This is a genomic window from Pelobacter seleniigenes DSM 18267 (genome assembly GCF_000711225.1).
GTDB classification, from domain to species: domain Bacteria; phylum Desulfobacterota; class Desulfuromonadia; order Desulfuromonadales; family Geopsychrobacteraceae; genus Seleniibacterium; species Seleniibacterium seleniigenes.
Genome location: NZ_JOMG01000002.1, coordinates 2,892,740 through 2,950,410, shown reverse-complemented (window position 1 = coordinate 2,950,410; position 57,671 = coordinate 2,892,740). Strand labels below are relative to the sequence as shown.

At 48.3% G+C, this 57,671-nt stretch carries 47 protein-coding genes and 5 pseudogenes (2 of these 52 running past the window's edge); 22 read left to right on the top strand and 30 right to left on the bottom strand.

The features are described from left to right. The 6 genes from N909_RS0116320 to N909_RS0116295 form a co-directional block, all read left to right on the top strand. Positions 1–3,076: the 3' portion of a nitrate reductase subunit alpha gene (locus N909_RS0116320; RefSeq protein WP_029917027.1), read on the top strand. It extends 548 nt beyond the left edge of the window; only the last 3,076 of its 3,624 coding nucleotides appear in the window; the start codon falls outside the window, past its left edge; the stop codon is at positions 3,074–3,076. A 31-nt stretch (positions 3,077–3,107) separates the two neighbouring features. After that, positions 3,108–4,595 carry a nitrate reductase subunit beta gene (narH, locus tag N909_RS0116315; RefSeq protein ID WP_029917026.1) on the top strand — a complete coding sequence of 496 codons (1,488 nt, stop codon included), beginning with the start codon at positions 3,108–3,110 and terminating at the stop codon, positions 4,593–4,595. A gap of 2 nt (positions 4,596–4,597) precedes the next feature. After that, positions 4,598–5,143 carry a nitrate reductase molybdenum cofactor assembly chaperone gene (narJ, locus tag N909_RS23965; protein WP_051689835.1) on the top strand — a complete coding sequence of 182 codons (546 nt, stop codon included), beginning with the start codon at positions 4,598–4,600 and terminating at the stop codon, positions 5,141–5,143. Continuing rightward, positions 5,140–5,820: a respiratory nitrate reductase subunit gamma gene (gene narI, locus N909_RS0116305; RefSeq protein ID WP_029917024.1), complete on the top strand. Its 681-nt coding sequence runs from the start codon at positions 5,140–5,142 to the stop codon at positions 5,818–5,820. The genes narJ and narI overlap by 4 nt, the downstream gene beginning before the upstream one ends. A 72-nt stretch (positions 5,821–5,892) precedes the next feature. Continuing rightward, complete coding sequence (locus N909_RS0116300) at positions 5,893–7,386, top strand: MFS transporter (protein ID WP_029917023.1); 1,494 nt, start codon at positions 5,893–5,895, stop codon at positions 7,384–7,386. 29 nt (positions 7,387–7,415) lie between these two features. Beyond that, positions 7,416–9,020, top strand: a complete 1,605-nt coding sequence (locus N909_RS0116295; protein ID WP_029917022.1) for an MFS transporter — start codon at positions 7,416–7,418, stop codon at positions 9,018–9,020. A gap of 287 nt (positions 9,021–9,307) precedes the next feature. On the opposite strand, the pseudogene N909_RS0116290 reads toward N909_RS0116295, so the two are convergent. Continuing rightward, positions 9,308–9,487: pseudogene (locus tag N909_RS0116290) on the bottom strand (IS5/IS1182 family transposase); the annotation flags it as partial. Between the two features lie 246 nt (positions 9,488–9,733). Between N909_RS0116290 and N909_RS26205 the strand changes: the two are divergent. Continuing rightward, the gene (locus tag N909_RS26205; protein ID WP_245613611.1) at positions 9,734–9,967 is read left to right on the top strand and encodes a hypothetical protein; all 234 of its coding nucleotides are present in this window, start codon (positions 9,734–9,736) and stop codon (positions 9,965–9,967) included. Between the two features lie 295 nt (positions 9,968–10,262). Here the strand turns inward: N909_RS26205 and N909_RS25350 are convergent, their stop codons facing one another. The 9 genes and pseudogenes from N909_RS25350 to N909_RS23955 all read right to left on the bottom strand — a co-directional run bounded on the left by N909_RS25350 (position 10,263) and on the right by N909_RS23955 (position 17,268). After that, entirely contained in the window at positions 10,263–10,445 is a 183-nt protein-coding gene (locus N909_RS25350; protein ID WP_084167740.1) for a DUF362 domain-containing protein, read from the bottom strand. A gap of 207 nt (positions 10,446–10,652) precedes the next feature. Further along, a complete protein-coding gene (locus N909_RS0116265) occupies positions 10,653–12,032 on the bottom strand; it encodes a multiheme c-type cytochrome (protein ID WP_029917017.1) in 1,380 nt (459 codons plus the stop codon). A 45-nt stretch (positions 12,033–12,077) separates the two neighbouring features. Then, entirely contained in the window at positions 12,078–12,605 is a 528-nt protein-coding gene (locus N909_RS0116260; protein ID WP_029917015.1) for a cytochrome c3 family protein, read from the bottom strand. Positions 12,606–13,101: 496 nt separating this feature from the next. Then, positions 13,102–13,254: a PAS domain S-box protein gene (locus N909_RS26200; RefSeq protein ID WP_084167739.1), complete on the bottom strand. Its 153-nt coding sequence runs from the start codon at positions 13,252–13,254 to the stop codon at positions 13,102–13,104. A 54-nt stretch (positions 13,255–13,308) separates the two neighbouring features. Then, positions 13,309–14,925: a hydroxylamine reductase gene (gene hcp, locus N909_RS0116250; protein WP_029917013.1), complete on the bottom strand. Its 1,617-nt coding sequence runs from the start codon at positions 14,923–14,925 to the stop codon at positions 13,309–13,311. Between the two features lie 130 nt (positions 14,926–15,055). After that, positions 15,056–15,604, bottom strand: coding sequence for a hemerythrin domain-containing protein (locus tag N909_RS0116245; RefSeq protein WP_029917011.1), 549 nt, complete (start codon positions 15,602–15,604; stop codon positions 15,056–15,058). Between the two features lie 2 nt (positions 15,605–15,606). Then, positions 15,607–16,062, bottom strand: coding sequence for a hypothetical protein (locus tag N909_RS0116240; RefSeq protein ID WP_051689834.1), 456 nt, complete (start codon positions 16,060–16,062; stop codon positions 15,607–15,609). Positions 16,063–16,065: 3 nt separating this feature from the next. Further along, positions 16,066–16,287: a hypothetical protein gene (locus tag N909_RS0116235; RefSeq protein WP_029917007.1), complete on the bottom strand. Its 222-nt coding sequence runs from the start codon at positions 16,285–16,287 to the stop codon at positions 16,066–16,068. Between the two features lie 305 nt (positions 16,288–16,592). Further along, positions 16,593–17,268 (bottom strand): annotated as a pseudogene (locus tag N909_RS23955) (IS6 family transposase). Positions 17,269–17,414: 146 nt separating this feature from the next. Here N909_RS23955 and N909_RS0116225 point away from each other — a divergent pair. The 5 genes from N909_RS0116225 to N909_RS0116205 all read left to right on the top strand — a co-directional run bounded on the left by N909_RS0116225 (position 17,415) and on the right by N909_RS0116205 (position 20,779). After that, on the top strand, positions 17,415–18,095 hold the full coding sequence (locus N909_RS0116225) for a Wadjet anti-phage system protein JetD domain-containing protein (protein WP_051689833.1): 681 nt from the start codon (positions 17,415–17,417) through the stop codon (positions 18,093–18,095). 286 nt (positions 18,096–18,381) lie between these two features. Then, complete coding sequence (locus tag N909_RS0116220) at positions 18,382–19,512, top strand: IS4 family transposase (RefSeq protein WP_029909970.1); 1,131 nt, start codon at positions 18,382–18,384, stop codon at positions 19,510–19,512. A gap of 78 nt (positions 19,513–19,590) precedes the next feature. Continuing rightward, positions 19,591–20,031: a helix-turn-helix domain-containing protein gene (locus tag N909_RS0116215; protein WP_029917003.1), complete on the top strand. Its 441-nt coding sequence runs from the start codon at positions 19,591–19,593 to the stop codon at positions 20,029–20,031. Between the two features lie 212 nt (positions 20,032–20,243). Continuing rightward, positions 20,244–20,477, top strand: a complete 234-nt coding sequence (locus N909_RS0116210) for a type II toxin-antitoxin system CcdA family antitoxin (protein ID WP_029917000.1) — start codon at positions 20,244–20,246, stop codon at positions 20,475–20,477. After that, positions 20,477–20,779: a CcdB family protein gene (locus tag N909_RS0116205; RefSeq protein ID WP_029916998.1), complete on the top strand. Its 303-nt coding sequence runs from the start codon at positions 20,477–20,479 to the stop codon at positions 20,777–20,779. Before N909_RS0116210 ends, N909_RS0116205 begins: the two co-directional genes overlap by 1 nt. Before the next feature lie 158 nt (positions 20,780–20,937). On the opposite strand, the pseudogene N909_RS0116200 reads toward N909_RS0116205, so the two are convergent. Next, a pseudogene (locus N909_RS0116200) lies at positions 20,938–21,360 on the bottom strand (transposase); the annotation flags it as partial. Positions 21,361–21,595: 235 nt separating this feature from the next. Here N909_RS0116200 and N909_RS0116195 point away from each other — a divergent pair. Then, positions 21,596–21,883: a hypothetical protein gene (locus tag N909_RS0116195; protein ID WP_029916993.1), complete on the top strand. Its 288-nt coding sequence runs from the start codon at positions 21,596–21,598 to the stop codon at positions 21,881–21,883. Between the two features lie 326 nt (positions 21,884–22,209). Beyond that, entirely contained in the window at positions 22,210–23,277 is a 1,068-nt protein-coding gene (locus N909_RS0116190) for a hypothetical protein (protein ID WP_155005961.1), read from the top strand. Here N909_RS0116190 and N909_RS0116185 read toward each other — a convergent pair. Then, positions 23,267–28,699 (bottom strand): site-specific integrase, encoded by a 5,433-nt coding sequence (locus N909_RS0116185; protein WP_029916989.1) that lies wholly within the window; start codon positions 28,697–28,699, stop codon positions 23,267–23,269. The genes N909_RS0116190 and N909_RS0116185 overlap by 11 nt on opposite strands. 374 nt (positions 28,700–29,073) lie before the next feature. Next, on the bottom strand, positions 29,074–29,514 hold the full coding sequence (locus tag N909_RS24795) for a tetratricopeptide repeat protein (protein WP_051689831.1): 441 nt from the start codon (positions 29,512–29,514) through the stop codon (positions 29,074–29,076). A 505-nt stretch (positions 29,515–30,019) separates the two neighbouring features. On the opposite strand from N909_RS24795, the gene N909_RS0116175 reads away from it, so the two are divergent. Together N909_RS0116175 and N909_RS0116165 are read left to right on the top strand one after the other, a co-directional pair. Beyond that, positions 30,020–31,660: an ABC1 kinase family protein gene (locus N909_RS0116175; RefSeq protein WP_084167737.1), complete on the top strand. Its 1,641-nt coding sequence runs from the start codon at positions 30,020–30,022 to the stop codon at positions 31,658–31,660. 430 nt (positions 31,661–32,090) lie between these two features. Then, entirely contained in the window at positions 32,091–33,638 is a 1,548-nt protein-coding gene (locus tag N909_RS0116165) for a hypothetical protein (protein ID WP_029916984.1), read from the top strand. Between the two features lie 471 nt (positions 33,639–34,109). On the opposite strand, the pseudogene N909_RS25765 reads toward N909_RS0116165, so the two are convergent. Next, positions 34,110–34,195: pseudogene (locus tag N909_RS25765) on the bottom strand (transposase); the annotation flags it as partial. Between the two features lie 249 nt (positions 34,196–34,444). On the opposite strand from N909_RS25765, the gene N909_RS23950 reads away from it, so the two are divergent. From N909_RS23950 to N909_RS26385, 4 genes and pseudogenes are all read left to right on the top strand, one after another. Then, positions 34,445–34,711 carry a helix-turn-helix transcriptional regulator gene (locus tag N909_RS23950; RefSeq protein ID WP_029916982.1) on the top strand — a complete coding sequence of 89 codons (267 nt, stop codon included), beginning with the start codon at positions 34,445–34,447 and terminating at the stop codon, positions 34,709–34,711. A 6-nt stretch (positions 34,712–34,717) separates the two neighbouring features. Further along, complete coding sequence (locus N909_RS0116150; RefSeq protein ID WP_029916980.1) at positions 34,718–35,959, top strand: type II toxin-antitoxin system HipA family toxin; 1,242 nt, start codon at positions 34,718–34,720, stop codon at positions 35,957–35,959. Positions 35,960–36,625: 666 nt separating this feature from the next. Beyond that, positions 36,626–36,973 carry a hypothetical protein gene (locus N909_RS0116145; RefSeq protein ID WP_029916978.1) on the top strand — a complete coding sequence of 116 codons (348 nt, stop codon included), beginning with the start codon at positions 36,626–36,628 and terminating at the stop codon, positions 36,971–36,973. Between the two features lie 60 nt (positions 36,974–37,033). Beyond that, positions 37,034–37,162, top strand: a pseudogene (locus N909_RS26385) (GNAT family N-acetyltransferase); the annotation flags it as partial. 57 nt (positions 37,163–37,219) lie between these two features. Here N909_RS26385 and N909_RS0116135 read toward each other — a convergent pair. From N909_RS0116135 to dctP, 8 genes are all read right to left on the bottom strand, one after another. Continuing rightward, positions 37,220–38,437: an MFS transporter gene (locus tag N909_RS0116135; protein ID WP_051689830.1), complete on the bottom strand. Its 1,218-nt coding sequence runs from the start codon at positions 38,435–38,437 to the stop codon at positions 37,220–37,222. 197 nt (positions 38,438–38,634) lie between these two features. Then, complete coding sequence (locus N909_RS0116130) at positions 38,635–39,636, bottom strand: hydroxyacid dehydrogenase (RefSeq protein ID WP_029916975.1); 1,002 nt, start codon at positions 39,634–39,636, stop codon at positions 38,635–38,637. Continuing rightward, positions 39,633–40,346, bottom strand: coding sequence for an RraA family protein (locus tag N909_RS0116125; RefSeq protein WP_051689829.1), 714 nt, complete (start codon positions 40,344–40,346; stop codon positions 39,633–39,635). Before N909_RS0116125 ends, N909_RS0116130 begins: the two co-directional genes overlap by 4 nt. 229 nt (positions 40,347–40,575) lie before the next feature. Beyond that, complete coding sequence (locus N909_RS0116120) at positions 40,576–41,688, bottom strand: Ldh family oxidoreductase (RefSeq protein WP_211253966.1); 1,113 nt, start codon at positions 41,686–41,688, stop codon at positions 40,576–40,578. 6 nt (positions 41,689–41,694) lie between these two features. Continuing rightward, the gene (locus tag N909_RS0116115) at positions 41,695–42,621 is read right to left on the bottom strand and encodes an SMP-30/gluconolactonase/LRE family protein (RefSeq protein WP_029916970.1); all 927 of its coding nucleotides are present in this window, start codon (positions 42,619–42,621) and stop codon (positions 41,695–41,697) included. Between the two features lie 10 nt (positions 42,622–42,631). Continuing rightward, on the bottom strand, positions 42,632–43,927 hold the full coding sequence (locus N909_RS0116110) for a TRAP transporter large permease (protein WP_029916967.1): 1,296 nt from the start codon (positions 43,925–43,927) through the stop codon (positions 42,632–42,634). A gap of 6 nt (positions 43,928–43,933) precedes the next feature. Beyond that, complete coding sequence (locus N909_RS0116105; RefSeq protein ID WP_029916965.1) at positions 43,934–44,470, bottom strand: TRAP transporter small permease; 537 nt, start codon at positions 44,468–44,470, stop codon at positions 43,934–43,936. A gap of 94 nt (positions 44,471–44,564) precedes the next feature. Further along, a complete protein-coding gene (gene dctP, locus N909_RS0116100) occupies positions 44,565–45,557 on the bottom strand; it encodes a TRAP transporter substrate-binding protein DctP (protein WP_211253965.1) in 993 nt (330 codons plus the stop codon). Between the two features lie 156 nt (positions 45,558–45,713). Between dctP and N909_RS0116095 the strand changes: the two genes are divergently transcribed. Next, complete coding sequence (locus N909_RS0116095; protein WP_029916962.1) at positions 45,714–46,616, top strand: LysR substrate-binding domain-containing protein; 903 nt, start codon at positions 45,714–45,716, stop codon at positions 46,614–46,616. 325 nt (positions 46,617–46,941) lie between these two features. Here the strand turns inward: N909_RS0116095 and ydiJ are convergent, their stop codons facing one another. The 8 genes from ydiJ to N909_RS0116055 all read right to left on the bottom strand — a co-directional run bounded on the left by ydiJ (position 46,942) and on the right by N909_RS0116055 (position 57,134). Continuing rightward, entirely contained in the window at positions 46,942–50,001 is a 3,060-nt protein-coding gene (ydiJ, locus tag N909_RS0116090) for a D-2-hydroxyglutarate dehydrogenase YdiJ (protein WP_029916960.1), read from the bottom strand. A 253-nt stretch (positions 50,002–50,254) separates the two neighbouring features. Then, positions 50,255–51,721: a tripartite tricarboxylate transporter permease gene (locus N909_RS0116085; RefSeq protein ID WP_155005959.1), complete on the bottom strand. Its 1,467-nt coding sequence runs from the start codon at positions 51,719–51,721 to the stop codon at positions 50,255–50,257. A 10-nt stretch (positions 51,722–51,731) separates the two neighbouring features. Beyond that, positions 51,732–52,190, bottom strand: a complete 459-nt coding sequence (locus N909_RS0116080; protein WP_029916957.1) for a tripartite tricarboxylate transporter TctB family protein — start codon at positions 52,188–52,190, stop codon at positions 51,732–51,734. Positions 52,191–52,214: 24 nt separating this feature from the next. Continuing rightward, entirely contained in the window at positions 52,215–52,775 is a 561-nt protein-coding gene (locus tag N909_RS24790) for an HD domain-containing protein (protein ID WP_051689828.1), read from the bottom strand. Between the two features lie 57 nt (positions 52,776–52,832). After that, a complete protein-coding gene (locus N909_RS0116070; protein WP_029916953.1) occupies positions 52,833–53,801 on the bottom strand; it encodes a tripartite tricarboxylate transporter substrate binding protein in 969 nt (322 codons plus the stop codon). 179 nt (positions 53,802–53,980) lie between these two features. Then, entirely contained in the window at positions 53,981–55,474 is a 1,494-nt protein-coding gene (locus N909_RS0116065; protein WP_245613626.1) for a tripartite tricarboxylate transporter permease, read from the bottom strand. A 66-nt stretch (positions 55,475–55,540) separates the two neighbouring features. Beyond that, positions 55,541–56,008 carry a tripartite tricarboxylate transporter TctB family protein gene (locus N909_RS0116060; RefSeq protein WP_029916948.1) on the bottom strand — a complete coding sequence of 156 codons (468 nt, stop codon included), beginning with the start codon at positions 56,006–56,008 and terminating at the stop codon, positions 55,541–55,543. Between the two features lie 115 nt (positions 56,009–56,123). Then, the gene (locus N909_RS0116055) at positions 56,124–57,134 is read right to left on the bottom strand and encodes a Bug family tripartite tricarboxylate transporter substrate binding protein (RefSeq protein WP_029916946.1); all 1,011 of its coding nucleotides are present in this window, start codon (positions 57,132–57,134) and stop codon (positions 56,124–56,126) included. Positions 57,135–57,664: 530 nt separating this feature from the next. Here N909_RS0116055 and N909_RS0116050 point away from each other — a divergent pair. Then, a protein-coding gene (locus N909_RS0116050) for a (2Fe-2S)-binding protein (RefSeq protein ID WP_029916944.1) crosses the window boundary here: on the top strand, positions 57,665–57,671 show its 5' end (the start). It continues 317 nt past the right edge of the window; the window shows 7 of its 324 coding nt (coding positions 1–7); its start codon is at positions 57,665–57,667; the stop codon falls past the right edge of the window.

The window sequence follows — 57,671 nt, the reverse complement described above, 5'->3', positions numbered from 1 at the left end:
TGCCGCCGGCACCCGATTTCTGCAACTGATGGGTGGTGTCAACCTGAGTTTTTACGACTGGTATTGCGACCTGCCGAACGCCTCGCCCGAAGTCTGGGGCGAACAGACTGATGTCTCGGAAAGTGCCGACTGGTACAACAGCAAATATATTGCGGTGATGGGTTCGAACGTCAACATGACCCGAACACCGGATGCTCACTTTCTGGTCGAAGCTCGGCACAATGGTTCTAAAGTAACGGTTCTTTCGCCAGATTTCAGCATGACATCGAAGCACGCCGACTGGTGGATCCCGGCCCACGCTGGACAGGACGGAGCATTCTGGATGGCGGTCAACCATGTCATCCTCAGCGAATTCCATCACCAAGCAAAAACAGCCTATTTCATCGATTATTTGAAACGTTACACCGACACGCCCTTTTTGATCCGTTTAACGGAGAAAGACGGCGTTTATCAGGCGGGACGAATGGCAACCGCTGCCAACATCGAACAGTACGCTGATGATGAGAATGCCGATTTCAAATATCTGGTTTGGGATGAGAGTCAGGACCGGCCCAAAATGCCGCTGGGAACTCTCGGGTTTCGCTGGCAGAAGAAAAAAGGTGAATGGAACCTGCAGATGAAGGATGGTCAGGACGGCAGCGATATTACCCCCGCACTTTCCCTACTGGACAACTGCACTGAAGTTTTGCCGGTCAGCTTTGATGATTTTTCCAACGAAACCAAGGCCGTTCGCGGGGTCCCGGTTCGTTATCTCGAAACGTCCGAGGGCCCGGTTCCAGTCACCACCGTCTTCGATTTGCTGATGGCCCAGTTCGGTGTCGCCCGCGGATTACAGGGAGATGATCCGAAAAACTATGATGATGACCAACGGGCCTACACCCCGGCCTGGCAGGAAAAATTTACCGGCATCGACCGCACCAATGTCATCCAGTTTGCCCGCGAGTGGGCGTCTACGGCTGAAAAGACCGAGGGCAAATGTTCGATCATCATCGGCGCCGGAGTCAACCACTGGTATCATGCCAACCTGCTTTATCGAGCCGGTATCGCTGCTTTGATGCTGTGCGGCTGTGTCGGCAAGAACGGCGGCGGCCTCAATCACTATGTCGGTCAGGAAAAGCTAGCTCCGATCGCGCCCTGGGCGACCATCATGGGAGCTCTTGACTGGTCGAAACCGCCACGCTTTCAGAATGCCCCCTCCTACCATTATGTACACAGCGATCAGTGGCGCTACGAGCGTACGGCCGACGAGATGCGCGTCAATGCCATTCCGGAGAATAACAGGATCAATGGGGGACACACCATTGATCAGCAGATCCGTGCGGTGCGCAACGGCTGGCTCCCCTTCTATCCCCAATTCGACCGGAACCCTTGCGAAGTCATCAAACAAGCGGAGGCAAACGGGGCCAAAAGCGATCAGGAGATCATCGACTGGACCGTCAGACAGTTAACCGATAAAAAAATGAAATTTGCCGTTGAAGATCCCGACGCTCCGGAAAACTGGCCGCGGGTCTGGTTCATCTGGCGTGGAAACGCGCTGATGTCGAGCGCCAAAGGACATGAATATTTCCTCAAACATTACCTTGGAACACACACAAACACGGTAGCGCCAGAAACCGCTGAGGGCTCTGTGAAGGATGTTATCTGGCACACGAACGCTCCGGAGGGTAAGCTGGATCTCGTGGTTGACATCAACTTCCGGATGGATACCTCGGCCGTCTATTCGGATATCGTCCTGCCAACTGCGACCTGGTATGAAAAGGATGATCTTAACACGACCGACATGCACTCGTTTATCCACCCGCTCCAGGAAGCCGTACCGCCTTGCTGGGAATCGAAAAGCGACTGGGATATTTTCAAGGGACTGGCGAAAAAAATCAGCCAAATGTCCGAGACTCATCTTCCCGATCCGGTCCGTGACATCGTTTCAACTCCCCTTGCTCACGACACTCCTGCAGAAATGGCCCAGCCGGAAATCAAGGAGTGGATCAAAGGCGAATGCGCTGCGATTCCCGGCAAAACCATGCCAGGCCTGGCAGTCGTCGAACGCGACTATGTCAATCTTTATAAACGTTTTATCTCCCTCGGCCCGGGTGCCCGTAAAAACGGCATTGGTGTCCACGGCCTATCCTGGCAGATCGAAGATTTCTATGATGAATTGATCAAAACCAACCCGACCGTCACCTGGGATGGCGAAACTTATCCGTCGCTGGACAACGCCAGGGATGCGGCCAACGTTATTCTCCAACTCGCTCCTGAGACCAACGGCGAACTCGCCTTCCGGGCCTTTCAGGCGAAGGAGGAAAAGGTCGGTATGCCGCTAGTCGACCTAGCGGCGGATACCCGTGCGGTTCGCACCACTTTCAGCGATATCGACCGCCAGCCCAAACGTCTCCTGACCAGTCCCTGCTGGAGCGGTCTGACCAATAACGGTCGCGCTTATGCCGCTTACAGTCTCAATGTCGAGCGCCTGGTTCCCTGGCGGACGTTGACCGGAAGGCAACATTTTTATCTTGATCATGAAGGCTATATCGCCTACGGCGAACATCTGCCGACCTACAAACCGAAGCCCAGCCCGAGTTCGCTGCAGGATCTGGTGGTCAGCAAATCGGATGAACAGAGTATCATGCTCAACTACCTGACTCCGCACGGGAAATGGGGGATCCATTCAACCTATGGTGACAACCACCGGATGCTGACTCTGTCACGCGGCTGTCATCCTTTCTGGATCAACGACAAGGACGCGGAAAAAATCGGTGTAATCGACAATGACTGGGTCGAAGTTTACAACGATCACGGTGTTGTGGTCACCAGGGCGGTCGTTAGCGCCCGCTTGCCGCAAGGGATCTCCTTCCTCTATCACGCCCCGGAACGCACTATCGGCGTACCCAAATCACCGTTGCGTGGCAATAAACGGGCGGGTGGTCATAACAGCCTCAACCGGATCCGGCTCAAACCGAATCTGATGCTCGGCGGCTACGGTCAGTTTACTTATGGCTGGAACTACTGGGGCCCTCCCGGCGCCAATCGCGACACCTTTATTTTGGTGCGTAAACTCAAAGGGGAACCGAGCTGGTAATCCCGGCACGGCTATTTAAGGAGCTATAACTATGAATATACGTGCACAGGTGTCATCGGTTTTCCATCTCGATAAATGTATCGGTTGCCATACCTGCAGCATCGCCTGCAAGAACCTCTGGACCGACCGTAAGGGGACCGAGTACATGTGGTGGAATAATGTTGAAACCAAACCAGGGACCGGTTACCCGACCAAATGGGAAGACCAGCAGCAGTACAAGGGCGGCTGGGAAAAAACCGGTTCGCAATTGCATCTAAAAATGGGCGGCAAAGCGGCATCGCTGAGCAGAATATTTCACAACCCAGACCTGCCGACGATGGACGAATATTACGAACCATTCACCTTTAAATATCAGGACCTGACCAATGCGCCGGCCGGGACAGATCAACCGACCGCTCGCCCGGTGTCCATGGTCAGCGGCAAACCGATAAAGGTTGAGGCCGGTCCCAACTGGGACGATGATCTGTCCGGGTCGAATATCTATGCCGCCAATGATCCTGGCGTCGTACAACTGAGTGATGAAGAACAGCAGCAGATGTTTGCGATCGAAAAGATGGTGATGTTTTACCTGCCGCGCATTTGTAACCACTGTCTAAATGCCGGCTGCGTGGCCGCATGTCCATCCGGCGCCATCTACAAACGCGGTGAAGACGGCATCGTGCTGATCAACCAGGACAAATGCCGTGGCTGGAGGATGTGCGTATCGGCCTGTCCTTACAAAAAAACCTATTACGGCTGGGCCAGCGGTAAATCCGAAAAGTGTATTCTCTGTTATCCACGCCAGGAAGCAGGAGAAGCTCCGGCCTGTTTCCATTCCTGCGTCGGTCGCATTCGCTACCTTGGAGTTCTGCTCTACGATGCCGATCGCATTGAAAAAGTTGCCGGACTTGCCAACACGGAACTAGCAGCTGCACAACGCGACATGATCCTCGATCCTTTCGATCAGAAAGTGCAGGAAGAAGCCATAAAATGCGGTATCCCACCCGAAGTTCTGGAGGCGGCACAGAAATCCCCGACCTACAAATTTGTCAAGGAATGGGGTATTGCATTGCCGCTTCATCCGGAATTCCGGACCCTGCCGATGCTGTTTTATGTCCCGCCGTTGCTTCCAGTCATTTCGAGAGAGACCTTAGGCGTTCAGAAACTGGCTGACGACTTTTTCAGCAGCTTGGAAAAAGCCCGATTACCGCTTAAATATCTTGCCGGCCTCTTCACCGGTGGAAATGAAGAAGAAATCAAGACTGTTTATCGCAAACTGATTGCAGTACGGATCCAGCGACGTAATACCACCACCGGGGATATCTCTGCAGAAGAAGCAGAAAAAGCACGAACGATTGCTGGTATCGACAGTGCAATGATCGAGGCCATTTTCCGCATGACCGCACTGACCAGCATCAAGCAACGGATGGTGATTCCGCCAATGCTGCGCGAACAGGCTATTGAAGCCGGAATGGACCCCGAAAAATATAAACAGGGCATGGGTTTCGGCAAACGACAGCCACCCAAGAGACGCTGGTAATTATGATGAATTGTCAAATCAGTAAAAACATATGTCGTCAATTCTCCGCGTTGCTGAGCTATCCAGACTCAGGTGTAAAGCAAACAGCTGTTGCCTGTAAGGATGCGTTATTCAAAACATGTCCGGAAGCCGCCGGAAAGTTAAATGAATTCATTGCTCTCGTGGAGTTGGCCGATCCGGCCCGGATTGAAGAGATGTACACATCAACCTTTGATCTACAGCCGGTTTGCCATCCCTATATCGGCTATCAACTCTGCGGAGAAAGCCAAAAGCGCGCCCTATTCCTGATGAAGATGCAGCAGATCTATCGTGCACAGGGTTTTATTCCTGGAAATGAGTTGCCGGATCATTTAAGCGAGGTTCTTCGTTTCATCGGCACCGTAAACGACCCGGAGTGTTGTCGGGAATTGATAGACGATGGAGTTTTGCCAGCACTTGAAAAGATCATTCAAGCCATTGAAAACGATGATCATCCCTATAAAGAGCTTCTCAAAGCCCTGCAAAGCTTTCTCAATAAAAGCAACGCAGAAAATGGAGCATTATCATGATGGATTTGATTTTATTCGGCGTGTTTCCCTACGTGGCAATCGCACTCGCTGTTGCCGTTGGTACCTATCGCTATTGTTTCGATCGCTATTCCTATTCGTCACAATCATCACAGTTTCTTGAGAGTCGCGCCCTGTTCTGGGGCTCGGTTCCCTGGCACTATGCCATACTCCTGATCTTGTCGGCCCACCTGCTGGCGTTTCTTTTTCCGCCCTTCTGGGGAACTTTGCTCGGGGCGCCGGGACGTTTGTACCTACTGGAAGTCACGGGAATAATTCTCGGGATGATCACAATAATTGCCATGCTGATTTTAATTATCCGGCGTACCGGAAACGCCCGGGTCACCGCAGTGACGACAATCATCGACTGGGTTCTTTTGGTTTCCCTGTTGTTCCAGGTTGTGACCGGCGTTTTTATCGCCGTCACCATGCGCTGGGGCGGGTTCTGGTACATACATACCGTCTCTCCCTGGCTCTGGTCACTGGTTTCCTTCAGCCCGAAAATTGAATATCTGGCAAACATGCCTGTCGTCGTCAAGCTGCATGCGGTCAATGCCTTTTTCATGGTTTCGCTGTTTCCTTTTTCCCGGTTGGTTCACGTTGCTAGTATCCCTCTAGGCTATATCAGCCGTCCCTATCAGGTGGTGGTCTGGTATCGGCAGCGCAACAACCAAAGTTGAAGGGGTGATTGATCTGAATTTATCTGCCGTTGTTCCCATGTTGAACTGAACCCATCCCTGAAGGGTGTGATCATGCAAGAAGTTGCCACCGTAAAATCACACAAGATGCTCTTCCTTAACACCCTGGCATTCACGATCTGTTTCGCCGCCTGGATGTTCAATGGCGTGCTGGTGACTTTTCTGGTGGATAATCAGGTTTTCAACTGGGGGCCGGTGCAGATTGGCTGGCTGATGGGGATTCCGGTCCTGACCGGATCGATATTCAGGTTGCCGGCCGGGATGCTGACCGACAAATTCGGCGGCAAACCAATTTACGGTACCTTGCTGCTCATCTGTGCAATTCCGATGTATTTACTCTCCAAGGCAGACAGCCTCACCACATTTGCTCTCTGCAGTTTCGGTTTCGGGCTGGCCGGGGTCAGTTTTTCCATCGGCATTGCCTTCACCTCTGTCTGGTATCCTCGTGAGCGGCAAGGGACCGCACTGGGAGTTTTCGGTGCCGGAAATGCCGGAGCAGCGCTGACCACACTGTTTGCACCTACCCTGTTGAATCACTTGACAGATTACGGCACCGATATCGAAGGTTGGCGTCAGCTGCCGGTGTATTATGCGATTATGCTGGCATCAATGGGTGTTCTGTTCTTCATCTTTGCCGAGAACAAGAAACCAGCATCTTCAACCAAAAGCTTCCGCCAGATGCTCAGGCCACTTTCGGATATCCGGGTCTGGCGATTCGGTCTCTACTATTTCCTGGTCTTTGGCTGTTTCGTTGCCTTCTCCCAATGGCTGGTCCCCTATTTCGTCAATGTTTATTACCTGCCCCTGGTGACTGCTGGAATTTTCGCCGCAGCATTCAGCCTGCCTTCCGGCGTCATCCGTGCGCTGGGCGGCTGGCTATCCGACCTGTTCGGCGGCCGAACGGTCATGTACTGGGTATTGAGCGCTTCGGTGCTGCTCAGTTTTATGGTCATCATCCCGAAGATGGAGATCTATTCGCCGGGACGCGGAGTTATGGCCAAACGTTCTGGGACCGTTACCGAGGTTACGGCAACCTCGATCAATATCGGTGAAAATAGTTACGGTCTCAAACAGAAACCGGAATCGCTTTACAATTTTGACAGCCAAATTCTAGTTCTTCCGACCAAACAGACCTGGCAAGAACCGACTGTCGAGGTCGGCCAGCAAGTTAAGAAAAAGGAACTGCTGGCCAAGGGGGTTACGCGGATATTTTTTCAGGCCAATGTCTGGATTTTCGCCGTGATTGTCGTGATGCTCGGCAGCATCTGGGGAATCGGCAAAGCGGCCGTCTACAAACTGATTCCCGATTACTTTCCTGAGGAAGTCGGGGTGGTCGGGGGCATGGTCGGTGTCCTTGGAGGTCTGGGAGGCTTCTTCTGCCCAATTATATTCGGATATCTACTCGAAGGGACCGGGCTCTGGACCAGTTGCTGGATGTTTATGTTCGCCTTGTCGCTGATCTGTCTAATCTGGATGCATCTTGTCGCGACAAAAATGATGAAAAACAAGCACCCTGCAGATATGCAAAAATTCGAAGCCGGCAGCTAGCCCGCTTAACTTGACCGAGGAGATACAGTATGTCCATCAACCTGGATAAATGGGATGTGGAAGATGAGCAGTTTTGGAATTCCACCGGAAAGAAAATCGCCACTCGCAACCTGTGGATCTCGATTCCCAAACTGCTTTGCGGCTTTGCCGTCTGGCTCTACTGGAGCATCATTACCGTCCAGATGATCAACCTCGGCTACCCTTTCAGCCAGTCACAGCTATTCACCCTGTCGGCGATCGCCGGACTGGCCGGTGCAACCCTGCGCATTCCCAGTTCGTTCTTGATTCGCATCGCCGGTGGCCGTAACACCATCTTCTTTACCACCGCGCTGCTGATCATTCCGGCATTCGGCACCGGTATCGCCCTGCAGAATAAAACCACGCCGATTGAAATCTACTACCTGCTGGCGCTGCTCTCGGGAATCGGCGGTGGCAACTTTGCTTCGTCGATGTCCAATATCAGTTTCTTCTTTCCAAAAAGGATGCAAGGCACGTCCCTCGGTCTGAACGCCGGGCTGGGCAATTTCGGCGTCACGACCATGCAGATTCTGATTCCGCTGGTGATGACCTTCGGCTTGTTCGGCGGCAAGCCTCAGACCCTGATCAACACAAGCGGCACACTGATCGGCAAGATTCCGGCCGGCACCGAAACATACATCCAAAATGCCGGTTACATCTGGCTGATCCTGCTAATCCCGCTTGCCGTCGTTGGGTACTTCGGCATGCACAACATCAGAACCGAGGCCGTCTCACCTGATGTCAATTCGACAGTCCATGCGTTTGCTAAAATCACCGGTCTGCTGATGATCGCCTTTGTCACCGCCAGCATCGGCCTTTACCTCCTATTGCCAGCGCCAATCGGACTGGGGCTATTGAGTAAGTGGCTTGTCCTGCCACTAATTATTGCCGCTACGGTGTTCGGCATGAAGTACCTGACTCGAGGCGAACTACGGGCTAACCTGGAGAGGCAGTACCGGATTTTCAATAATAAACATACCTGGGCAATGACCATCATCTATACCATGACCTTTGGTTCTTTTATCGGCTATTCAGCCGCTTTTGCCCTGTCGATCAAGGTCATATTCGGTTTCTCGCACCTCATGGTCGACGGCGTACTAACCCACAATACAGCCAATGTCAATGGTCCCAGTGCCTTGATGTTTGCCTGGATGGGACCTTTTATCGGCGCGCTGATCCGGCCGGTCGGGGGTAAAATTGCAGACAAATTGGGAGGCGCCATCGTCACGCAGTGGGTCTCTATCGTTATGATTATTTCTGCCCTGGGGTGTGCATATTTCATGAAAGCGGCCTATGCTTCTGCTACCCCGGAGGACTACTTCTACCCGTTCCTGCTGCTGTTCATCGTCCTGTTTGCGGCGACCGGCGTAGGCAACGGATCAACCTTCAGATCGATCGCGATAATTTTTAACAAGGAGCAGGCCGGGCCGGTTCTCGGCTGGACCTCGGCCGTGGCGGCTTACGGCGCTTTCATCATTCCCCAGGTATTCGGTGAGCAGATCAAAGCAACGACGCCGGAATATGCACTCTATGGATTCGCCATTTTCTACTTTATTTGCCTGGCCTTAAACTGGTGGTTCTATACCCGGAAGAATGCCTACATTCAAAACCCGTAATAAGAGTATGAGGTGACATAACATTTAGCACAGAATCGACAACGATACTGACAGCCGCCAGTAAAGCATTACTGACTCCAACCGTCACTGGACAAGGCCGTTGTGGTACCTAAAGCTGCATAGTCGGTCCCGAAAAAATCGAAATCAGCCTGTCAGTGAACACAAATCAGGTAGGCTGCTCGGTGTTAGTTTTTTTAATGGCTGAAGGAGAAGCCCTGCACGGGCTTTCTGCTCCTGCTGCAAAAGCTTGCAGCGTATGAGATCTTTGAAAATTAGCCGAAAGATAGTCTCAAGAGCTTTCTTAAATTGAATCCGCAAACCGCCGGGATGGCATTGATCTTGTCGCCATCGGCTCCACTGAGATAGTTGCGATCCATCCGGTTATCGGTCTTCATGTGGCCAATCACTGGCTCAATAGCGTTTCGTCGCTTAAACCAGCGCCACCCACTCGGCTTCATGCTCTTTTCACTCCGGTTGGTCAGATAATTACCTTGTCGATATGAGTTCCATTGTTTTCCCGAGTCCGGAATCGATGCAGACCGAAATTCTTATGGGTCCAACCATCATGCCGTTTCCGGAGTTGGACGCCTTACCCGAAACCCTGGACGCTAAAATTGTGCTGATTGTCGAAGACAACATCTCAACGGATACGATCATGCCCCCAGGAAGCAAGGTTTTGCCATTACGCTCCAACATTAAGGCCATCAGCGAGTATGTCTACTACCAGATTGATCCAGATTTCCACAAGCTGTCGGGAATACCGGAATGCAATTATCATTGGCGGAGAGAACTACGGACAGGGGTCCAGTCGAGAACATGCTGCGCTGGCCCCGCGCTATCTTGGAGTACGGGCCAAGATTGTCAAAAGTTTCGCCCGTATTCATAAAGCCAACCTATGTAATTTCGGGATCCTCCCCCTGACCTTCAAAAAAACCTGGGGATTTTGAACGAGCATCACAAGGAGCCCGGGTCGAATTGCCGGATTTGCGGAAAATCATCGAACGCGGTGGAGTTGAAATCCCAGTTTTGATCGATCAGCAGGAAATTATCACACGACTTGAGGTTTCGGATCGACAGCGTCAGCATCTATTGGCCGGTGGAGTCTTGAATTTCGTTAGAAACCAGATAAAAGAAGCCTGAATGGAGGGCCACATCATCCCGGGGAAAATACATTTGTTCCAATTGAACAGCACTGTTTCGGATCTGAGGCCGAAACAGTGCTTATTTGACTTCTGCGGACGGTCAGACTGTCGTCTCCCAGTTGATGACATCGACGGGACAGACGCTGTCGCAGCTTCCGCAATCGGTGCATGTTTCTTTATCGATAACATGCACATCCCCCTGTTCACTGATCGCATCAACCGGACAAACTTCAGCGCAAGCACCACAGTTGATACAGCCTTCGTCGATCCAATGAGTTCCCATTTTTCTCCCCTTTCCGTAGATGTGTTTAAGTTATCGGTTCTGGTCGAGATCTAGAGCAATTCACCGATAGAGTCATCCCGGGAAACCTCTGTGTCTAATTTCCAGAGAGTAACGAAAATAGTTTCCTTATTGCTCAACATTTCCAACATCTCCCGGGCATTGGGAGGATATTGGGGAACTAACTGAATATTAAAGATTTTGCCTATTTCATTTCCCAAAGAGGACAGGAGGTCGAGTAGTATCTCCTGTCGCATTAGGGAAATCTTTATATATATAGGCTTTTTCACCCGTATCTAGCAGATGTCTCGCCTCTTCCATAAATCCGTTGTAGCGATGTTTGCACTCATAGAATCCATGCCACCATGCATAATCTGGAGCCATCATGGCTGTCCCCATACGAGCCCGTCGACCTTCATGGTGCCAGAGTTCGTAGAATTCCACCTCAAGGTGTTCGTCAAAAAATTTGGAATTATCGAGTAGTCCTTTACTGTACAGGTCATCCAGCATCGCTTTTGCCGGTTTAAAATAGACGTCATTATACTCCTGCACCACTTTATCAAGCTTGGTGTAGTGATCTTCAATCCAGTTGCTGGCATGACACTGTTTACAGATGTTTTTCATCTTATCCCGCTCAACTTTCCAATTGCTCTGAGCAGGCAGCGGTTTAAACTCTTCGGGGCGAACGGTGAGAGGTGCTTGTAACTCCCAACTAAGCCGCTCAGTGACATCATGTGTGGTTACCTGATCACCAGCACCACTCATGTGACACGATGCGCAGGTCGGAGCACGATAATCTACTCCAGCGGTCCAGGTTCCGGGTGCAGCATCCCAATTGTAGGTATCTCCGAACCCATCGTAGATATCACCGTGTTTCGACTCGGTATAAATCTCAATTTGCGGGTGATCGGGTCCCAAATGACACTGACCACAGGCTTCGGGTTTGCGGGCTTCTGCAACAGAAAATCTATGGCGGGTATGGCAACTTGTGCAACTCCCTTTGCTGCCATCCAAGTTAATGCGACCAACACCGACGTTGGGCCAAGTTTCGGAGGAGAGGCGACCCGTTTCATCCTTTTCGAGCACTGTGCCATGACAGTAATAACAGCCTGCTTGACGCTCGGTATCGGAATTCATCCCCTTGTTCAGCCAGGGGTCTATTTTCCACATAATTTCAACTGTATGAGCATGCTTACTGCGACTGTACTCGGTCACTTCATCCGGGTGGCAGCGCGAACAGTCTTTTGGGGTGACCACCTCAGCGATGGGTACACGATATTCCGCTCGTCCCCAAGGAGTATCATCACGTTGATATTGTTTATAATGGGTTTCACTGATATCCGGATCGGTCTCATCTGCGAGGTGACAGTCGATACAGGTAATATTGGCATTGGCATGACGACTTTCAGCCCAATCGGTAAAAATCCCCGGATGTTCTTGCTTATGACATTCTAAGCATGCCCGTGCGGCTTCCGACATGCTTCTTTCCAGGCGAAAGTCTCTGAGTTTGATTTGGTTGGCGCCGAAAACCGACGCAGCAAAAATGCCACTCAATATCATAAGGCCTGCTAAACAAAGATATCTTTTCATAAGCCACTCCTTCCTCAATCGAAAAATAACAGTTTTTAAAAAGGATCAATGTTCTTTGGCATAAGCATACTGGGATTTTGGGAAATGAACGAGATGACGGTGGCAGTCCGTACATCTTTTCACGAAGCCTTCGCGAGGATAAATGACAGTGCGGTGAGCCAGCATTGCCCCGCGTTTGTCGGGTAGATAAAGTAGGTTGCGATGACATTTCATGCACTGATCATTCTCGATATCGTGATAGGCACGCTCACGGTTTTCCGCACGGTCATACTTCTCCAGAAAGATGTGAGCGACGACATCCTTGATACCGTGGTAGGCTTTTTTATAAAAAAAATTGAAGGTATTATGGGGGGCGGGCAAGTGGCAGTCCATACAGTCAGCCACAACTCCCTGCTCGTTAAACCCGTGACTTGATGTTTTCCAATCGTGATAAGCAGGTTGAATTTCGTGGCAAAGAGCACAGAACTGGGGGGTAGAGGTTCGTACCATCGTGTAATATCCCATACTCATCAAAGGGACACCCAGTATGACACCGGCAATCACGAGCAGACTGGCTTTAATCCATCCTTTCATTGGGTCACCTCCTTTCTCTCTGCAATGTATTAAGCTTGCCTGTCCTCACTTTCGACCGAGTCGGTGTTTTGAAGTATTTCTAATGTAGAGAATATTACGAGAGTTTACGTGAGTTTAATCTTATCACTGTAAAGTGCAGAATCAATTTGACGAGACAAAACAAGCAAAGTTATGCCTGTTGGGGGGACGACTTTGCTTTCATGCTACAGAAGAGAAGGGTTACCTGAGAGGATGGTTTTTTAGAAGTATCTTCAGCCTTTTAACGGAGCGATTTCCTTCTTCAGTGCTTGCTTTGTTTCCCATCGGGATGTGACATCACGCATAATAGCCGCAAAGCCGATGATCTGGCTGTTTCATCGTGAATCGTGACAATAGAAAACTCGCAGGAGAGCCGCTTTCCCTCTTTATGGAGAGCAGGAGCAGCTAGAAGGTCAGTGCTGTGGCGACTGATACCGGTTTGTAAAACCTGGAGGTATCCTTGCCAATGACGACCGCGTTACTTCTCCGGCATAATAAGGTCAGGAGAGTTGCCCAGCACTTCTTCCTCAGAAAAACTCAAAATCCGTTCGGCTCCTTTATTCCAGAAACGAATCATTCCTTCTTGATCCGCAAACAAAACAACATCCGGAGTGTCTGTAGGAATAACCATGGTTTTATCCCACGCTACCCGGCTGAACCGGGTAGCGCTTTTTTTAATATATGATCATCCAAGAATCTGTTTGAGGTCCTCTTCTGCCGTGGTAATCGGTCCGATATTGTAATTTTCGACCAGGAAGTTAAGGACGTTCGGAGTCACAAAAGCAGGCAATGTCGGTCCCAACTTAATGTTCTTGATCCCCAGGTGGAGCAGAGTCAGCAGGATAGCAACCGCTTTTTGCTCGTACCAGGACAGGACCAGCGACAATGGCAGTTCATTGACGCCGCATTCAAAGGCTTCGGATAATGCCAAAGCGACCTGAATAGCACTGTAGGCGTCGTTGCACTGGCCGACGTCGAGTAGACGCGGGATTCCACCGATATCACCCAGGTCCATTTTGTTAAAGCGGAATTTGCCACAGGCCAGGGTCAGGATCACGGTATCCTTTGGAGCTTTTTCAGCAAACTCAGTGTAGTAGTTCCGGCCGCTCTTGGCGCCATCGCAGCCGCCGACCAGGAAAAAGTGCTTGATGGCACCGGCCTTGACTCCTTCGATAACTTTATCGGCCACACCGAGGATAGCGTTATGGCCAAAGCCAGTGAGGATTTCCTGCCCCGGATTCTCTTCAAAACCATCGCACTCCTGGGCTTTCTTGATGACTTCCGAGAAATCAAAGCCGTCGATATGTTTGACGTCAGGCCACTGCACCAGGCCCCAGGTGAACAGCCGACCCTTGTAATTGTCGGCAGGCTTCTGGATGCAGTTGGTGTTGAAGATAATCGCGCCCGGAAAATCCTGGAATTCCTTGTACTGATCCTGCCAGGCCCCGCCGAAGTTGCCGGCCAGGTGTGCATATTTCTTCAGTCCCGGATAGCCATGGGCAGGCAACATCTCACCATGAGTGTAGATATTGATACCGGTCCCCTCGGTCTGTTTGAGCAGTTCTTCGAGGAACTTGAGGTCGTGACCGGATACCAGAATGGCTTTGCCAGCCTTGGTGCCGAGTTGGACCGGTGTAGGAACCGGATGACCATAGGCAGCAACGTGAGCCTGGTTGAGCAGTTCCATGGTCAGATAGTTGATTTTTCCTGCTTCCAGGGCCAGGTTGACATTGGCCATCAGATCAAGGCTGTCGTCAAGTTGCGCGGCCAGAGCCTTATGGGTGAAGGCGTAGATTTCATCCGCTTCCTTCCCCAGAATACGGGCGTGATCCGCATAGGCTGCGTAGCCTTTGATGCCGTAGGTGATCAGTTCGCGAACTGAATGAATATCGTCATCAACGGTATAATCCTTGACCCCGTGCAGTTCACCAAGCTTGACTTGTTCGGCAATACTCTCCGGAAGATTCCAGCCCTGAGCCGCTGCGGGGATTGTTCCTGTGACAGGGCCGGCCATTGTTTTGGCCTTATCGCGCAAACGAACTCCTTCAACAATAAAGCTGGAAACCGCCTCGGCAGAAAAATCAACATTGGTGACAGTCGTAAACAGACCGTCGATCATAAAACGATCAATTTCGTTATCCTTAGTGCCGTTTTCCCGGGCCTTATTGGCCCAGAACGCAATGCCTTTCAACGTGTAAACCAGTAAATCCTGCAGGGCGGCAACATCAGGCTGTTTGCCACAAACACCGATCGCGGTGCATCCGGTACCTTTTGAGGCTTGCTCACATTGGTAACAGAACATCGACATGCTGTTATCCTCCTTTGGTTTAGGTGTTTTTTCCGGCTCTTTTTTGCCAAATAAGAAATCTAACCATCCCATTTCGTCTCACTCCCTTGTGATATGAAAAATTATTCTTGCTTGTGGCTCGTTACTAGTTGCCGGCCTCGTACGTTTCAACCATGTCCCGATACCTGTTCTCCAGATCTGGTGTTTTTAGCTCAGCGTCATTGTAGGCTTGCAACATGCCTGATCGAACCTCCTCGGGCAGAACCCTTTCGGCAAGGGGGTAAAGAACAGTATCCTCTTTTTCAATATGGCCTCGGAGCAGTGCTGCGTAGCCCCTGGCATTAGAAATGATGGCTGAGATCTGCTCCGTTTCACCTGCGATAACCTTTTGAGCTGCGGTTTCAAGATTGCGGACAAAAGCACGGCCCTGATCGTGTTCGATGTGCATGGCTTCTATGGGGGATTGTTTCTCTGGCATGCCATTTTTAACTAATTCGATGAACAAAACATCTTCTTCCTTGGCATGATGAAAGCGGTCTGCAAAGTTACGAATAAAGTCTACAGCATCAAGGAAAAAGGTCCAGTTACTGAACGTTCCTTTTTCCACCAGGGCAGTATTGTGTTCAACCAGGGCAATCATTCGCAGAATCAGTTGGTGCTCTTTAACCATTACCTGGGTGACATCAGTCTTCATCGTTAGTTTCTCCTTTGACCATCCACGCCAATGATGACGATATCCAAAGGAACATCCTTGCCGGACTGGGCAATTGCCTGCTGGGCGAACATGGCCAATCCGCGGCAACAAGGAACTTCCATAATGGTGACGGTCACCGACTGAATATCGTTCTGGGCAATCATCGCTGCTAACTTCTCAACATAAGGACTGCTGTCATCCAGTTTCGGGCAGGCGTTGACCAGAACCCGGCCTTTGATGAAATCACGGTGAAAGTCTGCGTAGGCAAATGGGGTGCAGTCTGCAGCGATCAACAGGTGAGCATTCTGCAAATAGGGTGCGGTTGGCGGGACCAGATGTAACTGGGTCGGCCACTGGCGCAGTTCAGAAGAAAGGCGCCCTGTTGATTCGTTATTGTTTTCAGCCTTATTTATTGTCCGGACCTGTGAGCCGGGACATCCGCATGCCAGGTTTGCCATGGTTTATTCTCCTTTATCGTTCAGGTAATCGTTTATTTCCTGCTCGATCTTTGCTTCGGCCTCTGCCCCCAAGGCGTGAATCGTCACCACGTCCTTGACGAGACAAATGCCGACTCCGCAGGTGACACAGCCGATGTCGTATTTCTGCAGAATCTCGCCGATGACAGGATGGGCTTCTATGGTTTTATTGATTGGTTGCTCACCGATATTGTTTTGCAGGTTCATTGGATTGCTCCTTGTTGTCCGTGTGATGTGCAGACAATACCTGAAGGAGGGAATGAAGAAATTGATTCAGATCAAAAAAAGACAAAAAAGGTAACAGATAGAAGAACTATTTCATCTCTCCCTGCTCAAGTTTTCACATGAAACCCAAGAAATAATTGTTATTATTAAGTTTCCAGGATGATTTTTCGCAGCAGCAAGGTGTAAACAGAAAGGTGTGATGACGATGTCTATCAGCAAAGTTTGGATATTTGGATGACATTGTCAAGTTAATCGCCCGAGGCAATTTCTCTCCAATGCCGCCTCGATCAAATCACCCCATTCCCCTCTGTCTGCTGGATACACGTATGCTGTTGCCAAATGTTGAATGCCCGGTCCCGAAGGACACGATAACTCTTAGCGCTGAGCAGGTGACGCTGCTGACGGAAGATGTTGTTGACCAATCCATGGAATGAAAGAAACTGCTGAGCTTGCCTCTGCGATTTGAATCGCCGCATCTTGCGCTCTTGCTGCCGAGTTGGTTGGTGAGAAACCTCGGCACGATTGTTCTGATACTGACTCGTTTCGTGAGGTGTATTGGGGGCTAATTCTCTTAACGCAGCATGGTAACTAGGAAGTTTGTCGGTTACGATCTTAAGGGGGTTGAACCCCGGATTTCCTCAGCAGATTGCGGAAGAATCGCAGAGCAGCTTTCCTGTCCCGCTTCTTTTGAACCAGAATGTCGATCTCATCCCCATCCTGATCAACGGCTCTCCACAGATAGTGTCTCTTCCCGCAAATTTTGATAAATATCTCGTCGAGATGCCAGATATCGCCGGGTCCTCCGGTCGACTTGTGAAGTCTCCTCGCATAAGAGGAGGGGAATTTCAGACACCACATCCTGATAGCTTCGTAGCTGACCTCAACTCCTCGGGCAGCGAGCAGCTCTTCGACTTCCCGGTAGCTGAGGGAGAATCGATGGTAGAGCCATACGGCGTGACTGATGACTGATCAAGGGTAACAATGTCCCTTGTAAGCGTTCTTTAATGTGTCCATCAGTGTATTCTCGGGGAGACTGGTTAACTTGACAATGCCCGGTCAACACCCTGTTCTTGGCTCTTGCTTCCGTTCTGGCCGGAAAGCATAGAGATATGGATTTGAGAACATTCAGTGCAAAAATGCTAGGTGATTCCAAAATTATGGAGAACTTGAGGGATCGATTTGCTGCTGTCTGGAACCGATTCAATAGCAGTCCCCATAAAAATTCTAGAGATCTCTATGAATCTTTAGGCTTAACAAAGCATCCGTCTGCGATGCTTTTTAAGGGACCCTTGGGAATTCATTTCAGCGATTCTCTCCTGGATATCAGTCGGATACCCGCGTTCGTTGGTGTTCCCCCCGATTTGATTGAGGCTCTTTCATTTACTAGGTCTCCAGAAGATTTGAATTACGTCCTGACTGTAGAAAACCTTGCTTCATTCAATCGTCATTGCCGTGAAACAGACGATCATGGTGCAGGCATTACGATTTTCTCATCCGGCTTTCTTAACCCTAATGCAGCTACTGTGCTCAGGATGCTAGATGCGAAGCTGCCTGAAACGGTCAAGTTTTTTCATTGGGGGGATATTGATGCCGGCGGTTTGAGTATTTATCAGCATATTTTCGATTCTGTTGATCGAGAAGTTTATCCTCACTTGATGGACAAACAAAAATTAAGAAGATTTGGTAGGTCTGATGAAACTGCTTCCTTTCGAACTCTTTCTCAATCAGTTTTTGAAAATGCCCTTATTTCTGATCTTGCTGAGGCTTCTAGGGGAGAAAAATGGTTTTAGAGCAAGAAAACATTGATCCTCAATTACCTACTCTTAAGAGTTGATAGCTTATGGAAGTCCTAGAGGCCTAGACGGGTTTTGCAAATAAAGTTTAAGTCACTGAATAAAATTCTCTCTTTTTTCAAACTGAGAATAGTATTTTTGCCAATCATTCAGACGGCCAATTACTTTATCTTAAGCAGGTCACTGCTGTCTCATAGATTGATCAATAAAAACAATGGCCTGGAGCCCACTTGTGTTACAATGAATTCGCCAAAATCACATTGAAAACAAGGAGTTCCAAGCCATGGCGCATTGTAGCACTGTTCTTTCTCAAATTGTACGTATTTTCCCGAGACATGAATTTCAGGCTCTGGCAAACAAACATCACGCCGGTCAGAAATTCCGCTCGTTTTCCCGTTGGACTCAATTTATAGCCCTGTTGACAGCCCAACTGACCGGCCGCAACAGTCTAAGGGATATTACCGATAATATCGCGGCTCAAGGTAGCAAGCTCTACCACCTTGGTGTCAGGCCATTCAGCCGGGCAACCTTGGCCAGAGCGAATGAAACACAGCCTCATCAGATGTACGAGGCCTTGTTTCAGCAGTTATTGGCTCGCTGCCAGAGTTGCGCACCGCGAAAGCGGTTTAAGTTCAAGGAGAAGCTCTTTCTCCTGGATGCATCAATGATTGACCTGACGCTGTCCCTGTTTCCCTGGGCAAAGTACCGCAAAGAGAAAGGGGCCGCTAAACTTCATATCGGTCTGGATGCAGACGGCTATTTGCCAGCCTTTGTCGATCTGACTGAAGGCAAGGAGCATGAAATCAAGGTCGCTCGGCAACTGGGCTTTCCCAAGGGCTCCTACGTTGTTTTCGACCGGGGCTACACTGACTACACATGGTATCAGGAGCTCACGAAAGCAGAAGTCCGCTTTGTCGCCCGGCTGAAAAGCAATGCGGTCACCATTCCCGGCAAGAAGCGTCGGGGCCGGAAAAGTCCAGGGGTCCTCTTGGATCAACAGATTCAGCTGCAAGGCATCGTGGGAACTTTCCGCAAGGTCGTGTATCTGGATGCGGAGACCGACATCACTTACGAATTTGTGACCAATGCGCTGGATATTCCAGCGGCAACGGTCGCTGAATTGTACAAAGAACGCTGGCAGATTGAGCTGTTCTTCAAATGGATCAAGCAAAACCTGCGCATCAAGAGCTTTCTGGGAACCTCGCGCAATGCCGTGATGACTCAGCTCTGGATTGCCCTGTGTGCGTATCTGGTGCTGGCGTTCTTGAAATTTCAAGCGAAGATCGGACGCTCCATGCAGCAGATGTTGCGAATATTACAGCTAAACTTGTTCGAACGACGCGATTTCAAAGAACTGTTCTTGCCGCCAAAACCAAAAATACCTTTATGCAACAAGCAGTTATCTCTTATTTGAAACTATGAGACAGCAATGTAAGCAGGTCAAAAATAGGATAATCAAATTTGATCAAAATAATCGAACAAGGATCTAAGAATGAACTCTGAAGCTGTAACGCAAATCGAGGACTCGTTTCTGTCGTTTTTGGGGAGAATACAACGGGCCATCGAAATAAAAACTGATGATGATTATCAATTTGCCCTCGAGTTGCTGGAACAGCTTATGACAAAAGCCGAGGATCGAGAGGGGGAGCCGCTGCTGTATTTGATGGATATCGTATCTGATTCCATTGAGGACTATGAAAACAGCCTTGAAAGCATTCAGCGTTTTGATCAAGAGGGAAACTCAATTGATCCAGGCATATCGACTTTGAGGGTTTTGATTGACCAGTACGGTTTGACTTATTCCGATCTCAAAGATGAGATCGGCACCAAATCGCTTGTCTCACAGATTTTAAGCGGGTCGAAAAGCTTAACCAAGACCCATATTGCAAAGCTGTCGAAGCGGTTCAATATCAGCCCACAATTGTTTTTTTAACCCGAATCTGCACTGCCTTGTTCAGAAAGAAGTAAATTTTTCTTGAAATTTCTGACTTATCAGCCCCCCCCCCCCGGATCGCCAGGTGGGTTTTTGATGTGCTATTGGTCGTGACATGTAAGAAGATAGGGTTTCCAGATTTTATGATTGAATTATTTGACAGGCTTTGAGTGAAAAGTTATTATGCGCATACAAATGCGCAGGAGGTATTTATGGGGAACACAGCCCGCAAACAATCGGCAAATCTCAGTATCAGAAGCGATCTTCTACAACGGGCCAAACAAAACAAAATTAATCTGTCAAAAACCCTGGAACAAAGTTTGGAACAGATACTAGAAAACCGTGATCGGGAAGAGTGGCTGAAAACCAATCAAGAAGCGATTGAGGCGGCCAATAAATATGTGGATCGCAAGGGCATTTGGAGCGAGGGACTGAGGCAATTCTGATGGCGAAATTTGACATTTACGGCTCACCATCTAGCAGCGTTCCATACCTGATGGATCTTCAGGATGAAATTATAGACATACTTTCTACGAGAGTCGTTGCGCCGTTGGTTGCCGTTGAAGAAGTTTCGAAAAGAATGAAAATTCTCAATCCTGTAATTCGTATTGAAGGAGTTGACTATATCCTCATGACGCACTTGCTGGCGGCTATTCCGGCCTCGACTTTGAAAAATAAAATCAACTCAGCAGTTTTGCAACGCGACGAAATAATAGCTTCACTCGATTTTCTGTTTACCGGAGTTTGACAAGCTGCACACGGGAAATCATCGTAAGCGTTCCGCCAAGCCTCACTTGTTAGACAAATCGTAAATGTCGTAGGCTTAGCTCTATGACACTTACAAAAGAGGTGGCCCCAGTTGACTGAACAGGTCGGCGGCAGAAATAAGGTGGAAAGCCTTCATGGTCATGCCGCCAGTCGGATGGTCGGTCCGGCGTAGCCGGGCCGGGGTTTTTGCCAATATGCCTCATCCGGTGTTCTGTCGTCCAGACTGGAATGGGGGCGCTGGCTGTTGTAACGATCAATCCAGCGGCCGATTCCGGCCCTTGCCTCGCTTCCTGTTTCGAATGCGTTGAGATAGATGCATTCGTATTTGAGAGACCGCCAGAGTCTCTCGATCATGACGCTGTCCATCCAGCGTCCTTTGCCGTCCATCGAGATTTTGATGTCGGCATCCTTCAGTACGCTGGTGAACGCATAGCTGGTAAACTGGCTGCCCTGATCGGTGTTGAAGATCTCGGGCTTGCCATAACGCTGCAATGCCTCTTCAAGGGCGGCAACGCAAAAATCGGCATCCTGGGTATTGGACAGCCGCCAGGAGAGGGGCCTGTAAAGGATTTTGTGTATCTGGCTCACTAAATGTCAAACCGTTCAGATATCAGAACATCAGATTTGGAATGAGACCCCCCCCAATGGGGAATTTGCAAATATAGGTACATTTGAAATATTGATCAGACTTATGCTTTCAGATATAGAATAGTATACTAAAGTAGTGATAGAGTTTTGGAATCATTGACTTGCTTGTTGCAATAAAAACTAAAAAGATCTAACCAAGAGTATCTCTATGAAAATTTTTGGGAAACAAGTTCTTGAAACGGTTGTCGATTGCGTCTGTGACGTTTGTGGAAAAAGCCTCTTTATAGATATTGATGGTGAAAAATTTGAGGAATCTGGAGAACTCAAAGCACAATGGGGTTATGGTTCCAAGGAAGACGGAACCTCCTATCATTTAGATTTATGTGAAGACTGCTTTAAAGTCGCTTTACTCGCATTAAAAGACCATCGAAGAAGTCTGATTATGTTCGATGAAAACCGAGAACTTCCGGACGAGAATTTTGGAATTGATCAATGATGTATATTTCAGGATGAATCTAACTATGGATGCCCCCTCCTGCCACAATCGAAATTGATTGTACCCAAATAACCTCCGACCCTTGCCCCGAAACTGTCCAAATCGTTAAATGTTAAATTTTAAGCTTTTTTTCATTCCCCATCCGAGGAGGGGGCCACGCTACGATAGAATTATTTCACGATCATTGCTCATTTTAGCGACAACTAAGCCTCTCGCTCGGATTGCGCAATCCAAGCGAGTTGACAAAAGGAAACGGATTCATCTCAGACAGAAATATATTGTCAAAGTTAATTCCATGAGACTTTCACAAAGACAGGAGAGTAAAATTGATTGAATATATGGACCACGATAAAAAATTCTCCACGACCACAGGGGTTTCAAAACCAGGAGCAGATATGCATCTAGGGGCAGGTAGAATAGAGATAATCGTCCCCCAATCCTCTTCCGACATCACTAGGGAGAAAGTCTGCACAGAGATAAAAAAACTACTCCTCGATTTTGCTCATTATATCGGTGCGTTCTTTGAGCCAGAGCAGAGTTTCGATTTGACGGAACAAGATCAAGGAAACCCTAACCACCTCAACATCACGACAAAGTTCCGGCCTGACCCATTATTTTACTCTTACCTGACTATCACCCTGAGCTATTTTCAGGAACTTTCGATCCAGTACGGTACAGGATTTAGATCCCCCAAAAACAGTTTCAACATCTATTCGGCAATTGCTGACTTGCGAGAAAGTCCGCTACTTGAATCTGAGGAAATGAAAATTGTTTCAAAGATAAGAAATATTGGAAGTGGACTAAAAAAAACAAAATGCAAAATTGATTTCTGCATTGCAGTGCATGAAAAAATATTCGACCTTGAAAACTTCCGATCACTTGAAAGATTAATCGTTTCAGAAAAATCTGCTTTAGAATTCGATAATTATGAGTTCGAATACGAGCTTTCTACCTTCAGCATGTCCTCAAGCGATCCTTCCGTCGTCATAATCGGAGGCGAAAAATATACTGTCTACTTTAGCGAGTTCTTTATAAAAAATTGCAGTAAATATATTACTGACTATGTTTCAAAAAAAATTAAAGAGAAAGAATATTTACCCAAAAAAAATTGCGAATCATATTTTTTTACTCAAAATTTTAACGCCAATCTTTTAGTTCTCGGCCTTAAAAATGGATCATCATCGACATTCAAAGTAGGAAACTTTAAATTTTCAGTATTATTCCAGAACGATACAACAGAAGATTTAAGAACCTATCTCGTTGGGAAAATAGGCGCAAAAATAAAACTTAGGGATCATTACCTCCCGAAAGAAAAAGGATACTTCTATAAAGGGCACTACAATTTCAATGGATACTACAAAGACAGAGAAACAAACTTTGAGTTCATTTCCTAATAGCAGAAATCAAATTTGACAAAAATACAAAAAGGACCAAAGAATCAGCTTTACTTCCCTTAGGTCCAATCTGCAAGGCAGCCGCACCAAACCTAATACAGTCTATCCCTCCCTTAATCTGACACGCCGTCCCCTGCGACAACTCTACACCGAGTGATTTACTCCACCTACGATAGTCGACATCATCATGATTGTAGCGTGAGCGATGATAGATTGCTTGCGAAAGATCGACCGTGATTCCGATTTTTTCAGACAATCTACGCAATACAGCGACGCGATTTACATCAGTACACTCCAGATAATGTGCATACTCTACATAAGAATCTTTTACATATTGACACATATCCTGATATTTTTTCAGTCTAGCAAGGCTTAACCTTCGGAGTTCCTCGTAGAGATCCTTTACCTCGGTAAGCTCATCCTTCAAACTTTTAGGGATAGTCACCCCACATTCGATCTGTGCGACAGCGAGGGCGACATCAAATTCGGGCAAACCCTTCTCTTTGATTTTACGACCAGGCTTGCGGCGGGGAGTAAAAGCCTTCTCCATCAAAGGATGACTATCGACCGTATCGCTATATGCTGTTAATGCCGAGCAAAGCGGACTTGCCGAAGACTGCCATTGACTGACTCTGGATTTGGATTTGCGCTGATCGGTTAAATTCATCAAAGCTGTGTTCGAAAGTTTTGGAAGATGGGCTGGATGCCGCAGATAGTAGCCCAGCAACCAGTCCGTCAAGTGAAAGTAGGACCGAAATCCTTCTTCGATATCCGCATGCCCCATAAGTGTCGCTGCACCAAACAAAACCTTCCGCCCGGAAGCATCATTCGTGAACAATTGTTCACGAAGCTGACGCCTTGCTTTCGCTGAAAAACACTCACCTTGTAGAAAATGGGGAACAGAGTACATAGGGATATCGTCCCGCAATAGCAACATGAAATACAGTGTATGGAGAAAACTATCGCGGTTGTGGTGCCAGACCACGGATTGATCACTAAGCACCAACTTGATTTCCTGGCGAGCGTTCCCCAAAAGACTGACCTCGCTTACCAGCTTTTCAGAGACTTGCGATATCGTAAACAGGGGCAGGCTCTTCGTTATCCCCGAGGGGGATTCTTTCAGGCGTCGTCTAATCCAGCCCGTAACAAACTCCAACTCGTCCATATCGTGAATCAACAAGCAAAGAGGAACACGCCTAACAGATGATCTTGTTTTGAGCCCTCGATAATCGTTCGGGAAAACATTAACCTCCAAATTCTCCACCAGATGCACGTCCGCCAGGGTCAAGCCATGCAGCTCAGACTTTCGCAGCCCAGTTCTGTAGGCAAGGATGGTTGCCACCAATGTCATAGTTTCAAGGCGTGTAAGACTTTTTTTCCCCCAGCCAAGATTCTGCAAAATTGTCACATACTGCTGCTCGGTAATCAGGTTCACGCTGATGGCACCCGCCGGCGGTTTCCTTCCAGCCTTTCTTGCAGCCCTTATTGCCGTAATATCGATTTCAGGTTCCCCATAGAAATGTTCCAGAAGCCCATGAAACTGCTCGACACGTCCCATCGGTGCACGATCCGTCCCATTTACGTCGAGGGCTTGATCACCACCCTCATCACAATCGGCAAACTCGCGATCTAGTCGCTCATAAAAGGCGACGTATTCAGAGACATCGAACTCAAGAGGATTCTGATCACGACAAATGGCGAGGAGCTTTTCACCGATCAGGTTGATATAGGTGTGCACTGACGAAACAGCCAAAGGCTCGGTCTTTTCTCTTTTTTCTTTTTCGGACTCGCTTTTGTTCAGAAGTTGCCTTGCCCAAACGGCAAGTAATTGCAGGATCGGGCTAAGCTGCTCAGCATTATCACGCAGAAAACTATCAATATCGCCTTGTACTTTTTGTGGATCTTTTTTGTCTTTACCGTTCTTTTCATCAGAAAAGATCATCTTGAATTGTTTGAAATAAGCCTTTTGCTGCTCAGTCACATATTCATTTGGCGTTTTTTCAGGATCGCATTGGGGAAGAGTCCTTCGCTGAATCGGTGTGGATAAGATCTCTCCAGTCAATGACCTTAAAAATATCTGATCTGGCATACTTGCCGATGGTAAATTATTTTCAGCATACGCACAAAGAAACGAGGGAAGTGTTAATGTGTAGTACGGGCGCACAGAAAACAGTAGCCCCCTTAGACTTCGAGAGCATTTCTCACCGATCCGTCCGAGGTAGGCAGAAATCGCATCCCAAACCGATTCTACTGGTTTCCTTTCCTTGTTTTTTGTTTTTTCCTGCCAGCGACAAATTAACAATTGCGTTAACGGATCTGGAAACCAACGCCGGTACGATTCTGGTCGCGATTGCCTCTTGAAGCGATTTTCAGAAGTTTCGTTTTCTTCTACGTTTCCGAAATCAAGATCCAGCCACATCCAGCCCTGATGCTGATAAATTTTTCCGTTCAACAATGCGCTAGGCAGCGACTTAATCCATTTTTCATGCAATAGTCCCCCATAAAGGAATGCACAGAGCGCAATCTGACCAATCTGGATCTGTGGATCAGCGGGAAACGGTCCATCAAGGTCCTTTAAAAAAGCAGCTTCCAACCTCCTGAATCCGCCCATGCGTCTTAGAGCACTTGGGCGAATTCGATTTCTTTCAGTCGGAATGATCCTAGGAACCTGGGGAAAAGAGGTTTGCCACCCAAGGCATTGAACTCCACTTGCCAGAGCAAAATTCAAAAAATGCAATCGCCGATGCTTCTTTTCTGGGTGCAGAGGGGAGGGACATAAATCTTTGATAAAAGCTTCTAACTGCGAGGCTGAAACCTGACAACCAGCCTCACCGTCATACAGCTTGGGAAAATGCTTTTGCAAATGAAACAGCGTCTGAAGCTGCTCTGTGCGAAACACAGACCTCCAGTCTTCAGTTGCTTGCCTCCGTCCTGAAAAAAGTTCCAACCAAAACTTCCCAGGAGGCTTGCAGAATTCAACCGCATGGCAATGGTTAGCCGCAACGCGTTTCTGCTTGTCAGGGACAACCAGATTGAGTTCGCAGCCGACCGGGGTTTGCAACCCCTCGATTGGCACAAAATCAAGTTGATGCAGAAGAGACGGGAGCCACCGCTCCAGTTCCGCCCTAAAATCCACCGGATGAAGAGAAGATGTCCGAACCCATGGTTCTTCACCAGTGTGCCAATGACCAAGAAATGCTTCTAGCACCTCCGTGTCACAACCATTTTCCTGAAGCTCACTTTTCAGGAAATGACGATGAGGGTGCCCCTCGAAGTCATATCCCAACGTTGCAAGTACATCGGCAAACACCTTATAGCCTATATCTAAACGATTACCATCTATAAAGAAAAAATCCACAGCCCCATAGGGGAATTTTTGCAGATTTTTCTCCTGAGAATCAAATATCAGCTTGAGATTTCGAAGATGCTGACCGTAGTTCATCAGCTGTCTAGCACAGACTTTGGGGATCCAGACTAGGCGACTATGTTGATAATCTGCAGTGTCTTTATCCCGAATGCATCCAAACCCGGTTAAGCGATCCCATTCATCAAAATGAATGAAGGGCGTCTTTGCCCTTCGGTGACCAGTTGAAAAACAAACACATAACGCCGTATAGACAGAATATAAGTTGTGAAAGCGGATCAACCCTTGAGGGGAAAAAACATTGCGACGAGCATCAGATATTTCTTTCTGCAGTTTTCGGACAGTCCTTACTATTATGCCTTTAGTCAAACGAAATGGTGTCCCAATATTCAGAGTTGAGCCTGCAGGTTCAACGAGTTGATATGCGGTATCTACACCTGCCAACTGAAGCATCTGGCAACACGACTCCCGGAAAGTTTCGCTCAAAAACTCGGAGTCAAAAGAGGCATAGTGAATTTTAGTTCTGGCCAGGAAATCATCCTTACCCAGAGTCAACGCTGCGGTTGAGATATCGCATTTGGACAAGCGGGAAAGTCGTCTGAAATGATAGTTTCTAATTCGGGACAACGTCAAATGCTTGGCATTTTCCTTGCGTTTAATTGCGCTAACTCTTGCCTGGCATAACTGATCAACCTTTCTGGCAGGCAAGGCAAAGAGTCGCGGTTCAGCGCACAAAGCTGAATTGATCGCCTGCTTGGCACATTCCGGCAAAGGGAGGTCAATGTAATCTTGCTTGCATATTCGATGAACTGAGGTATACGTGGATGTATCTTTGCTGAGCCTAGGTCCGCGCGAAGTAAGGCGTAATTTTCCTGTATCTGTAAAGTACACATTCTTTTCTGCCGATGCAGAATTAACTTGCACCCTCACTATCTCCCTTGATGTCATTCCAGCCCACAGCATTAAATGCAGGTACGCATTAGCGAGAGTGCCGGCAATGTCTGGATGCTGGTTTGCTGTTATCTCACGGAATAGTGAAACCAAATCATATTGTGACAGCTCCGACCAAGAAAACGACAGTCGCTGATTTTCTTTTCCGATTGCTTTACTCGCCTGCACAAGTTGACGAGGAGAGGACCTGCAATACTCATACGTTATATCTCCAGACAGAGATAAGACGTTATAAGCCTTATTGACATTGTCCCCCTTAAAGGGTGCCCACTTGAGATATTTCCAGGCGTTCCATTCATCTTTGAGACCTTTATTTTCATCGCTGAAAAAGTCCGTAACATGATTGTCCTCGTATGGAATCTCCTTGATTTCCGGTCGCCCAACTTTCTTGCACACCCCCCTGCTAAACGAAATTGATTGTTCAATAAATGTCTTGATCTTATTTAGTTCTGGAAAATTTTGGAGATTTTCAACCATCCGCAGATACTGTTCCGGCGTCAAAGACTTTGACGGGAAATTTTCGAGATTGTTTTGAAAATCAGCCGATGCCAATTTCCGAACAGCATCCAAACCTTCCTTCTCGACTTTGCCGTGCGCGAGAATGTATCTCCCGCGCCTCTTTTCTCTCTGAAAACTTAGATATGCAATAAGTGCCTGCGCTTGAAGGCGATGGTAGGCTTTGACATTCGACTTAAGCATAGGTCGGCAGCCAAGCATTGAAAACAACGGTTTTGTTTTTACTAGCAGAGCCAAACTGGTATTTCGGGTAGTTCCAGGGTTCTTGGTGAACCTAAATATTAGGTCATCCATTAAGTGATCAGTTATAGATTTCTTGACCTTGATGAACTCCTGGCAGGTCTCAGCTGGGGACGAAATTACCTCAACAATCCATCTCCAGCGAGGTCCACGAGTTACCTCAATAACGTAGGAGGAGACTACAGAAAATTCCTGAAGGGAAAAGAAGATATGTTGCAGGCCAAGAGGAGCGTCAAGAAACTCAAGCAACTGTCTAAAGCTTTCCGGAACGATCGGGATATTGAGTTGCTCAATATAGTTGATCAGCCTTGCACAATGAGGTGAGTTATCGTATTTCGAACCAGTCTCCACCACAATACTCCACACCGGAGGTCAAAACCGGCCCATCCATAGCATTAAAGATCCATCATTTTAAGACTATTTATTTCCATATATTACATCATGAAAATCCATAATACTCAAATTATTCTCAATTTTACAGTAGTTTTTATCATTATACGTCTAGTTATGGATTTCATAAAAACCGGCCTGTCACGCCGGGTCGCGGGTTCAAGTCCCGTCAGCCCCGCCATTATATCAAGCACTTAGCCTTCATTGGCTGAGTGCTTTTTTCGTATTTGGTAGTCGAATAATTTTATGTGCTGCGAATGCGGCATTCCAGGAAAAACCCACGAAATTGTATCCGTGGGTTTTTCTTGTTTTATTGACAGTGCAATTGAGTCCTTCTAGCGCCACCCCAGTTTGCAAAACAGGAGCCCGGAAGCTCTGTTGACAAGACCAGCTCTCGGCAAAAACGGAAATACCGTTTTTTTACGAACGCCGATTGCGTTTAGAAGTCTTGATATCTCCGGGTTAGGCCTCAGGGCCAACCCCTGCTGGAGTGACTTAACGGCTGACGCACGGTTCCCCGCAATGAGGTAGAGTCGGGCCGCGGCGAGACAAACATCCGAGTTTTCAGGCTGGCTTTGTTTTGCCTCAAGGCATAGAAGTAGCCCCTTCACGTACTGTTTTTTTTCAACCGCCAGGCAGTAACCAAACCAAGCTTTCGCCTCTGGCGACTGATCGTCGTTAGCAGCACTATTTAATAGTTTGAGCCCGAGAAAAGTATTCCCCAGCTTGACTTGAGCAATTCCTTCCTGGGTCTGGTACGTTTGCGTTGATGGCATACATATCCTCCTGCAAATCTTGATAACCATCTTCCCAGGCTAATTCATCTGAATTAGCGCTATTCACCATAGGTTTTTGACCTTAAAAAGATCGCCTCACTTTAAACCTAGCAATTCATGTGCCGGGGGGAAATCAAGGGATTCTAAGAGAGTGAAGGGTTGAAAAGCTGCGTGAAATGCGGCAGAGAAAACCATCAGGAAAAATGAAATCCATAAAATATCCCACCACATTTAACAGTGCCGTTAGATATGATGGCTTCTGCTGACGGAATTTTCCTCCGTCCTTATTTAATTTCTCGGGGTTCCCCCCTGCTGAACGGCCCCTGTATCCACCGCAACCAAAAGTGACATTAGGCACGCTTGTTGCTCTATTAATATGTGTTCAGGCTGGTTTCACAGGCAAAAGGATGGGCCGTGTCAGCAATTATAGTGGAGAAGCTAAAGTTGTGGACTCTTTTCTTAGCTTTCAAAACACTCTCAAATCAGTGACAATTGGGGGCGTTCTATGGCTGGGCTGATCAAACTGGAGAAAAGAAACTCTTGGCGAGCAGCACCCCGGCTGCTGCAAATATTGAAGGTCCTTGCCCGGCACAAGTTCCTCGGAGTATTGCGCGGCATATCATATTGTCCGTCTCCGAGAGAGGTGAGAGAAGCCTTCCAGGAGTTGGGACTGACCTATCTCAAGCTCGGCCAGGTCCTGGCCTTGCGTCGTGACCTGCTACCGGATGCCTACATTCAGGAACTGGAACTGCTTCACGACCAGCTGCCAGCGCTTGGTATTGATGCCATACGCGTCACTATCGAAGCCGAACTAGGTGCGCCAATGGCGGAGATCTTCGCCACCTTCAATGAAATCCCTATTGCTGCTGCCACAATCGCCCAGGTACACGAAGCGACCTTACTGAATGGACGGCGCGTGGCGGTAAAGGTTCAAAGGCCTGAACTGGACGCAATAATCGCCACCGACATGAGAGCGCTCACATCTCTGGTTGCATTTGGGGAACGATTCTATCCTTCGTTAGTATCCTTCGACTTGCCGCTGTTGGTCCAGGAATTCTCCGCCAGCCTGAACCGCGAAACTGATTTTCGTCGCGAAGCACGGTCCATCACTCTTTTCCGAATTGCTCTGGCCGATGTCACAGACCTCTGGATACCGAAGGTGTTCAGGAAATGGTCGAGCGCCAAAGTTCTCACCATGGAGTTTTCCGACGGGGAACCGGTGAACTGCTATGCCCAAAAGCACCCAGATGAAATGCCACGCCTAATTAACACCTTGGTTCGATTGATGCTGCAAACGATCTTTGAAGACGGGCTATTCCACGCCGACCCGCATCCCGGCAATGTCTTTGTCCTCCCTGATGGTCACCTCTCTCTGCTTGATTTCGGCATGGTCGGAGAACTAGATGTCGCGATGCGTGAATCGCTGAAACTCCTTCTTGAGGCGATCGTCAAGAACGACGCACTTGGCGCCAAACGAGCCTATTTGGAAATGGCACCGCGTGGGCGCGAAGAGGTCAACCGTGGGGCGCTGTTGCTAGACATCAAGGCCGTTCTACAGGAACTTCACCGTGGGAAATTGGCTGATGTTTGTGTTGGCGATGTTCTTGACTCCCTGATCCGAGCAGGAAGCCAGCACGGGGTTCACAACCCCGGCGAGTTTTTTCTGCTTACCCGAGCCTTCGTCATCCTCGAAGCGATGATTCGTCAACTTGATCCCAAACATAATTACCTGGAATCGTTTCGTGACCAGATCACGCGCCTGAGCGAGCAGCAATTTTCCATTGAGAGGATCAAGGAGAAAACAGGCACCCTGGCTCGCGATCTGGAACGCCTGGTCAGTGAAGCTCCTGGGGATACGCGCCGTATGCTTCGTCGCATTGCCGACGGTGATCTGGGGCGGATCCAGACTCCGGCCATGGAAGCTTTGGGCAGACGTGTCGGCCGCAATCTTGAACGGCTAACTGGTGCCATAGTTTCTGCCGCACTGATCATCGGCGGTGCCTTGTTGGTAGATGCACCGATCCTCGGCTGGCATCATTACCTTGGTGAAGTCATAATTTACGTTGGTATTTTCGGTGCTTTTTTGGTTGCTGTCGGAGCCTGGCGGCGCGACGGCAAGCAGAGTCGCGGTGAGTTTAAACAATAGAATACGCTTCCTACGATTGGAATCGGCCTTGATTTACTATTCGCTCTAATGTAGCGAAAAATGGTTCAGTAGAAATATCCTAAGTCCGAAATAATATTTCATCCGAATGAAACCCATTTCAGACGACAATTCGGCTAGAGCCACCCAACTACTTAGTGTCCATCCGGAAAACTCGGATTTCCAGATAGTGAGATTACAGTCTCCGGCGAAGAAGGCTCAGTATTGTGTCGCCCAGTCTCGTGAAATGGCTTCTGAAATATACTAGCAGCATCGTCACTGGGAGCGCTATATTGGCAAGACAGGAGAGTATGGCATCTGACTGGCGAAATGAGTATGTAATGAAAATTATTTATAAGTTTATTCCTAAACAATTTTCCATGTTAACTCGTCAAATTGCGACTGAAGCCGATTCTGTGGGAGGTGTGAACGAGTGAGGTTCATTCTGTATTTCAAGAAATTGACCATTAAACAGACGGTTTTGTTCTCTTTGCTGCTGCTTGTTGCCATAGGCATCTATCTTCACCTGAGCAAAGAGAGAGACGTGTACGATATCGTCCAAGGCAAGAAGCATTACGGTACGCTCTTACTCAGTTGCGAAATAGAAGGACTGCCCATCTTTATTGATGAGCAGCAGGTCGGCGTGACTCGAAAAGAGGTGCAGACATTCAAGCTGCCGGTGCGGGGCGTCTACGGCACCGCCGATCATGAGGTTGTGGTGCGTCAAGAGGTTGATGCCGAGCGTGAATATTATTTTTGTGAGCGCTTTTCCTTCAACCGCTATATCGATGTGGAAAAGAAACCAGTCAAACAAATCGTTCTCTCTCTTTCGCCACCGGAGGACCATACCTTTCCACCCATCCAGCAGGCTCTTGATCTGCGTCTTAAACCGGACCTCCTGGCCCGCAAGACAGGGCTTGTTCGGGATGTAAAACTCAAGCATAACAGGGCGTGGAATATGACCGAGGATGAGAGCTGCCTGTATGTGCTCACCCGTGCCGAAAAGGATCTGAATCGCCCCAGCGAGCGTGAACCGGTTGAAGGGGAATATGTTGAAGTCTATGACAAAAAGACGCTGGCTTTTATCGGCGAACAGCAGCTGCAACCGATCTTCGTTTATGACAGCTTCGATACCTATAATTCAATCGCCGTCGATGACGACACTATCTATATCGGCAACAGGGTGGCACAGTTGCTGCGTCTGGAAAAACAGAGCCTTAAGCCCAAAAGAGCTGCCCCCGAAGAAATTGATGGTTGGATATCAGGACTGAGCAGATTCCAGGATTACCTGATTGCCTATGGCGAAGGAGACCGGATCACGGTCTTTAAAAACGATGAACTTCTGTATGTTATTGATGAGAAAAAACATTATCCGGACAACATCGAGCAGATTCACGATTACGACGACTATAACCGGATTAATAATGTCTTTATCCATAAGGGGCTCCTGTATGCCACCAATTTTCGTGGTTTTATCAATGTCTATGCCCTTGAGGACGGCCGTTTTGTCAAGCAGATCAATACCATCAAGTATGAAGAAGAATGGAACTATGTGGTGGGGCGCAACATCGAAGCGGCCGGAGTTTATCAGGAGCGTTATCTTTATTTTTCCATCGATCTTGCAGGCCTGTTGATTCTGGACAGCCAGACCGGGGCTGTTTCTCAGATACCCACGTTATTCCCCCACGAAAAGGAGTACAGCGAGCTTTTTCATGAAGAGCTTGATGTCACCAAACAAACGGACATCTACAAAATGGTTTTTTACCGCCATTTTCTGCTCTTCAGCGAAGTGAATGCGCGTAACGAATTCCTCTACGCCTACGATCTGGAGAGCAGAAAAATCGTGCATACCTTCAAGGGGCATCGGGGCGACATCACTGAGCTGTTTTTGCACGGAAACCATTTAACCGGCCTCAGCAGTGAGGGGAGGTTGTACCGGTGGGATTTGTCTGTCCTGGAACAGCCGCTGGCTGCTGAATAATGAGCTTTCTTTCCAGTCGGTGTTCATAAATTTGCGGCGTTGCAGCAGGTCGGTAATGGAAAGTCGGCTCCTACTGTGGGGTGGAGATTTTGTCTGGGTGCCCCTTCATAGCTGATTGGTTTGATTGTGGTGCAATCAGTTGAGTTCTTCAGGGCGAACACAGGACACCCTGCCATCTCTCAAGAAAAGGAAGAGTTCATACTGATCCGGAAAGCCATGACCAGGTGGAACGCACGCCGCAGCACAGCATGTTCCGGATTCCGCTACTCTACTGGATCCCGATCATCATCCTCCTGAGTCTCTGAGGTATCTTGCCAACATTGGTTATCTTTATCAAAATACCTCCTCGCAAAATCTGTGGCTTGGCGACTGTAAAAAATAGAACATTGTCTTCTCTGGATGGATAAGATGGTTTTTGCGGAAACTAGCAAATCTTCCCCAGGAAAAGACAATGTTGATAAAGACTTTACGGAAAGAGGTGGCATCAGAGATGCCGTGCTTACGACAGAGGTCTTTGACTTTAACGCCAGCCTCCCCTCTTTAAGAATGGCGACAATCTAGTTCTCAGTAAAAAGTGTCTTTTTCAGCCTCCTGGCAGTATTTTGCCAGGAGGTTCTACTTTTTGGCATGTCAACCTACCAGGAAAGCTTACGTAGATTTTAGAGACAAAATGTTCGTACAGACAGATATGACTCAAAATCAAGTATTTTTGAAAAATATGTCTGAACGGATAAATTCCTTGACGGAGCAGCGATTTTGGAGAAAAATTCCCGTACGGACAAATTTCACAGGATACGGGGATCGTTATGACAGAAAGAAGTAAAAGTGCAGATTCCTCATGGGGAAAAGTTTCGACAGTTGAGGATATCGGTCATCTTGTGCGAGCCAAAAGAAAGCAGCTTGGGGTGCTACAGGAAGAAGCCGCCGGGCTCTCCGGAGTGGGAACAAAGTTTCTGTCCCAGTTGGAAAACGGGAAGGAAACTGCCGAAATCGGCAGGGTGTTGCAAGTGCTGAAATCGATGGGTTTGGAACTGTATATCTACCCTCGCGCTGCCAAACCGTTCAAGGATTGACATAAGATGGCCGCCCTTGTTGTCTATCTGAATCGGGAACCTGTTGGCTGGTTGATGCAGGTCGGAGGAGGAGGATTATCGTTTCTTTATCAACCCGAATATTTGCACAATACTGCTGCTTTGCCGCTGTCGCGTCATTTGCCGTTGCAGGCAGAAGCTTTCGATAATGCTCCAAGCCGGGCATTCTTTGAAAACCTGCTTCCGGAAGGAAGTATTAGAATTCAGCTGGCTCGCAGGCTGGGGATTTCCGCGGAAAATGTCTTCGCACTGCTAACCGAGTTGGGTGGTGACTGTGCCGGGGCCGTGAGACTGCTTCCGGAAGGAGAGCACCTGGAAACAGCCGGGCATTATCGGCCGATCTGCGTCGATGAGTTGGCGGCAGAACTGGACAATCTACCGAATCACCCGTTTCTGGCGGATGAAGATGGCGTACGCTTGTCTCTGGCCGGGGCGCAAAATAAGTTGCCGGTGTATTTTGATGGGATTAATTTTTTTATCCCCGCAGGAGATGCACCGTCCTCTCATATTTTAAAGACGCCGATCGACCACTTAGAAAACAGCGTCCTCAACGAGGCCTTCTTCATGAACTTGGCAGCTCGCGCCGGTCTGAGAGTGCCAAGCGCGACAGTTGTTGAAATAGGCGGAAGGCAGTTCTATCTGGTGGAGCGCTATGATCGGAAGATGGCTAAAGATGGCATACTTCGGCTGCACCAGGAGGACTTCTGCCAGGCCCTCGGCGTGGAGTCAGCGTTTAAATACGAAAAGGAAGGTGGCCCCGGATTTGCCGATTGTTTCAAGCTGCTGCGCGGCTGGTCGGATGAACCGCTGGTCGATGTTGGCGATCTATTGCGTTGGGCTTTGTTCAATTTTCTGATCGGCAATGCCGACGCCCATGGCAAGAATATTTCGTTTCTATATGCGGACGGTGTTGTCCGGTTGGCGCCTTTTTATGATCTGCTCTCCACCGCCGTGTATGAGCCGCAAGTCAACAACAAGTTCGCTATGCGTATGGGTGGCCAAAAAGATCCGCGATATCTAGCGGCGGACAATATGGAAAAATTTTCCGCCGAGATTGGTGTCGGCCTTCGTGTGGTGAAACGGGAACTGAAGGCTCTTGCCAAAAAGGTGGAGGATGCTGCGCTGGAGTTGGCTGAAGAGTATCGACAACGATATGCTGATCCAGCGATTATTGGACGAATCGATCAGGTACTCCGGCAAAGAAGAAGCAAGGTTCAAGGCCTGTTTTGAAGGGATATTTGGAATATCACACAGTAAGAACACCTCTCGGCTTGACGGTTGACCTAGTGTCCCGTACGGTTAGTTCTCTATCCCAATTCCGATCATTTTTGCCGCTGTCTACGTTCTGCCTTCTCGGCTTAGCCCAAACTAGGCCTGCGGCGGCACGCCTTGACAGCAACAAAAATGACTCAAAATTAATTCAAATAACTAACCAAACGGGACACTAGCTTGTTGTCATCCGGAAACTCTGGATGACAATCATTAAGTTTTCAGATTGGAAACGAGCAGTTTTCCGTTGTGGCAAGGAAATCAAGGGCTTGCGCGGTGGCGTATACCGATACGCGGCACAAGGAAGTCCGTAGATTGACGCCACTACAACGGAAAAGAGCCGTTTCCGGATAAAAACTAGCTTATTTTCGTCACAAACCCAGAGGTCACCACTGACAATGTACTTGTCCTGAACAACATAAAAAACTACAATACCGCAGAGCTTACCGTAGTAGCCCCACTCAGCGCACCCCTGAATCCATGCGGAAACAAAGGGCTTTTTCATTTTTACTATCTGAAATCAGATGGTTGAATAAATTGATTATGAAGAAATATGTTCCGGATCATCGTCAACATGACAGGATCTGAACTTCTCCTTATCAATACTGTCGACTTGAGAGGGTAGTTATGGAAGATTTCATAATCGGTGTGGGCGCTGCCGCGATTTCAGGATTAACGTTCATCGCCTATCAACATCCGGAATTATTTGAAAAAGAGTTCTCGGCTAAAATCGCTTACATCTCCATTGGCGTCATCTTGGCGGCCATTTTTCATGATACCGGCGTTTCTTCCGCGCAACATGAGCTGTATCCCTTCTTCAAGGATGGCGTAGGCCCGGCCGTAAAAGCAGCTTTGGAAAAAGCGAAAACCAATGACTACATCTACCTGGCTTCTTTAGGCGCGTTGTTTTACGGCATGTTCCTGTCATGGCTTGCCAAGCATATGAAAACAGAAAATCGCCAAGACAGCCATTAGCTTTCGTCCCTACCATCTCGTCATTATCATGACCGCAAACTGTCTTTAATGAGCCTACCAATGAATATTGCAGCTGCAAAAAAATCAGATCATCAGCAGCTACTGGACATTTGGGAATCATCTGTCCGGGCAACCCATGACTTTCTGGTCGAGGAGGATCTTATCGAGCTTAAGCAGCTGATTCTTGAGTAGCACTTCAATGCTGTCGATTTGAGGTGTGCTAATGACAATCAAGGCAAGCTCTGGTCAATCTCGCTCCCCTCTTTCATGCTGTTGACGCACCTGCGGGACTTTCACATATACCCAAAGCGCATAAAGAAAAACTATCATTGCGTTCAAAATAAGTGCCCTAGGCTCTCCCCAATACTCAGCCTCCCAACCAATCAACAAAGAGCCTAACGGCGTCAGTCCGAAGATGCAAAAGGTGTAAAGACTAATAACTCTTCCACGATATTCGTCGGCGATCAGTGTCTGGATTAATGTATTCAACAGGTTAAACGTAATCATGTTTGCCCAACCAATGCCAACCATCAAGGTCAACGACATTGGCAAATAACGCAAAAAAGCAAAAGCCAGAAGTATCAAAGGAAAGAGGAAGGTTCCCCAGGTCAGCAATAGACCTTTGAGTTGAAACCGCCCAAGAGCAGCAATCATCAGTGCTCCAGACAGCGCACCTAACCCTCGAGCTGAAAGTAACCAGCCGTTGGTGACGGCATCCCCTCCGAGGACTCTAACCGCCCAGGCAGGAATCAAGGTCATATAAACGGTTCCAAAAAGGCAAAAAACGGCAACAAGACTTAGCAGTGTGCGGATAATTTCATTGGACAGGGCGTAGTGAAAACCTGCCTTTAGATCATCCAGAGGATCAGAGGTATTTTCTTTGGGAACAAATGGTCTCAAATGCATGGCGTTTAATGCGAAGATGACGGCAAGAAAACTCAATCCATTTAGCGCAAAACACCACGCAGGTCCCAGCGTCACATAAACCAGGCCCGCTGCTGCCGGCCCAATCAGGACACCAAGGTTAAACAGCATCGAATTAAAAGCCAAAGCGTTGCCAATATCTTTCCGATCAACCAGTTCTAGAACAAAGGATAATCTGGCAGGAGCATCAAAAGCAGTGGCAACGCCCAGCATTAAGGCGAGAAGAATAATGTGCCAGGGCTGGACAATATGTAAAAAAGTGAGGCAGGCCAGTACCAAGGCCAAGATCATCATTGCAATCTGGGTAATGATGATGAGTTTACGCCGTGGCAATCGATCGGCATAGACCCCGCCGAAGAACATGAGAAGAAAAGAGGGCACACCGATGGCAAAAGCCACATACCCTAGATAGGCTGCAGAGTTGGTGAGTTCGAAAACCAAAAATCCCTGTGCCGCCGTCTGCATCCAGGTGCCGACCAGGGAAACTAATTGGCCAATAAACCAGAGACGGTAATTTCGATATTTGAGGGCGGCAAACATTGAACGAAAATTCAGTGTGGGCAGATATCTACCTCCAATGCAACAAGCAATCAATCAAAATTTTCTGCTCTCATATGAGGGAAGTCCATCAATGGGTCTCTTGGTAAATTTAAAATTGGTTTAGTACCAACCGTAGTACCAGGTAGATACTAAACCAATATAGCAATGCTGAACTTTAAAGGTGGGGCCTGATGGAACTAGATTACCTGCTCTGCTCGTACAGCCAACCCTTCTCTGTTAACAATTCGGTTTTGATCCACTTCCTCGCCTTCAACAACCTGAATAATGCCCATAACAGCTGCAACAGAGACACGTACATCAGCTTCAGCGGTACTGGTACCGACATGCGGGGAAACAACAACATTATCAAGGCTCCAGAAAGGATGATCTGCCGGTGGGGGTTCTACGGCAAACACATCAAGTCCGGCAGCGGTCACTTTTCCTGACTTCAGTGCGGCTTCCAATGCTGGTTCATCAACGACCCCACCCCTGGCGGTATTGATGATAAACACACCATCCTTCATCATAGCGATACTGTCTGCGTTGATCATTTTAGCGGTTTCATTGGTCAGAGGACAGTGCATGGTGACGATGTCGGCTTTTTTGACCAGATCTTCAAAAGAGGTTTCCCGGATAACTCCGTACTCTTCAAAAATAGAGTCGTCAAGATAAGGGTCATAGGCATGCACTTCAAGCTCAAGACCTTTGGCGATTTTTGATACAGCACGACCGATCTGCCCCAAGCCAACAATACAGAGGACCTTGCCGGAGACTTCAGTACTCAGGTGCTGAGGCTTGACCCATTGACCACCACGCAGAGAGGTATCAAGCATCAAAGTCTTTTTGATGGTTGCCATCATCAGGGTAATCGCATGCTCCGCAACCGATTTTGCGTTGGCACCAAGAGCATTCAATACCGGCAGGCCGCGCTTAGTAGCGGCATCGATATCGATATTGTCAACACCAGCTCCGAATTTTGACAAGACCTTTAACGATTTACCGGCATTTATAACGGCATCGTTAATCTGCCCAAGACGCACCAGGATACCGACCGGATCGGTTTCTTCTACCAGTTTGACCAGATCTTCCGGTGCCGTATAGGGGGGAGTAAAAACGGCCTCATAGCCACGCTGCTCAAGCACCTCAATGGCTTTGGGATTGAGCTTATGGCTCGTGATCAGAATCTTGTTACTGCTCATATTTCGTCTCCTTCATTTAAAACACCATATTTAATAAGTGTAGGAATCAACCAGGGAGCCGAGATCCCGTCCAGTGGCGCGTCCTTAATGGCCTGCATGCGGATGTTTTCGGCATCCACTTTTGCCTGCGCTCCCTGAATAGCAACCTGTACATCTGCAGCCGGGATGATAATAACCCCATCAGCATCACCAATGACCATATCGCCGGGATTTACAGCAACGCCACCGCAACAGGTTGGCATATTGACTTGTCCCGGTCCTTCTTTTCCGCCCCCCATGGGGTTAATGCCACGAGCGTAAATCGGCAGACCTGATTCCATCAGTTCAATGCTGTCTCTGACGGCACCATCTATAATGATTCCACCCAGTTTTTTTCTAACCGCGGTACTGCACAGAAGGTCGCCAAAGACACCATTACTCAGGCAGCCTTGTGCATTGACAACCAGAACATCACCTTCCTGGGCAATCCGTATGGCCGCATGAATCATCAGGTTATCGGCCGGATGAGTTTCTACTGTGATGGCGGAACCGAACATCTTCAATCTGGAATTCAACGGTTTGATCCCGGCATCCATAATCGCCCGTCGTCCGTAACCGTCACCGATAAGGGCGACCGGGTACTCTGCGAGCTTTTTTAAATCATCAAGATTGCCACGCTCAATATCTTTGACCAGGCAAAACCCTGGTTTTCCGTAAATCTTTGCTCCCATATTTCATGCTCCCTGTTACCCGAAGGGTGATAAACCCTTTACGATGGTTTGAAACGTTCGTCGTCTTTTTGAATAATTTTAAATTGTATGAAAAATATACAAACAATTATACTTATTTAAAAGCGATATAAATTAATATTAACTTTAGTTTTTCTTATGTTGTTACTTATTCTATCTGCCATGATGGAGGTTTTCCCAATTCTCTCGAACGCATACTATTTAAATATGATTAATCAATAAGGAACGGTACAGAAGCGCGCATCGCAATTTCCCGCAACAGCGCAACCAGTGAACCGGGCAAGGGAATTCCTGTTTTGAGGCGCTGTTCATAGGTATCAAACTCGGGGTCCCCTGCAACAAGAACCGGCTGAGCCGGATCAACAGGGTCGACACCATGCAAATAGTCCAAAAGGCAGCCCACCTGATCCTCAAACCGCCCATCCAGGCGAAAACATTCTGGATTGATCGCAAGAAAAAAATGGCCAATATTGTCTGGTTCACCCTTGCTAAGCGAGCGATCCTGAAACGGCGAGAAACCACCGCCGCTTAAGGTTGAACTTAAAATCTGAACCATCATCGCCAGTCCATATCCCTTGTGCCCGCCGTGTTGGCGGTCACCACCAAGAGGAGCGAGGCCGGCTCTTTTCTCCTTGTTCAGCAGCATGTCCCGCGCCTCATGGGCATCGGTCACAAAGCGCCCGGTATCATCACACACCCAGCCAGAGGGTAACGTCCGGTTACACAGGTCAAAAACTTTCACCTTATTGGAGGCAACGACACTGGTTGACATATCCAGCAAAAAAGGTCTGCCAGTGCTAGCCGGAGCGGCAAAAGCAATCGGATTGGTCCCCAGTACCGGCTTGCGGGAAAACGTCGGGGTCACGAAAACACCACGAGCAGAGCTGGTGACCAAACCGATCAGACCGGCATCAGCCGCCATTTTTGCGTAGATTCCGGCAGCGCCGAAATGATGGGAATTAAACACAGAAACAGCAGCAAGCCCGGCTTCCCGGCACTTTTGGATGGCTAAAGACATCCCCTTCTGGGCCGCCAGATGACCAAGACCAGCATCACCATCCAACAACGCAGTAACCGCTGACTCCTTAACCACATGAGGCTTGGCAACCGGATTGACGGTTCCACTGCTAAGCATTTTTTCGTAAAGCATCAGCATTGAAACACCATGGGAATCGATCCCGTAGGTATCCGTTTCAATCATGACCTCTGCAGAGGCCGCTACCTGCTCAGCAGACATGCCCCAGGCGCTCATGATCGAGACGATCTGCTGCTTCAGAAGAGTTCGATCGACATACTCCATTTCCTTCTGATCTAATGAATCCATACTGGGTTATTCTCCAATGGCGCCGGAATACATGGTCTTACCTGGATAATCCATGTGATACCTAAGAATCGATCCTGTGTCAGATTCGGTGATGTACAAGGTTTGATTATTCTTGCCACCAAATGCGCAGTTGGTTGTCCCAAGCCCTTCCGGCGCCCTGATGCCATAAATGGGCCGGCCCAGAACATCGAATACCCAGACGGTACCAAGACCGGCATGACAGACAAACAAACGGCCGGATGCGTCGATCGCTAAACCATCCGGACCCGACCGACCACCAGATAACTGGACAAACAGACCGACCTTGCTGGTCCCCGATTTGCGTATTGGTATCCGCCAGATTGCATTCGCCCTGGTGACGGCGAGGAGCAGGTTTTTCTCTTCAACATCAAGAACCAGACCATTAGGACTTGGGGCACAATCGATGAGACAATCCAGCTGGTCATTTTTTTCATTCCAGCGGAATACGCGTCCGGAAGGGTCGGATAAACCCGTCTGCCCCTGATCGGTAAAATAAAGGCAGCCATCAGCGGCGAAATGCAGGTCATTACACCCCTTAAAGCCTTCTGAGTTATAGCCCTTTAAAACCGGTTGAACCGTCCCCTTTTCAGGATCCACAAGCATGATCCCATTCTTGTAGTCAGCAACAAAAATGCGGCCATCTTCATGAATTTTCAGGCCATTTGGCCAACCATCATACTCACAGATCAGGGTGAACTTGCCCGTTGGATCAATTTTAAAAATACGGCCAAAAGGGATATCAACAACATAAAGGTTACCCTGTTTATCAAAGGAGGGGCCTTCGAGAAAGCAGTCAACACCGGCCCGGTTGTAACGAGACCATTCGTTATCAAGACCGGGCCGTCTGAATTCGTCAGGAAGCCGGCAGAAGACTTCGGCTGTGCACATTTCTGGTGGTGGGTAAAGTGACATAATAAATACCTCAATTTATCATCAGGCGCGGGAACCAGAGGGCCAGATCAGGAAAGAAGATCAACAGGAAAACGAAGGCAACAATGATCAGGTAGAACGGTAAAACACCCAGCACAACTTCTTCGATGGATATCTCTTCCCAGGTACTGGCAACAACAAACAGAATGACTCCCAAAGGCGGTGTCAGTTGTCCAAGTTCCACAAGAATCACGATGTAGACACCGAACCAGATAGGATCAATACCGTAAGCTACCAGGGTCGGGTACAGGATCGGAACGGTGATGGCAATCATCCCCAGCCCTTCCATAAAACAGCCAAGAACCCCGTAAAAAACCAAGGCGCCGAACAAAAACTGATACTGAGAGAGGCCCAGAGCCTGAAACCAGTCAACCAGATCTTCTCCGACACCGGAACGTGCTGTCGCATAAGCAAAAATCATCGATACAAAGACAATAAACAGAACGTTCCCACTCAGCACAAGAGTCCGCCTTAAAGCGGTTTTCATGATTTCAAAAGTAAAGCTTTTGTACATCCGGGCGATGATAATCGCACCAAAGGTTCCAATGGCACCCGCCTCTGTGGGCGTAGCAATACCCCCATAAATACTACCGAGAACAATAATGATAAGAATCAGTAGCGGAAGAATATCGAATAAGCACTGACGATAATTGACCTTCTCGTCAGAGACGCTCATATGAGCAGGTGCCAGTTCGGGCTGCAGAAAAGCCCTGATAGCAATGTAAGCCATGTACAGCAGCATCAAGACGATACCGGGAACAACGCCGGCCATGAACAACTGGGCAATGGACGTATCGGTAAACATCGAGTAAACGATAAAGGTGATGCTCGGAGGAATGAGAATCCCCAGGGTTCCCCCTGCCGCCAGAGATCCGGCTGCAAGTTTACGATTATAGCCTTTCTTCCCTAATTCCGGCAGCGCCACGGTCCCCATGGCCGCAGCAGTTGGGGCACTTCCTCCTGAAACGGCGGCAAACAATCCACAACCAACAACGTTGGTATGGAGCAACCCGCCAGGCAGTTTTCTGATCAGTGGCGATATCCCGCTGTAAAGCCTGGTGCTCAGACCACTGCCCAATAAGATCTCGGCCATAAAGACGAATAATGGGATAGCCGACAGAGTATAACTTTCAGCGGACCCCCAGCTGACAATCCCCAGCGCCTTCAGACCACCCACCCCCTGGATCAGGTAGATATAAATGACAGCGGAAACCCCTACGGCCATCTGAATCCACAGGCCACTGAAGATAAGAGCAATGAGGAGTCCCATAACAATTGCGATTTCCATGATGAGCTACTCCTCGACCTCAGTGGCAATGTTCTGTGATTTGGCTGCGCATAAACGAAGCCGCGCAAAATCAAGAATAAAAACAGCCAGAATGATCAACCCTGCGGGAATAATCAGTTGGGGAATATACAGGGGGGTTTCCAGTTTACTCTGCGAGATGGTACCCCGTACGAAGGAGCTCGAAATCAGGAAAAATGCGTAATAGATGAGAACGCCACATAATGCCAAAGACAAAACGGCGTGTAAAATGTCCAAGAGCTTACGACTTGTCCCGGATAGCTTTGCATAAAACATTTCCACTTTGAACAGAGCCTTATTCCTGAACGTGACACAGACCCCGAAAAAAGTTATAAGGACAACCAGATAGGACACCAACTCGTCAACAAAACCGAAAGAAAAACCGATGGTCGAGCGTAACAAAACTTCAAGAACAACCAGGCAGACCATAACCACGACCGCCACGGAAGCAACCATTTCGACAATATTATAGAGTGTTTGAACTGCCCCTCTATCTGACTGAGGCGGCATTTTAGGTGCTGACATATTTTCATTCCTTGGGTACAAATTCTAGCGCTGAACCAATCTCTTAAAAACCGGGTCCATTCAAGAGGCGCAAGAATGGACCTGGGTAAAATCGTTATTTACCGATTGCAGCACGCACGGCAGCAAGAGCCTCAACAGCCTTAGGCCCTTTCCCTTCAGCCCACTGGGACCAGACTTTTACCATCGCCTTCTCAGCCGAAGCGATGTCAGCAGGATCCGCATTGATAATCTTCATCCCTTTGGCAGCTTGGATCTTTTTCTGGGCTTGCTCATCGACAACAAAATTTTCAGTAATTTGTGGACCGGCAACGGCACAGGCTTTGATCAGTGCCTGCTGATTTTCCTTGGAGAGCCGCTCAAAAGCGTCCCGATTGGCGATCAGAACAGAGCTGCCATAATTCATGGCCAGCCGGTAGTTGGTCTTGAGAAATTCATTCCACTTCTTGGCACCACCGGCGCTGGCGGTAATAACGCCGTCAACAACCCCACGTTGCAAAGCCTGCGGAACTTCTGCGCCCCCCATAGTTACTGCAGAACCACCGAAATGTTCAATCAGGGCAGCTTGTTCCGGAGATGTCACGCGCATCTTCTTCCCAAACAGGTCTTTTGCTGTATTCAGGTCAAATGTTGTAAAAATGGTCTGTTCCGGGTAACGATAGAGCCCCAGGTAAACCAGTCCCTGAGCTTCAAAAGCCTCTTTCAGGTAAGGCTCCATGACTTTGATCGCTTTTTGCCACTCATCTTCAGTTCTGATCAACATGGGCAGAGATAACACACCACCGATTGGTACATTGCCAAGGTAGAAATAATCGGAGGCCATATCCACAATGCCGTCAGCAACAGCCTGAGTGATATTGGCCGCCTTGATGTGCAGGGTGCCTCCAAGATTGAGAGTAATTTTGAAGTTCCCTGCCGTTGCCTTTTCAATGGATGAAATCATCTCATTAAGTCCTGTTCCTGCTGCAGAGTTGGCAACAGACACATAAGTATAGGCGGTCCAACGATCTTTGGCGAAAACCGGATTGGCAACAAAGGCAAGAGTTAACATGACTAACAAGAAAACTGACATTCTCCTAAAAAGCTTCATACGACCTCCCGATGTTGTATTTTAAAACATTTTTATAAAGTTATTAGAGACGATAAAGCACAAATATACTTAACAGCAAGCAAATAAATTTGACTTTAGAGTAAGATTTCCTAAATATGAAATTTAAACTACTTTTGATGACCGAAGGAGATTGTTATGAACTTAAGACAACTAAGAACACTTATCGCAGTAGCTGAACATGGCAACCTTGCCAAAGCCGCAGAAGCAATTGCCTTGACTCCATCAGCGGTCAGTCAGCAGATGACAACCCTCGAAGACGAAGTCGGTGTCGCTCTTTTTGATAGGACAACACGCCCTCCTACATTGACGTATCAAGGGCAGCAACTGCTGGATGCAGCCACTGTCATTAACCAAACGGCAGAAAACGTTTTAAGTGCAATTCGGGGGAAAAACATGGCTGGAGCCTTTAGCATTGGAGCAGTACGGAGCAGCGCTTTCGGAAGCCTGCCGAAAGCGATAGCCCAACTGAAACAGGAATACCCGATGCTAAAAATCAATCTGCGAATGGGAAAAACAGATGATCTCATTTTTGATGTTGGAGCTGGACGCCTTGATGCAGCTATTGTAGCAGAGCCTCAAGTGCTTCCTCCAAAATTGATTTTTACACCATATATAGAAGATCCTCTATTAGTTATCACCCAGCCTTCTCCTGTTAGTACGGACCCAATTGAACTCCTGGCTACACAAGAATACATTCACTTTTTCAGTAACGTCCCTCTCGCCCGACAAATTGACTCAGAATTGAGAAAACGCAATATCACTATCAAATCGACTATTCGGATAGATAGTATTTTTGGAATTATACAGTGTGTCATCAATGGATTGGGAGTCTCAGTGGTCCCCTATACATCTATCACTCAACCATTTTCGGTAAATGTCTGTTCGCTACCATTTGGGGAACCACCAATTATTCGTCGTATAGGAATTGTGCAGGTGGAACCCTCTCCAAAAAGTCTCTTAATCGATACACTTCACGACAAATTAGCCCAACTAAGCAGCCCTTATGGAAAATTCCGACACAATTCAAATATTAAATAGCGATAAAAACCCTATACCTAGGCTGCTGCTCAGTCCATCAGGCTTGCCTGCACCATCTTTATTGACAGCAGGGGGATGCCGGTCGTTCTTTCTACTGCGGCGCATAGAGCGCCGCTGGGTAGTTCAAGATTTGGGTTTTTAACGTGGGGATATCTCAACCGCCACAACATTCGCCTAAACATAGCTTAGAATGCTATTATATTCATCGTCATACTAATATTTATTAAGAGAATAGAGGACCTCCGAAATATCAACAGATTAAGTTATGGCCTTGCAATTCTGGCTAGGAGTTATGTTTTATTCTGATCTTAGAAATTATGAGAGATTACCTGCTTAACAACTCGAGCAGCCCCTGCAGCGGATGGCGTAATTTCTTCCTATCAATCCGTTTCACCTGACTTCGACAGGAATAGCCGGACACCAGACACCGCTCAGCGGGCAATTTGGCAAGCGTCGGCTGCCAGCTCATGGAGTAAATCTCTTTAGAGGCTTCCAGGTTCTTCGCCGCATGACCATAGGTGCCGGCCATGCCACAGCAGCCGACGGAAACCGCTTTAAGGGTGCCGCCAAAGTGTTTGAAGATTTTGGCCCAGTCATCATGCGTGGAGGGCTTGGCTGTTTTTTCAGTGCAATGCCCAAACAGGTAGAATTCTCCTTCCACAGCAGCTTTCTCTGGCATCTTATCAAGGACCGAAAGCAGCCATTCCTGGAACAAAAAGACCTTGAAATCCCCCCGTGACTCTTTCAGAGCCTTGGCGTACTCGTCGCGATAGCACAGCACCATTGCCGGATCAGGGCCAACAATAGGAATATCCAACTTAGCCACATGATTGAGGAATTGAGCACCGCGCTGCGCGGTCCGCTCAAAACTGCCCAGGAAGCCTTTGATATGCTGGGCTTTACCATTGGGGGTAAAGGGGAGCAGAATCGGTTCAAAGCCGAGTTTTTCAATGACCAGCACCAGATCCTCAACCACGGCTGCGTCATAGTAGGAGGTAAAGGGGTCCTGCACCACCAGCACCTTTTTTGCCCGCTCTTCGGGGCTGAGTTTTTCCAGGGCGGCATAGTCATAGTCGTTGGCACGATGCCCGGCCAGACGTTTTTTCAAGTTCGGCTGAGTCAGCAGTGGCACATCAACCATGCCAATGGTTTTCTCGGTCAGTTTCTGGGTGATCCCCTGCTTTATGAAAAAATTGAAAAACCCGGGCGCTTTAGCCATGAGTGGCGCATAGCTTTCAACGGTGCCCACCAGGTAATCCTGCGGGTGGCGCAGATAACGCTGATAATAGAGGTTCATAAAGCGGGCCCGGAAGTCAGGCACATCGACCTTGACCGGGCACTGACTGGAGCAGGCTTTACAAGCCAGACACCCCTGCATGGCCTCCATGACCTCATGAGAGAAATCGTAATCGCCCTTCTTTTTGCCCAGGGTGTTAAAAATCTGCCCGACCAGGTCTTTGAGCCGCAACCCTTCCTGACGTAACAAAGTCTCTTCCGCAAGGATATTCACACCGGCATGCTCCAGCTGGCGCAGCCATTCACGCATCAGCCCGGCGCGCCCTTTGGGGGAGTGGCGTCGGTCACCGGTCTGCTTGAATGAGGGACACATGGGGGAAGTGGTATCGTAGGAGAAGCACAAGCCATTACCATTACAGTCGAGAGCATCTTTAAAGCTGTCACGCACGACTTCTGGAATCTGGCGATCGAAAGTTCCCCGTTTGATGGCGTCGACCGACACCAGCTGGTCATTCGATTCAATGGGGGTACAGATTTTACCGGGGTTCATCCGGTTTAATGGATCAAACGCTCCCTTGACCTTACGCAGTTCAGCGAACAGCTCAGGACCAAAAAACTCCGGGCCGTATTCAGAACGAAAACCCCGGCCATGCTCACCCCACATCAGGCCACCATACTTGCTGGTCAAGGCCACCACCTGATCGGAGATGCTGCGCATCAGCACTTCCTGCTCCGGGTCACACAGATCAAGGGCTGGGCGCACATGCAGAACACCGCTATCGACATGTCCGAACATCCCGTAGGCAAGGTTATTGGCATCGAGCAGATCGCGAAACTCCATAATATAATCAGCCAGGTGCTCTGGCGGAACGGCGGTATCTTCGGTAAACGCCACCGGTTTTTTGCGTCCTGAGGTATTACCCAAGAGCCCGACCGCCTTTTTGCGCATGGCATAAATCGCCTTGACGCTGTCCAGGTCCTCACAGGTCTGATAACCGATAATCCCGGCCTCCCCTTTGGCCATGAGCTTATCAAGCATCTGACACAGAGCTTTGACCTTCTGCTGCCCTTCAGCAAGTGTCTGGTCGGCAAATTCAACGATATTCAGACCGAGCAGTTCTTTGTCAGGAACATCGGTAATCAGCTCACGCACGGAATGCCAGACGATATCTTCACGGGCGAGATTCAGAACCGTGGAATCGACGGTTTCAACCGACAGAGCTTTGGCCTTGAGCATAAAGGGGGCGGAACGCAACGCCGCTTCAAAACTGTCGTATTTGATGTTAACCAGGATCCGGCTGGCCGGGATCGGATCGAGACTCAGTTTAGCTTCGGTGATAAAGCCCAGGGTTCCTTCCGAACCACACAGGATACGCGCCAGATCGATGGCTTCGGTGTCCGGATCATAGACATGCTTCAGGTCGTAACCGGTTAAAAAGCGATTAAGTTTAGGGAATTTTTCTTCAATTTCTGTGCGCTTGCCGTGAGCGGTGGCCCACACCTGGCGGTAAATGTCACCTTCACGATCCTGCTGCGCAAGCTTGTTTTGCAAAGCTTCGCCACTGAGCGGCTGACAGTCGAGGCAACTGCCATCTTCCAGCACAGCAGTCAAACCCATCACACGGTCAGAGGTTTTGCCGTAGACCAGCGAACCCTGTCCTGAAGCGTCAGTATTGACCATGCCACCGATGGTGGCGCGGTTGCTGGTTGACAGTTCAGGAGAAAAGAATAAGCCGTAAGGCTTTAAGGCATCGTTCAGTTGGTCTTTGACCAGACCAGCCTCAGCTCTCACCCACTTTTCTTCCACATTAACTTCCAGCACCCGGGTCATGTAACGGGACAGATCGACAACAATCCCGTCGCTTAACGATTGACCGTTGGTTCCGGTGCCTCCTCCGCGTGGCGAAAAACGGATGCCCAGGAATTCCTCCTGACATGACAACCTGGTCATTAATGAGATATCGGCGGTATGCCGGGGAAATATCACCGCTTGCGGCAACCATTGATAGACGCTGTTATCTGTCGCTACAACCAGACGACTGCCATAAGAGCTTTCGATATCACCGGCGAAGCCTGCTTTCGCCAGCGCATTGATGAAGGCCAGATATTCAGGTTTTACAGAATCTTGCTGGGTCAATTTTGGAATCATTGAATTTCTCTTTCTGCTTCCTTGTGGACAATTGAATGACACGGGCATACACCCGTGTCAACAGCTGGCCATCTTGCATGGTGTGATACGGTTTTTTAATCAGTTATCCAGCATCTGAGCTTAAAAAGGCAAATTGAAACCAGTGACACAAGGATATTACCATCCCCGGATATAGTTATTTCCAGCTACCGTTTACGTAACGTTCAGACACTCATTTATGCTCAAAAAGTGAACACAAACAGTCCAACTTTTCTTAATCCTCGTTGCACGGATTATTCCGGTCAAAATACAGAGACATCAGCAGAGAACCGACACTGAGGGCCAGTATAAACAAACAGATCGGGCTCAAAATAAAAGAAAAACTACCGCGTGAAATAATCAACGCCTGCTGCAGGCTGTTTTCTGCCATAGGGCCGAGGATCAGGCCCAGAATCAGGGACACACCGGAGTAACCGTTCTTTTTCATGAAGAAACCAAGAAACCCGAAGGCCATCATGATAAAGACATCGGTAAAATTATTATTTACTGAATAGGAGCCGATAACACTCAGCAGACAAACTGTCGGCGCAATGAACTTCATCGGTAGTTGCAAGGTTTTGGCAAAGTAACGAACACCAAGCAAACTGAGTGCCAGCAAGATAAAATGTGCGATAACCAACCCAATCAAAAATGGATAGATAACCAGGGAATGTTTGGTAAACAGTTCCGGGCCAATGGGCAGCCCTTGAATAATAATCCCGCCAAGAAAAATTGCACTGACCGCATTCCCCGGAACACCGAGGGTAATCAGAGGCACCAGGGAACCACCGACAACAGCGTTATTGGAGGCTTCTGAGGCGATCAACCCTTCGGGGCTGCCTTTACCGTACAGTTGCTTATTCTTGGAGAAGCGTCGTGCTTCATTGTAGGAAATAAGCGCTCCCATGGCCAACCCGGCACCAGGAATTATCCCGATTATGGTTCCGATAACGGATGATCTGAACAAATTGAACTTATTTGACAAAATATCTCTGAACGCACTGGCATAACTGAGCTTGCTGATACCGCCATCGGCCAGCGACATCTGCTTTTCAAGGACCAGGGTCAATCCTTCGGAGAAACAGAACAGACCGATAACACAGGGGATGAGATCCACCCCGCCGATAAGTTCAGGAATAAAAGCAAACCGGGGATACCCCATGATCGGGTCCTGGCCAATCAAGCCAATAGCAAGTCCCAATACAGCAGAAACGATGCCTTTGATCATCGCTCCGCTGGAAAAACTGACGATAACCGTCAAACCGAAAATTGCGACGCAAAAATACTCACCGGGTCCAAACCTAAGCGCAACTTTTGCTAACGGAGGGGCCAGCAAGATGAGTACCAGGACACTGAAAATCCCACCAATGGTCGATGAAATTCCAGCTAAGCCCAAGGCCCTTGCCGGATCACCGCCCCTTGCCATGGGGTACCCATCAAAAGTAGTGACGATATTCCCCGGTTCTCCGGGAATGTTAAGCAGAATAGCGGTGATTGCGCCACCATATACCGCACCAACATAAATACTCCCCAGAATAACAAGTCCAGTTACCGGACTCATGCCAAAGGTGACCGGCACCAGCAGACCAACACCGACCGCCGGAGTCAGACCGGGCAAAGCCCCGATAACAATCCCTGCAGCCATAGCCAGGATCATGGCCAGCCACAGTTGAATATCCATAAAAACCATTAAATATTCCACGCGCGCACCCTCACCTGAAAAGCGTTAAATCTGCGAAAATCCCTTTGGGAAATTCAATATTCAAGAAATGACTGAAAATGACATTGAGCAGCGTCACTATCAAAATGCTAACGACAAAAGCGATAATTTTATTGTTATTTCTGATCAGGCTCGAACAGATAAAAACAAAGATAACCGCCGGAATATAAAACCCAAAATAATTAACCGACATGGTAAATAGAATTGTGATAATGGAAAAAGCCGTTAATTTTTTTGAAAAGGTAAACTTGCTGTTTTTGTCATATTTCTGTTTGACGAGCTTGTGAATAGCAAGAATCAGATTCACCACGGCGATAAACAGTAAACACCAGTAGACAATTTCAACGTAATGACTTTTTTTATTGATAAAATCACTTGATGAAATAGCGACATAGATACCAAGAGAAAAAAGCAATACCGAAAAAATACAGTCATAAACCAGACCAGCCACATGACCTCCAAATAACCAGATACATCATTTTGACAAATAAAGTTCAATCCCTCGTTCCATACAGATCATGTCTGCATGAGCCAAGTCGGCATAATGAAGAATCACCCCTTCAATCAGTTGGGCATGCACAGGAGATATGGGAGTATGGGTTGAAATCAGGTGAGCCAGATCAACCGATGCCCCGTTGTTAAGAGAACGGTAAGTTCCCCAGAAGCCATGCATGAACTTTTTGCCGATATCAGTCTTACGCCATGCGCCGTCAACAAATTCATATTCGTAGGCCTTGCCAAGGTCATGCAGTAAAACCGCGGCCAGCAGCAAGTCCTTATTCACTTTTGAATTCATTCGCGCCGCGAACACATCGGCCATGCTCATGGCAATTTCAGCAACACAACCAACATGCTCAACCAATGTGACATCCGCAGCGAAACCACTGAAGGGTAACGCCATGATCGCATCATATCCATATTGCTCCAGGTATTCATTCCAAGCACTGACGACAACCTGCTTAAGGTCCTCATCCTGAATGCGACGGATTTCCGGGAAAATGTCGAAAATTGTTTTCTGGGCGGTGCTATCAGACATAAAAAACTCCTAAAAAGCCCCCGGGGAGAGGCGCTCTCCCAGGGGCTGTAAAGCAACTCACAGGTTAAGCTGTTTCCACAAAGCAGAATATTTATCGATAAGGGAATTACTGTAGGCTTCCAATTCAGACGGACTCATGTAGTGAATCGCAATCCCTGTTTTACCCATCAATTCAATAAACTCAGGATCTTCAAGAGTCTGCTTGAGCTTGTCATGCAGATAGTTCACGATGTCATCAGGCAAATCCTTGGGACCAGCAACGGCACGACAGGCAGCCATCTGCAGATCGATCCCCTTTTCTTTAAACGTTGGAACGTCAGGGAAATCCTTAACCCGCTCTTCAGACATGACCGCCAGCACTCTGACCTGACCGGAGTTCACATAGGTCTTTGCTTCTCCTACCTTCATAACCACGGCATCAACATGACCGCCTAAAGCGGCAGTCCGAGCCCCGGCGGCACCTTTAAACGGTACTGGGCTGATGTCAATTCCGGCCTTATTAGATAAATCGACAATGGAAATATGGGCATCGGAACCGACCCCGGCATTGGCAACTGTCACATATCCAGGATGGGCTTTGGCATCGGCAATAAAATCTTCAATCGATTTGATCGGGCTTTCGCTAGGAACAGCTAAGAGCCCTGGGTCAAGGGCGACATTGATAATATATTTAAAATCGGACCCCTGGTAACCGGTTTTACGTGACAGGGGCAACAAAATCGTCGACGGCTGATTGATAAAACCAATCCGATAGCCGTCCGGTTTGGCCTTGGCTAACTCAGTAAAACCGATTTCACCACCTGCACCGGGCTTATTCAGGACTGAAAGAGGTTGGGGAATATACTTGGTAGCAACTTTGGTGAGAATCCGTGCGCCGACATCCGTTCCGCCACCCGGAGAATAGGCAACAATAAACTCAATGGGCTTTTCAGGGTAAGAACCGGCAGTGGAAACAGACACTAACCCAAAACAAGAGAGGGCTAATGTCAAGCAAACACAAAACGACCTGTTGAGAACCTTACACATTCTTAAAACCTCCTCAATTAGAAATGAGGAACAATGCATTACGCTAATGCATTGTTCCTGTTATAAAGAGTAGGAAGAGCGCCCCCAGCTAATCTGTGGGGGCACCCCTCTCTGAGTAGCTCAGAGTAAACTGAAGGATGACATGCCGGTGAAGTGATGCTAACGAGGTTCACCAGGAATCAAGCTGACACCTCTTTCCCTTTCTTAACCAGCTCATCTGCTTTACTAAGGGAATCAGCAGCAAATGCCTCCATGCGCTGAGTGAGCTTCCAGCCGGCATAGAGGGAGAAAAAGGTTAGAGCGATCAGGACCAGAGACAGTGGACGGGTAAAGAATGTCGTATAATCACCGTCACTTATGAGCATGGCCCGCCGGAATCCGGATTCAGAGATCGGACCAAGGATAACACCGAGCAGAACCGAAGCCATGGGGTAACCGTAACGGGTCAGGAACCAGGCAACGACCCCGATCAGAATCATCAGACCAAGATCGAAAAACTGCTGGCGCACCGCATAGGCACCGGTAAAACAGATAACCAGCATACTTGGAGCCAGAATAATGGTTGGGATGTTCGCAATCTTGCCAAAAATATTACTGCCATACCAGCCCATGAAAAGCATAACAATATTGCAGAAGAAACCTGCAGCCAGGAAGGTATAGGTCGGTTCGGCATACTTGGTAAACAGCTCTGGTCCGGGAACCATGCCATGAATCATCAGCGCACCGAGAATAACTGCAGCGGTCGGACTGCCCGGAATGGACAGGGTTAACAGCGGCACCAGAGAACCTGAGCAGACGCCGTTATTGGCGGCTTCAGAAGCAGCGACCCCCTCAGGCACACCAGTACCCAGTTTTGTTGGATCTTTTGCAGCACGCTTTTCTGCAGCATAGCTCACGAAACCCGCAATTGCCGCTCCGGCTCCCGGAATAATTCCAATAATAGTACCAATAACAGCCGACCGGGTCAGGGTTCGTCTCATTCCCCAGATATCAGATAAAGTCAGGGTCGAGGTATCGATATTATCGGTATTGATGTTTATCTGACTTAAGCCCTTGGTTACCAGATCTTCGGTAAACTTCAGACATTGAGGGAAAGCAAACAAACCAAGTAGCAGCGGTATCAGTGGCAGGCCATCAAATAACTCAACATAACCAAACCCGAACCGCATCTCCCCCATGATCGGATCAAGCCCCACAGTTCCCAACATCAAACCCAGGGCACCAGCAATCAAGCCCTTGAGGATAGATCCCGGGGAAACAGCAGCAATAACGGTCAGACCAAAAATCGCTATCAGAAAATACTCATGCGGGCCAAAAGCCAGGGACAAACGGGCCAAAGGTGGCGCTAAAAGCAAGAGAACGACAGCCGCAAACATACCGCCGATGGCAGAGGAAGATACAGAGGTCCGTAAAGCCTTCCGTGCCATCCCTTTTTGTGCCATGGGGTGGCCATCAAAAACGGTAGCCGCATCCGCCGAGGTTCCTGGCACACCTAGTAGAATAGCCGTAATGCCGCCCCCATAAATCGCTCCAGCGTAAACGCCTGCCAGCATCGGAAGGGCAACCACCGGAGACATGGTGAAGGTGAAAGGAATCAGCAAGGCGATACCGATGGTCGCCCCCAGGCCAGGCAGAGCGCCACAGATGATTCCCCAGGCGACACCAGCGGACATGGACAGAAAAACTGCCGGACTTAACAGATTAAGAAATCCAGTGACAATTTCCATGATAAAACCTCGCTATGACAAGAATGGAAACAAAGGAAGTCTCAAATCCAGCAAGGTCCGGAAAACGACTCCTAATACAACAGGAAGCACCAGCGCGACCCACCAAAAACGTTTCGCCGCTGAACCTCCAAGCATAATCATGCCTCCCAGGATAAACAGGAATCCTGCTATCTCGAAGCCGATGATTGGTAGTAACCAGACAAAGAGAACATTAAAAATGATAAAACCGACGAGAATCGTCATGGTTTTCGCGTTCAGGCTGCTGCCTGGGTTGGCATCTTGGGCGTTGCCAGTCCCCGTGTTTTTCTTTTCCTTCATATAATTACTGATCATCAGTAAAACAACCAACACCAACAGGCTGATAGCCATGGTCCGGGGAAACGCCCTGGCACTGTCGGATAATTCTTCAGAACTCATATAAACCAGGATACTGATCCCGATAAGCCCCACCTGTACGATGTATTTTTTAACAAAATCCATGTCATTCAGCCTTCTGCACTTGAGCACCAATCAATACCCCGGTAGTTCCGGGGCATTGATTCGACCTACGTCAACAAACAAATTCATTTCATTTTTTCATGGTAAGCAGAGATCACTATTTCTTGGTTTGACCAGCCAGAGACTCTTCCATTGTTGCCTGCAGGTCATTGAGATAGTCGGTAAATTCCTTTGCCCCAAGGTGAGCAATAGTCGGTGCGATACCGATCTTTTCAGCCTCTGCTAAAAACTCAGGATCGGCAGTAACCTTGGCAAACAAATCGTCATAATACTTTACGATTTCAGGAGAGCACCCTGCCGGCAAAGCAATGCCACGGTTGGAACCAAGCGAGATTTTATAGCCAAGATCTTTGTAAAGAGGGATCTCAGGAAGATCTTTCCATTGAGAGTCCCCTGCAGATGCCAGGATACGCACTTCCCCTGACTTGATCAGTGGGGCAAACTCACCAAGACCGCTAGCGGCAACATCAACATGGCCACCGAGTAGTGCGGCAATAGCTTTGGCGCCACCATCAAAGGGGATATATTTCAGATCTGCTCCCGTCTGCTTTTTAAAAAGAATATGCTGGATATGATGAGTACTATACATAAAGGTACCAGCAAAACTGAGTTTCCCGGGATTTTCCTTGGCAGCGGCAATCACGTCGTCCAGAGTTTTGAAGGGGCTGTCAGCTTTAACAGCCAGGACAGAGGGATCAAGAGTCACCCGGGCAACCGGCTGAAAGTTCTTTTTAAATGTATACGGAACATTTTTTCTGGTTAACTCATGAGTAACAATACTCATAGTTGAAATAGTGCCGAGGGTATAACCATCTGCTGGCGACATGATGGTTTTGGTATAGCCGATCTGGCCACCGGCACCAGCGAAGTTCTCTACCACAAAATCGGCTCCGGAAATACGACCGGCATGCTTGAACAGCAGTCTTGCCATGGTATCGACGCCACCCCCTGGCGAGGTATGGACAATGACATGGACCGGCTTATCAGGAAACGCCGCCTGGGCAGAAACCCCTGGAAGAAGAAATGCACATGCCAACACCAAAGGAACACATAGACTCTTTTTCATCTTGACCGGCAGACTCTCTCTTCCACTAAATAATGTTTTCATTCACTTCTCCTTTTTAGATGAGTATCGGCTTACATCAACCAGCGTTTTAAAAGACTATACAGACAGCTTTACTATATTAAAAGCAATTATATTTTACTTTATATTCAATTTATCTTAACTTAATGAGCTATGTTTCCCTTTGAGAAGAGTTTTTCAGGTTGCCAATAGGGCAGAATGAGGAAGTATGGTTAAGGAAAGGTTTTCTCCATAACCGACACGAAAAGAATCCATCAAAATGATGCGAGGACAGACAAGAATGGCGCTAGTTTAAGCAACTTTGCAGTAAACTCGGGACTGTCCCCAGGGTCATCGGGGGCTGTCCCAAGAGTTTGCGAGCCATGAAACTGTCGCGGTTCGCACCGCAAAGACCTGGGACAGCCCCCGTGCGGGGACAGTCCCGGTTTTGCTGCCAGCAACTCTTAAACGAGCGCCATTAGGCATTGTCCACATTATCGCAGTCACTGAAACGCTCATTCTGCGACTGGGCCGGACAACGACTTTTTCAACAATCTCTACCCGAAAGGAAAAAAATGGCCG

Bases quoted from the DNA above. Each gene is read 5' to 3' on its own strand.
- N909_RS0116175 (WP_084167737.1), top strand. From the start codon at position 30,020: ATGGCTGGGCTGATCAAACTGGAGAAAAGAAACTCTTGGCGAGCAGCA.
- N909_RS26205 (WP_245613611.1), top strand. From the start codon at position 9,734: ATGTCTACTACCAGATTGATCCAGATTTCCACAAGCTGTCGGGAATAC.
- narH (WP_029917026.1), top strand. From the start codon at position 3,108: ATGAATATACGTGCACAGGTGTCATCGGTTTTCCATCTCGATAAATGT.
- N909_RS0116220 (WP_029909970.1), top strand. From the start codon at position 18,382: ATGGCGCATTGTAGCACTGTTCTTTCTCAAATTGTACGTATTTTCCCG.
- N909_RS0116260 (WP_029917015.1), bottom strand. From the start codon at position 12,605: ATGAAAGGATGGATTAAAGCCAGTCTGCTCGTGATTGCCGGTGTCATA.
- N909_RS0116110 (WP_029916967.1), bottom strand. From the start codon at position 43,927: ATGGAAATCGCAATTGTTATGGGACTCCTCATTGCTCTTATCTTCAGT.
- dctP (WP_211253965.1), bottom strand. From the start codon at position 45,557: ATGAAGCTTTTTAGGAGAATGTCAGTTTTCTTGTTAGTCATGTTAACT.
- N909_RS0116225 (WP_051689833.1), top strand. From the start codon at position 17,415: ATGGATTTGAGAACATTCAGTGCAAAAATGCTAGGTGATTCCAAAATT.
- N909_RS0116065 (WP_245613626.1), bottom strand. From the start codon at position 55,474: ATGTCCGCTGGTGTCGCCTGGGGAATCATCTGTGGCGCTCTGCCTGGC.
- N909_RS0116135 (WP_051689830.1), bottom strand. From the start codon at position 38,437: ATGTTTGCCGCCCTCAAATATCGAAATTACCGTCTCTGGTTTATTGGC.
- N909_RS0116245 (WP_029917011.1), bottom strand. From the start codon at position 15,604: ATGAAGACTGATGTCACCCAGGTAATGGTTAAAGAGCACCAACTGATT.
- N909_RS0116115 (WP_029916970.1), bottom strand. From the start codon at position 42,621: ATGTCACTTTACCCACCACCAGAAATGTGCACAGCCGAAGTCTTCTGC.
- N909_RS0116215 (WP_029917003.1), top strand. From the start codon at position 19,591: ATGAACTCTGAAGCTGTAACGCAAATCGAGGACTCGTTTCTGTCGTTT.
- narJ (WP_051689835.1), top strand. From the start codon at position 4,598: ATGATGAATTGTCAAATCAGTAAAAACATATGTCGTCAATTCTCCGCG.
- N909_RS25350 (WP_084167740.1), bottom strand. From the start codon at position 10,445: ATGGGAACTCATTGGATCGACGAAGGCTGTATCAACTGTGGTGCTTGC.
- N909_RS0116205 (WP_029916998.1), top strand. From the start codon at position 20,477: ATGGCGAAATTTGACATTTACGGCTCACCATCTAGCAGCGTTCCATAC.
- N909_RS0116235 (WP_029917007.1), bottom strand. From the start codon at position 16,287: ATGAACCTGCAAAACAATATCGGTGAGCAACCAATCAATAAAACCATA.
- ydiJ (WP_029916960.1), bottom strand. From the start codon at position 50,001: ATGATTCCAAAATTGACCCAGCAAGATTCTGTAAAACCTGAATATCTG.
- N909_RS0116195 (WP_029916993.1), top strand. From the start codon at position 21,596: ATGAAAATTTTTGGGAAACAAGTTCTTGAAACGGTTGTCGATTGCGTC.
- N909_RS0116060 (WP_029916948.1), bottom strand. From the start codon at position 56,008: ATGGATTTTGTTAAAAAATACATCGTACAGGTGGGGCTTATCGGGATC.
- N909_RS24795 (WP_051689831.1), bottom strand. From the start codon at position 29,514: ATGCCATCAACGCAAACGTACCAGACCCAGGAAGGAATTGCTCAAGTC.
- N909_RS0116300 (WP_029917023.1), top strand. From the start codon at position 5,893: ATGCAAGAAGTTGCCACCGTAAAATCACACAAGATGCTCTTCCTTAAC.
- N909_RS0116210 (WP_029917000.1), top strand. From the start codon at position 20,244: ATGGGGAACACAGCCCGCAAACAATCGGCAAATCTCAGTATCAGAAGC.
- N909_RS0116055 (WP_029916946.1), bottom strand. From the start codon at position 57,134: ATGAAAACATTATTTAGTGGAAGAGAGAGTCTGCCGGTCAAGATGAAA.
- N909_RS23950 (WP_029916982.1), top strand. From the start codon at position 34,445: ATGACAGAAAGAAGTAAAAGTGCAGATTCCTCATGGGGAAAAGTTTCG.
- N909_RS26200 (WP_084167739.1), bottom strand. From the start codon at position 13,254: ATGGTTATTCCTACAGACACTCCGGATGTTGTTTTGTTTGCGGATCAA.
- N909_RS0116070 (WP_029916953.1), bottom strand. From the start codon at position 53,801: ATGTGTAAGGTTCTCAACAGGTCGTTTTGTGTTTGCTTGACATTAGCC.
- N909_RS0116240 (WP_051689834.1), bottom strand. From the start codon at position 16,062: ATGGCAAACCTGGCATGCGGATGTCCCGGCTCACAGGTCCGGACAATA.
- N909_RS0116095 (WP_029916962.1), top strand. From the start codon at position 45,714: ATGAACTTAAGACAACTAAGAACACTTATCGCAGTAGCTGAACATGGC.
- N909_RS0116130 (WP_029916975.1), bottom strand. From the start codon at position 39,636: ATGAGCAGTAACAAGATTCTGATCACGAGCCATAAGCTCAATCCCAAA.
- hcp (WP_029917013.1), bottom strand. From the start codon at position 14,925: ATGTTCTGTTACCAATGTGAGCAAGCCTCAAAAGGTACCGGATGCACC.
- N909_RS24790 (WP_051689828.1), bottom strand. From the start codon at position 52,775: ATGTCTGATAGCACCGCCCAGAAAACAATTTTCGACATTTTCCCGGAA.
- narI (WP_029917024.1), top strand. From the start codon at position 5,140: ATGATGGATTTGATTTTATTCGGCGTGTTTCCCTACGTGGCAATCGCA.
- N909_RS0116295 (WP_029917022.1), top strand. From the start codon at position 7,416: ATGTCCATCAACCTGGATAAATGGGATGTGGAAGATGAGCAGTTTTGG.
- N909_RS0116150 (WP_029916980.1), top strand. From the start codon at position 34,718: ATGGCCGCCCTTGTTGTCTATCTGAATCGGGAACCTGTTGGCTGGTTG.
- N909_RS0116145 (WP_029916978.1), top strand. From the start codon at position 36,626: ATGGAAGATTTCATAATCGGTGTGGGCGCTGCCGCGATTTCAGGATTA.
- N909_RS0116265 (WP_029917017.1), bottom strand. From the start codon at position 12,032: ATGAAAAGATATCTTTGTTTAGCAGGCCTTATGATATTGAGTGGCATT.
- N909_RS0116105 (WP_029916965.1), bottom strand. From the start codon at position 44,470: ATGTCAGCACCTAAAATGCCGCCTCAGTCAGATAGAGGGGCAGTTCAA.
- N909_RS0116120 (WP_211253966.1), bottom strand. From the start codon at position 41,688: ATGGATTCATTAGATCAGAAGGAAATGGAGTATGTCGATCGAACTCTT.
- N909_RS0116125 (WP_051689829.1), bottom strand. From the start codon at position 40,346: ATGGGAGCAAAGATTTACGGAAAACCAGGGTTTTGCCTGGTCAAAGAT.